Source organism: Roseateles sp. P5_E4, from assembly GCF_054049255.1.
The window spans coordinates 165,126-219,371 of sequence record NZ_JBFUMS010000006.1 but is presented as its reverse complement, the minus strand read 5'-3'; the positions used below and the strand labels follow the sequence as shown (position 1 = coordinate 219,371).

Here is a 54,246-nt window from a genome sequence, read left to right as displayed (position 1 = left end):
TCGTCGAGGTTGACGCCGGCCTGGCCGGCGCGGCTGGTCTCGGCATCGCCGGCGACGCTGGTGGACACGTCGGACAGGTAGTTGGCGCTCTGCACGCGCGCGCCGATGTCGCTCATCGCCGCGGCATAGGTGTCGTTGATGGTCGAACCCGGCGTGAAGCCGCCACCAGCCAGCACCTGGCGGCCGACGAAGGTTTCGCTCTGGATGTTGAGGAAGGCCTTGGCGTTGCCGTTGTTCGTGGCGGTGTAGGTCGTCGGGTCGATGGCGATCTTGTCGCCGCTGCGCGGCACGCCGTTGGTGCGCAGCTCGAAGCCGAGGTCGATGCCGGCGGCGGGTTGGTTGCCGATGGGCTGGCCCGAGCTCCAAATGCCGCTGAGCACGCTGCCGTTGGCCAACGTCAGCGTGTACTGCACATTGTTGGCGTTGGCCGGATCGGGCGCACCGAACTGCAGGGTCATGGGCGCCGTGGTCGGGTCGAAGTTCTGGTTGACCGCGTAGATGCTGTCGACGCTGAGGGTGCCGGTGTTGTTGACGTTCGTGGAAGCGGTCAGCGGCGACGCGGCAGCGATGCCCGTGGGGGCGTCCAGCACGCGCTTCATGTTGACGGCGGCGGAACCCACGGGCTCGATGAGGAAGCTCTCACCCGCGGCCGGCGCTGCAGGGGTGAAGACGATCTTGAAGCCATCGATGGTGTCGCCGTCGTTGACGGTGCGCACCAGCCCGTCGGACAGGCGCGTCAGCTCATAGCTGCCGGACGTGCTGGAGCTCAGTTTGTAGCTGCTGGCCTGCAGCTGGCTGGCGTCGACGATGCTGGCCGCGACGCCGTTGGTGAAGCCACCGCCGGGGTTGCGCTGGTTGCTGGCCGCCGGCAGCACGTTCGGGACGGCGACGCTGAAGATGGCTGCGCCCTTGCCGGGCGGATTGGACAGGTCCAGGCCGAGGGCGTTCTGGTCGTTGACGCGCGTGCCGATGGCGGCTGCGAGCTGGCCCAGCAGGTTCTTTGCGTCCTGCAGATCCTTGTTCTGGAAGCTCAGCAGCGCGGTCATCGAGCCGCCGGTCAGCACGCTCTCGTCCAGCGGCCGGCTCTGGCCGCCTTCGTTCAGCGACACCACGGCGCGCAGCGGGTCGTAGGCGTCGGCCGAGACCTGCAGCGACGAGGCCTGGTTGCCGAGCACGAGGCGCTGGCCGCCGCCGATGAAGACGCCGACGGTGTCGTCGTCGGCGGCCAGCGTCGTCACCGCCACATGCTCACCGAGCTGCGAGATCAGCCGTTCGCGCTGGTCCATCAGGTCGTTGGGTGTGTGGCCGCTGCCGCGGGTCTTGGAAATCTGGTCGTTGATGTTGGCGATCTGCTGCGCGAGCTGGTTGACGACGACGACATTGGCCTTGAGGTCGCTGACGACGCCGGCCTGCAGATCGGTGACCTGCTGGCCGGCGTTGGAGAAGCGCACGGCCAGCTCGTTGGCCCGGCCCAGGGCGACCTGGCGCGCCGACGGGTCGTTGGGGCGGCTGGTCACGTCGACCATGGCGTTCAGGAACTGGCTGGCGGCATAGCCCAGGCCCTCGGTGCCGGGCGGAAAGATCTTCTCCATGCGCGCCAGTTGCTCGGCGCGGGTGGAATCGGCCATGGCAGTGGCCTTGGAGGAGGCGGCCTCCTTGGTCAGGAACTCGTTGTGCGAACGCACGACGGTCTGCACGTCCACGCCCTTGCCGAAGAAGCCGGCACCGGTGTATTGGCCGGCCGAGGTTGTCAGCACCACGGACTGGCGCGAATAGCCCGGCGTGTTGGCGTTGGCAATGTTCTGGCCGATGGTCTGCAACGCCGCCTGGTTGGCGAACATCGCGCGGGCGCCGAGAGTGAGCAAGCCGGCCATTTCAGTTCTCCGTTCCGCGCACGCGGCAGTTGCGGTGCATCAGATTTGCGGGCCGAGCGCCGGGCCGCTCCCTAGCCGGCCCGCGCTGGCGATGTGCTTGCCGGTCGAACCGGCAAGCATCGCCGTCCCCGCGGGGGACCGACCAAGATTCTTCTTGGGCGAGGGGCGTCATATCAGGCCATGAGCGTGCTTTGCACGCGCTGGGTGGTTTGGATGGTCTTCGCCAGCTTCTCGGCATAGGCCGGGTCGGTGGCGTAACCCGCTTGCTGCAGGCCGCGGGCAAAGCCGGCGGCATTGCCGTTCTGGGCTTGCGCCACGACCTTGGCATAACGGTCGTTGCCGCTGATCAGCTTGGCGTAGTCCTTGAAAGCCTCGTCGTAGCTGCCGTAGGCGCGGAACTTGGCCGTGACCTTGACGGCCTGGCCATTGATGACCTCGGTCGTCCTCACGTCGACGGTCTTGCCCTTCCAGCCCGGCGTGGCCTTGATGCCAAAGACGTTGTGCGAAGGCGTGCCGTCGGCGCCGGTGATCTCGCGCTTGCCCCAGCCGCTCTCGTGGGCGGCCTGGGCCACCATGAAGCTGGCCGGGATGCCGGTGGCGGTTGACGCGGAGCGGGCCGCGGCATCGTGCTTTTGGATGAAGCCCTGCACGTGGTTGGGGATGCCCTTGGTGGCCAGGGCCGGCAGGGCCTGGGCCAGCGTCGTCTGGCTGTTCTTCTTGATGTTCTCGGGCGACAGGTCCTGGATGCCCATCTGGCGCTGCAGCTGCTTCTGGATCGCCTCCGACAGGCCGCCGGGCAGGCCGCTCATCTTGCCGGCGAACTGCGTGTCCAGCATTTCGGTGCCGAGCTGGGTCGCGTTGTTGTCCAGCATGCCGCTGGACAGGGTGGACGCGCGCATGCTCTTCATGACTTCCTGCATGAAGAGCGACTCAAACTGCTTGGCCGTCTCACGGATGCTCGCCTTGGGGTCGCGCGAGGCCTGGGCCTTCAGCGAATCGAGGCTGCCCAGGCTCTGGCCGGAAATGGACTGGAACGACGACGACATCAGATCACCTCGAGCTCGGCGTTGAGGGCGCCCGCGCTCTTCATGGCCTGCAGGATCGCGAGCAGATCCTGAGGTGTCGCGCCGAGGGAGTTCAGGGCCTTGACCACGTCCGCCAGGCGCGCGCCGGCGGCCAGCTGGATGAGGCTGCCGGGCTCCTGGCGGATGGAGATGTCGGCCTTCTCGGCCACCGTGGTCTGGCCGCCGGACAGTGCGTTGGGCTGGCTGATGATCGGTGTGGAGCTGATGGTCACCGACAGGCTGCCGTGCGCGACGGCGCAGGAAGACAGCGTGACGGCCTGGTTCATGACGATGGAGCCGGTGCGCGCATTGATGACGATGCGGGCCGCGGGCGTCGCCATGTCGATGGAGAGGTTCTCGACGTCGGCCAGGAAGCCGACGCGTTCGTCGGGCGTGGACGGCGCCTTCACGCGCACGACACGGCCGTCCAGCGCCTGGGCGATGCCCGCGCCCTTGGCCTTGTTGATGGCCTGGGCGACGGCGCGCGCGGTGGCGTAGTCGCTGCTGTTCAGGTCGAGCTGGATGCTGTCGCCCTGGGACAGGGGCGTGGGTACCGAGCGCTCGACGAGGGCGCCTGCCGGGATGCGGCCGGCGCTGAGGTGGTTGATCTGCACCTTGGAGCCGCCGGCGGAAGCGCCTGCGCCGCCGACCACGAGGTTGCCCTGGGCGATCGCGTAGATCTGGCCATCGGCGCCGCGCAGGGGCGTGGCGATCAGCGTGCCGCCGCGCAGGCTCTTGGCATTGCCGATGGAAGAGACGTTGATGTCCAGCTGCTGGCCGGGCTGGGCAAAAGGCGGCAGCGAGGCCGTCACCATGACAGCGGCGATATTGCGCGGCTGCATCGTGACGCCCTGGGGCAGCAGCACGCCGAACTGCTGCAGCATCGCCGTCAGGCTCTGGCCGGTGAAGGGCGCCTGCGTCGTCTGGTCGCCCGTGCCGTCCAGACCAACGATCAAGCCGTAGCCGGTCAAAGGGTTGGAACGCACGCCGGCGACCGAGGCGACCTCCTTGATGCGCGCGGCATGGGCAGGGGCAACGGGCGCCAGCACGACGGCCAGGCTGAGGAGGAGGGCTTGCAGGTACTTCACTCGACCGATTCTGCGGATCCTTGAGCCCGCGAAGCCGACGAAAAGGGCGCGGTCAGCCCCGCTTTTCTGAACCATTGGTCGTGGCCGCCATGAGCCGCGGGTATTTTTCACACCCCGCCGAGGCTGTAAGGCCGGCGACCTTCGCCCGACCACTCACCACCTGTGAGCACTGAGGCGCCCAGTCAGCACAGCAACCTCTCTTCCACCGTCCCTTTTGGAGACTGACATGACACGCCTTTCCCTGCTGACCCTCGTGCTGGCCACCTCGCTTGCTGCCTTTTCTGCCCCCAGTCAGGCCCAGGGCCTGACTCGCGAACAGGTCAAGATGGAGCGCGACACCTTCCTGGCCCTGATGCGTTGGGACGAACTCACCGGCATGTGGGTGCTGAAGTCCGGCATGGAGCCGCCCAAGGGTGTCATGTCGCGTGCCGAGGTTCTGGCGATGCGCGACCAGTTCCTGCGCATGAATGTCTACGACGACACCGTCGGCAGCTGGGTGCCGATCAAGGCGCCGCGCGACATGAGCACGCTGACGCGCGAGCAGGTCAACATGGAGACGCTGCGCTTTTTGATGATGTATCGCTACGACGAGCAGCGCAACGAGTGGGTCAGCAAGATGCGCTGAGCCCTGCAGCCCTGTCGGGGCAATCCGGACATGGATGCCCGACCGCTTGGTCGGGCATTTTCCGTTGCCGTCTGCAAGGTCCGGCTAAGCCCTTAGACCTGCGTGCGTGAGATCCTGTCAATCCCGACTTCCGGCCCGCCGTAGATAGACCGAGGCCGCGATGTCTCCGCCGGCTCCCCGGGACTGCTAAACGTTTTCCCGCATTCCCGCCAATTGCGGACGTTTGAGAGCAATTGGGAGCTTAGCGGCACCCGTTTGCGGAGGGGCGGTGACAGGTTTCTGAATGTGTATATCGGTAAAGTTTTGCTTACCGATTCGAGCTGCATTCAGTTGCAAGACCTGCCATGCCCCCGCCCTTCGAACCGTTGACCCTGGTTCATGTCGTGTTTTCATCCCGCATCGCGGGCGGTGAACGGCATTGCATCGACCTCGCCAATGCCCAGGCCACGCTGGGCCATCGTGTCCACGTCATTGGCACAGCCAATTCCGTTGTTGCCGCTGCGTTGGCTCCCGCGGTGCGCTTCCACGGGCTGAAACTGCCGCTGCTGCGCGGCTGGCGAGTGGCCAACCTGGCGCGCCGGCTGGCGGCCGATGTCTGCCATGGCCACCTCGGCCCGGCCTGCAAGGCCGTCGCGCACGCCCGGCCTTCGACCCGCGTCGGCACCCTGCACGTCGGCTACAAGGCTCATCACCATGCACGCATGGACGGCCTCATCTGCGTGAATCGCGCCCAGTACGAGAGCCTGCCTGAGCGTGAAGCGCTGGCCAGCGTCATCTACAACTGGGCGCCGGAGCGCGACGCCGCGGCCGCCGCCCGTCACACCGATCTGCGCGCCGAGCTCGGTCTGGCACCCGGCCAGCTGCTGGTCGGCAGCGTGGGCCGCCTGCACCGCAGCAAGGGCATGGACTTGCTGATCGCCGGCTTCAGGGCTCATGCACCGGCCGATGCCGTGCTGGCCATCCTGGGCGAAGGGCCGGACGAGGCCGCGCTGAAGGAACTGGCTGCGGGCGACTCGCGTGTGCGCCTGCTGGGTTTTCGCAGCGATGTTGATCAGGCATTGAAATCCTTCGATCTCTTCGTGTCACCGTCGCGTGAGGAGGCTTTTCCGCTCGCCATCCTGGAGGCCATGCGCGCCGGGTGCGCCGTGCTGTCCAGCGCCACCCAGGGCCCACGGGAGATGCTGGCCGGGCAGCCCGCCCGGTTGGTGCCGGTGGGTGATGCCCACGCTCTGGGCCATGCGATGGCCGAGGAACTGGTCCGGCTGCGCAGCCTGCTTCCTCAGGAGCGCAGCGTGCGTTACGCGACGGCGGCCTACGATCGCACCAATGCGGTTGCCCGCACGCTGGGCTTTTATCGCGACGTGATGCTCCATCGGGCTGCCCGGGCCAGGGGCTTCGACGCTGAGGATGAAGCTCACGCCGCCTGGCACGTTTGATGTTCAAGCGGCCGCGCACCGACTTCTGGCAGGTCGGCATCGTCCCTGTTCCCATTGAAGACATCGATGCCCGCCGGCTGAGCGCCGCGCGGGAGCGCATCACATGGTTGCCCGATGCCGGCCGCTGGCGCTACCTGGCGGACCCTTTCGGCCTGGTGCGTGGGGACGCCCTGCACGTGTTCGTCGAGGCCTTCGACTACCGCGTCAAGCGTGCCACCATCGAGCGCCACGAGTTCGGCCTCCCTGACCTGGCCTGGCGCCGCCAGTCGACGGTGCTGGACCGGCCCTTCCACCTGTCCTATCCCCAGGTCTTCGAGCACGACGGCGAGACCTGGATGGTGCCGGAGAGCTACCAGGCCGGTGAGATCGCCCTCTACCGCGCCTGCGACAGATCCCTCAATCACTGGGAACGCGAATGCGCCTTGCTGGGCGGCCTGCCCGGGGCGGATGCGTCCATCATCGAGCATGAGGGGCGCTGGTGGATGTTTTACACCCTGGTCGGGCCGGGAGCGCGCGACCAGCGTGAACTGCACATGGCCCATGCGCCGGCATTGTTCGGGCCCTGGGTGCCATTGGCTGCCAACCCGGTGCGCGTGAACCGCGAAGGCGCCCGCCCGGCCGGCCGGCCCTTCATCGGCCGTGACGGCGTGCTGACCCTTCCGGTGCAGGACTGCTCGACCGGCTATGGCGGCGCGACGCGCCTGCTGCGTTTTCCACGCCTGACGCCCGGGCAGGTCGAGATCGAGGCGAGCCTGGAGCGGCTGACCGGCGATCTGGTCAGCGACAGCCACCAGGCCGGCCTGCACACACTGACGGGCTGCGGCGGTTACACGCTCATCGACGTGAAGCGCATCGACCGCTCGCGCGGCAAGCAGTGGTTGGATTTGAAACGTCGCTTTACACGGATAGGGCGCCTGTTGGATCGCTGAGACGCCGCCCGCACACACCCGGGCCGCACAGGTCTACCATGGCTCTTCATGAGCCCCCAGCCTCCTTTTAGCGAGCGCATCGCCGCGCTGACGGCGGCCCTGGAGCCCCAGGTCATCGCCTGGCGGCGTGACCTGCACCAGCACCCCGAGCTCGGCAACCGCGAATTCCGCACCGCGTCCGTCGTCGCCGAGCATCTGCGCAGCCTGGGCTTTGACGAGGTCAAGACGGGCGTCGCCCACACGGGTGTCGTCGGGCTGCTCAAGGGCGGCCTGGCCGGTGGTGTTGTCGCGCTGCGGGCCGACATGGATGGCCTGCCGGTCACCGAAGAAGTGGAGCTGCCGTTCGCATCCAAGGCTCGCGCGGTATGGAACGGTGAGGAGGTCGGCGTCATGCATGCCTGCGGGCATGACTGCCACGTCGCCATCCTGATGGGCGTGGCCAGCATCCTGGCCAGTCTGCGCGCCGACCTTCCCGGCACGATCAAATTCATCTTCCAGCCGGCCGAGGAGATGCCCCCCGAAGGCGAGGAGGGCGGGGCGGCGCTGATGATCAAGGAAGGTGTGCTGGAGAACCCGACGCCCAGCGCCATCTTCGGCCTGCATGTCACCTCGCGCCAGCAGGCGGGCGTGATTGGCTACCGCCCGGGGCCGACGATGGCGAGCAGCGACAAGCTCAAGATCACCGTGCAGGGCAAGCAGACCCATGGCGCCGCGCCCTGGCTGGGCATCGATCCCATCGTCACGTCGGCGCAGATCGTGCTGGGCCTGCAGACCATCGTCAGCCGCACGCTCGACCTGAACAGAGAACCGGCCGTCGTGACCATCGGCGCGATCAAGGGCGGCGTGCGCGAGAACATCATCCCGGACTCCGTCGAGATGCGCGGCACGATCCGCAGCTTCGACGAGGGCATGCGTGAGGCCATCCATGAGCGCGTGACCCAGCTGGCCGAGGGCATTTCGGCTGCGTCACGCGCGACGTGTAAGGTCTGCATCACGCGCAACTACCCGGTCACGCGCAACGACCCTGTGCTGACCGAGCAGATGGTGCCGACGCTGACCCGCGTCGCCAGCACCGGCCCAAGGCCCATGGGCATTGAGGTCGTGCCCAAGGCAACGGGCGCAGAGGACTTCTCCTTTTTCCAGCGCCTGATCCCTGGCCTCTTCTTCTTTGTCGGCGTGACGCCGCCGGAGATCGAGCCGACCAAGGCCTACTCCAACCACTCGCCGCGCTTCATCGTCGATGAGCGCGGGCTCGAGGTGGGCGTGCGCGCACTGGCCAGTCTGGCCGTGGACTACCTCGAGTCCGTCAGGGCTTGACGGCGCTCGCCGCCCAGGCCGTGCTACGCAGCCTGGCGGACTCGCCGCTGGCCTCCATCTGCTGCAACGCCTTGGTCAGCTGTGGCAGCAATGCCCGGTGGCGGCCGTTCAGCAGCGCGTAGAGCGGCGTCGAGTGCAGTGCGGCGGGCAGCCTGACGAGGCCGTCGGTCTGGTCGGTGTCGATGTCGGGCTCGCCGGCCGTCGACGCAAACAAGGCCAGATCGATGGTGCCAAGGCGCAAGAGGCGCAGCAGATCTTGCCGGGTGGTGGCGTCGACACGGCGTGGCGCGTCGGCCAGCAGCTTCTCGAGCGCAATGACGCCACGCGGATAGCCGACCCGCCAGGCCGTCAGCGAATTCAGGTCGGTCGGCATGGCTTCGCCGCGCCGCACATAGCCCCGCACCTCCATCGTGGCCAGTGGCACCGGCACGAGCAGCAGCGTGGGATGTTCTTCGGCGACGGCGCGGATGCGCATGGTTTCGCCATCCAGCAGGCCTTGCTCGGTCATGACCAGCGAGCGGCGCAGAGGCAGTGGTTCGAACTGCACCTCATGGCCCAGCGAAGCCAAGGCGTGCCTCAGCAGTGTGCGGACGGCTGGCGACAGGCCACTCTGATCATTGGCATCGGTGGCAAAGCGCAGGGGCGGCGCGGCCGCCGCTGCCAGCGGCAGCCAGGCCAGAACTGCCAGGCCGGCTTCACGACGCCGCCACAACTCCATGTCCCTCACCCCGCCGCGCGCTTTTTCTTCTCCCTTTGCGCCGATGTTAGGCGCAAGGGACGGGCGGCGGTGTGAGTCAGCTCGGCGCGAGGTTCAGGAAGAAGCGCGACAGCCAGCCCACGGCGTGGGCATCCGCCGCCGCGCCGCGGCCGCGCTGCTCGATGCGCACGTTGGCGACCGAGGTCGACGGCACCGCATTGCCCTGGGCAATCATGCGCGGATCGACCTGACCGGAGAAGCGCAGCACGTCGACATTGCGGTTCACGCCGATCTGCTTTTCGCCGCTGATCATCAGATGGCCGTTGGGCAGCACGCCGGTGACGACGGCCGTGATGGCGCCGGTGAACTCGTTGGTGTTCTGGTTGCTGCCCTTGCCCTTGTTGTCATTGGCCGATGTGGCCTCGGCGCTGGCCCTGCCGAATGCCTTGGGCGAGATGCCCGGCACCGCGGTGATGCCGGCCGACAGGCTGCCCGTCTTGCTCAGCTCGCTGGTGCTCGTCTGCGAAGCCGAGACGCGTTCGGTGATGTTGACCGTCAGCGTGTCGCCGACGAGGCGGGCGCGGTGGTCCTCGAACAGCGGGCGGTAGGCAGCGGCCTGGTAAATGGAGCCATTGGTGGGCGCCATGGCCTGCACCGGCGGCAGGTTGACGACCGGCGTGTGGGCCAGCTCGACCTGGGGCTCGGGGTAGGGCGTGGCGCAGCCGGCGAGCAGGGCGGTGGCGACCAGGAGTCCAGTGAGTGCAACGATTTTCATGACAACTTGTCCATTCATAAGGCCGCGGAGCAGGCCGCTCATCCAGCGGCGCCGCGGAACCGGCTTTGCCGGGCCGCTGGCGCGCGCCCTGGGGGAGCGCGCGAGCGCTACGGGGGGTGCTAGATCTGGGCGAGCTTCTGCAGCATCTGGTCGGAGGTCTGCACGGCCTTGGAATTGAGTTCGTAGGCGCGCTGGGTCTGGATCATCTGCACCAGTTCCTCGACGACGTTGACGTTGGAGGTCTCGACGAAGCCCTGTTGCACCGCGCCAATGCCGTTGTTGTTGGGCGAGCCGGTGTTGGGCGTGCCGCTAGCGGCCGTCTCGGTGAACAGGTTCTGGCCCTTGGGGTCCAGGCCGGCCGGATTGACGAAGGTGGCGAGCTGCAACTGGCCGACGGTCTGCGCCGCGGCCTGGCCGGGCAGGGTGACGCTGACAGTGCCGTCGTTGCCGATGGTCAAGCTCTGCGCGTTGGCGGGAATGGTGATGCCGGGTAGCAGCGTGTAGCCGTTGTTGGTGACCATCTGACCATTGGCATTGAGCTGGAACGAGCCGTCGCGTGTGTAGGCGGTCGTGCCATCGGGCTGCTGGATCTGGAAGAAGCCGTCGCCCTTGATGGCCAGGTCCAGGTTGTTGCTGGTCTGCTGCAGATTGCCCTGCGTATAGATGCGTGCCGTGGCCACCGGGCGCACGCCCAGGCCGACCTGCAGGCCAGTGGGCAGCGTGGTCTGGTCGGTGCTGTTGGAACCGGCCTGGCGCATGTTCTGGTAGATCAGGTCCTCGAAGACGGCGTGCGAGCGCTTGTAGCCATTGGTGGCGACGTTGGCGAGGTTGTGCGAGATGTTGTCCAGCTGGGTTTGCTGGGCTTCCATGCCGGTCTTGGCGATCCAGAGTGAGCGCATCATGGTCAGGTACTCCCTAAAAGTTTGGCGGACTGCTGACCCTGGGTCTGCGCGATCTGCAAGAGCTTCATCTGCTGCTCGAACTGGCGGCCCGCGGCGATCATGGCGACCATGGTCTCGACCGGGCTGACGTTGGAGCCTTCCAGCGCTCCGTCCTGCAGGCGAGCGGCCTGGTTGGCAGGCAGGTCGCCCTCTAGAGCGCGGAACAAGCCGTCGTCCCCGCGCGTGAGTTGGTTGGCCGCTTCGGGCGTGACGAGCTTGAGCCGGCCCACCGTGGTCGGTTTCTGGTTCGGTGCCTTGGCGCTGACGGTGCCGTCACTGCCGATGGCCACCTCGCTGTTGGCTGGCACGTTGATCGGCCCGCCGTCGCCCAGCACCGGCATGCCGTTGCGCATGACGAGGATGCCTTCGGCGTTCACGTCCAGCGAGCCGGCGCGGGTGTAGGCCTCGGTGCCGTCATTGGCCTGCACGGCCAGCCAGGCATTGCCCTGCATGGCAACGTCGAGGTTGCGGCCAGTCGGCGTCAGCGGCCCCTGGGCATCGTTGTAGCCGATGGTGGTTTCCAGCGCGAAGGCGCGCGTGGAGGCGCCGTCGCCGCGCACCGGCACGGCGCGAAAGGCCTGCAGTTCCGCCCGAAAACCATTCGTGGTGACGTTGGCAAGATTGTGCGAGAGCACGTCCTGCCGTTGCATGGCCGCCTTCGCGCCCGCCATCGAGAGGTAGATCATGCGGTCCATGTGCGCTCCTTTGCTTGGTGCGCGCGCCAGCGCCGCACCTCCTCAAGCGGCCGCCGTGGAACCGGCTTTGCCGGGCCACGGGCGGCGCCCCCTTGAGGGGGAGCGCCGAAGGCGCTTCGGGGGTGGGTCATCCCTTGCGAGAGCACGTCCTGCCGTTGCATGGCCGCCTTCGCGCCCGCCATCGAGAGGTAGATCATGCGGTCCATCGCGCGTCCTCAGCCGTCGTGATCAGCGCAGGTTGACGATGGTCTGCAGGACCTGGTCCTGCGTCTTGATCGTCTGTGCATTGGCCTGATAGGCCCGCTGGGCCGTCACCATGTTGACGAGCTCGGCGGTCAGGTCGACGTTGCTTTCCTCCAGCGCGCCGGACTGCAGCGCGCCCATGTTGCCGTCACCCGGCACGCCGACGACCGCGTCACCGGAGGCGACGGTGCGGATCCAGACGTTACCGCCCATGGTCTGCAGGCCTTGCGGGTTGCGGAAGCTGGCGAGCTCGACTTGGCCGGCCGGCTTGCTCTGGCCGTTGGAATAGCGGGCCTGGACGATGCCGTCGTTGGCGACCTGGATGCCGGTCAGCTGGCCCGGCGCGTAGCCGTCCTGGGTCAGGTTGGTCACCGCGAAGCTGCTGCCGTTCTCGGTTGCGCCGGTCAGGTCGAGCTGGATGCCGGAAATCGCCAGCGTCGGGTTGCCTCGCGTGCTGGTGCCGGCCGGCACGGTCATGGAGATCGTGCCGGGCGGTGTCGTCGCGCTGCCGGCTATTGCCGAAGGCGCGCCGCCGGTGGGCGGGAAGGTGACGGTGGTGTAGGGGATCGTCGGGTTGCCGTTGGCATCCAGCGGGATGGCGTTGCCGGAAGCGTCGGTATCGAAGGGCGTGCCGTTGGCTGTCGCGTAGACGTTCCAGACGTCGTTGGGCGGCACGGCGCCACTGGGGTCGGTCGCGCGCTGGAAGTAGAAGGTCACGGCGACGTCCTGGCCCTTGGCGTCATAGGCCGTCATGGACGTCGCGTTGTTGTAGGTCGCGCTGTCCTTCAGGTCCATGCCGGTGCCCGTGCCGCCACCGGGGGCGGTGGCCTTCAGGCGGGAGTCGAGGTTGAGCTCCATGCTGACCTTGGTCGTCACGGCGGGCGGGATGCCGCCGGTGGGCAGCTGCAGCGGTTGGGCCGTGCCAGGCTGGATGACACCGGCGCCGTTGGCCGGATAGCCCATCAGCTTGAGGCCGTCGTTGTTGACGATGAAGCCATCCTTGCTGACCTTGAACTGGCCGTTGCGGGTGTAGCGCGTCGGGTTCACGCCGTCGCTGACCTGGAAGAAGCCGCCGCCGTTGATGGCGAGGTCCATCGGGTTTTCGGTCGTCGTGATATTGCCCTGGGTGAACTGCTGGGCGACGGACTGCAGGCTGGTGCCGATGCCGACCTGGTTGGCACCAGCGCCGTTCAGCGCCGCGGCGTAGACGTCGGAGAACTCGGCCCGTGAACCCTTGGCGCCAAAGGTGCCGGAGTTGGCGATGTTGTTGCCGATGACGTCCAGGTTCTTGGAGGCGGCATTGAGCCCGGAAAGGCCTTGCTGGAAGCTCATGGGGAGTCCTTGCTTGCGGGAGAGGTGATCAGTTGACCGAGGAGACGGCCGTGTAGTCCACGGGGCCGAGGCGTTCGAGATTGAGCTTGAGGCTGCCGTTCTCGCTGTAGACGGCGTCCACCTTGTCGTGGGCGTAGAGCGTGGACGTGACGGCCTTGGCGCCGTTGGCTGCGGTGATGCGGTACTTGACTTCGGTGCCCTCAGGCACTTTGGTGCCGGCGGGCCAGGAGAAGGTCTGGCGGCCCGAGCCCTGGGCACCGAGCTGCACGGTGTCGATGACATTGCCGGCCCCGCCGAGGATCTCCAGCTTCACGGTCTGGGCCGCGCCGTCGAGCTCGTAGCTGCCGTCGGCAGCACCGTTCTCGACTTGGATCTTGTCGCTGGGCACGCTGACCTCGCGGCCCACCAGCGAGATGGACTGCAGGGCCTGCATCTGGCCGAGCTGGCCGCCCAGGCTCTTGATGCTGGTGTCCAGCGTGGACAGGCTCGTCACCTGCTGGATCTGCGCCATCTGGCTCGTCACCTGCGCGTTGTCCATGGGGTTGAGCGGGTCCTGGTTGTTCATCTGCGCGACGAGCAGCTTCAGGAAGCGGTCCTGGGTTTCGGCGGCGTTCTTGGCGGAAACGGTGGGCGTGCCCGTCGTGCTGCCGTTGAGTGCGGTGATGTCCATGGCGGGCTTTCAGCGGTCAGGACTGGCCGAGTTGCAAGGTCTTGAGCAGCAGGTTCTTGGCCGTGCTCATCACCTCGATGTTGTTCTGGTAGGAGCGCGACGCCGAGATCATGTTGACCATCTCTTCCACCGGGTTCACGTTGGAATAGGTCACATAGCCGTCGGCATCGGCCTGCGGATGCTTGGGGTCGTGCACGCGGCGGCCGGGGGTCTGGTCCTCGGTGACGCTGGTCACGCGCACGCCGGCGCTGCCGCTGTCGTTGCCGGCGCCCATCAATTGGGTCTGGAAGACCACCTGGCGCGCCTTGTAGGCCTGGCCGTCCGGGCCGGCCACGGTATCGGCGTTGGCCAGGTTGCTGGCCACGACGTTGAGGCGCTGGCTCTGGGCGCTGACCGCGCTGCCGGCGACGTGAAAGATCTGGAACATGGACATGGTTCAGCTCTCCTCAGCTCTGGTTGTGCGACTTCATCGCATCCAGCGTCGTGCGTACGGCGCCGTTGATGAAGCGCAGCGTCGCCTCGTACTTCACCGAGTTGTCCGCGAAGCTGGCACGCTCGCGGTCCATGTCGACACCGTTGCTGTCCAGGCTGGTCTGGGACTGCAGCGCGTATTCCTTGCCGCTCTCGCCGCGCGCACCGGCCAGCGGTGCGATGTGGCCGCGCTGCGTTGCGGCAAGAGCGCCGGGCGTGCCGATCTCGCCGGTGGCTTCACGCAGGGCCTTGGCGAAGTCCATGTCGCGAGCCTGATAGCCTGGCGTGTCGGCGTTGGCGATGTTGCTGGCGAGCTGGCGCTGACGCTCCGCCCGCAGCGTGAGCGCCTGGGTCTGGAAGTTCAGCGTGTCTGTCAATCGGTTCAACATCTGGGGGCCTCTTTCGAGGTTGCTTTCGAGCTGAAGGGCCGGGATGGCTCTTCTCGCAAATTGTCTGGAGCAGCTCCGAAAACATGAGCGGGATAAACGGGGGCAAAGCCGTTCAATTCCGACCTAGGGACTGCCGGCCCCTCTCTAGAGTGGCGGCCATGCTTCGTGCCACCCTGCTCCTTGTCTGCATGCTGCTCTCGGCCGATCCCGGCCTGGCGCAGACCGTGCCTGCGTCGGTGCTTGATCCGGCGCTGGTGGAGCGGGTGCGCGTGCTGGCCGAGGCGGCCGCGCGCGCCGCGGCACCCCCCAATACTCGTGTGGCCGTTGAGATCGGCGTACTTGACGCCCGGCTGCGCCTGGCGCCCTGCCAGCAGATCCAGCCTTATCTGCCGCCCGGCATGGCCGTCTGGGGCAAAAGCCGCATCGGCCTGCGCTGCACCGATGGCGTGGCGCGCTGGAATGTCACGCTGCCAATACGCGTTGCCGTCTTTGGCCGCGCCGTTGTCGCCAGCGGCCCGCTGCCGGCTGGTGTGAATTTGTCTCAAGAACAGCTGGCCGTGGCCGATATCGACATCGCTGCCGAGCCCGGCGCCGTCTTCACGGATCCGGCCCTGCTGATCGGCCGCACGCTGGCTCGCCCGCTGGGCGCCGCCGAGGCGGTGCGCGCGCCGGCGCTGAAGTCGCGCCAATGGTTTGCCGCCGGAGAGACCGTGCAGGTCCGGGTTGCGGGTGAGGGATTTGCCGTCGCCTCCGAGGCGCAGGCTCTGTCGGCGGGCATCGAGGGCCAGGAGGTCAGGGTGAGGTTTGAGAGTGGTCGCGTCGCCAGCGGCCGAGCAGTCGGCGAACGCCGCGTGGATGTGTTGCTATGAGCAAACTGCCACGAATCTTGAGAACTGGCCGGAAAAACCGGCCAATTCCCGCTCAAGTTCCTAGGCCCGGGGCCGATACAGGAGGAAACTCCCCTGCAATGCCCTCTGCGGGGCCCGCCCCGCACCCTGGAGAAGCTCATGAAGATCGGTAACAGCCCTGACGGCACCGCCAGCCCGCCCAAGGCCGAGCGCCCCGCCTCGCGCAAGCCCGAGGCTGCCGGCACGGCCGATGTCGTCCGTCAGACCGCCCAAGCCGCGACCTCTGCGCCCAGCGCCCAGGTCGCCATTTCCAACACCGCCAAGCTGGCTGCCAGTGGCAGCGCCGACGACGGCAGCTTTGACGCCGCCAAGGTCGCACGCATCTCCAAGGCCATCAGTGAGGGTAAGTTCACGGTCAACGCGAACGCCATCGCCGACAAGCTGGTCTCAAATGCGCAAGAATTGCTGGACAGCCGCGTCAATAAGCACTGAACCATGACCGCCATCGCTCCGTCCACCCTCGGCACCGAACTCGAACAGCCTCTGCTGGCTGTCGAGGCTGCGCTGAACCAGCTCGGTGATGCGCTGGCCCGCCGCGACGCGACGGCCATCGAACAGCATGCCGCCGAGCTGCACCAGCACCTGGCCCGCGCCGTGCAGAACTTCAGCGAAGCCGCCCGCACCGGCAGCGTGCCCAGCGCCCTGCGCAACCGCCTTGTGCGTGCCGGCGGCCTGCTGGCCGCCCAGCGCGAAGCCCTGGCCCGCGGCAATGCTTCACTGGATCGTGCGCTGGACGTGCTGATCCCGAGCGAGCCCACCGGCCTGTATGGCGCTGGCGGCAAGGCCGAGCGCCGCAGCGTCGGCGGCGGCAGCTACCAGGCCTGATCGGTCGCTGAATACAGGAAGCCACCTGCGGGTGGCTTTTTTGTGCCTTGTCGCTCCACAAGCGCCAAAAAAGAAGAGCGGCCCCGGAGGGCCGCTCGTCATGGTGCAGGGCTCCGCTTACTTGGCTGCCAGGGCAGTGGCGCGGCGCACGACCGGGGCCGGGAAATCGCCCAGCTCGCGAGCGGCGTTCTCGCCATGGTCGGCGGCCAGCGCTGCGGTCTGCTCGACCTGCAGGTCGGTCGCTCTGACCGTCAGGATGGCCTGACGGGGCAGCTTGACGGCCGCGACGGCGGCAGCCTTGGCGGTGGCCGGCGTCGTCGCTTCGACACCCTTCTCACCTTGGAGGGCAGCCAGTTCGCCGCTGTTGCGGGCGGCCACGAGGTCGGCGATGACGGATTCGCGGGTTGTTTGTGCGGAGGCGGCGCCGGCAGCGATCAGCAGGGCGGCGGCAAAGACGGTAGACAGCTTGTTCATGATGATTTCCTTCAAGTTCCGTGGCGGGTAGTTCCGCCTGGTTTGCTTGGGCATCGCGACCGCGGTGTCCATGGGCTGAACTCTAGGCAGTGCGACTCGGTAGAAACACCAGGGTCGCAGCAACGCGTCGTTCAGAAAAGGAAAACAATCAACGACCTGAATAAGCTGTTGTGCCCAAAAAAATATCGAATTTATTCCGATGCTGACCGGGCTCAGCGGGTAGCCGCCTGGCGCACCTTGTCCAGATAGGCGTGCCCATCCGGCGGCAAGCCGCTTCGCTGGGACGCCCACACCATTTCCCCCAGGGCTTCCATGGCGACATGGTGGGCCTCGTGGCGGGAATTGCGCTTGGCAGCCAGCAGGTCGATGGCCTGGCGGATGCCCGAGGGCTGGTCGATGGCGTGTTGCTCGGTGATGGTCAGATGCATGGACAGATGCAGGAAGGGGTTGGCGCGCCCTTCCTCCACCGTGTAGACCTTCTCCAGCGCTGCGGCTTCGTCGGCGAGATCGGCGTGGTACTCCGGATGCTCGGCGATCCAGTCCGCTGCAAGGGCTTCCATCGGGATCAACGGCGCGCCGTCGCGCCACTTGCGGTAGGTGGCGCAGAAGAAGCGCCGGACTTCGAGCTGGGATGGGGCGAACATGACTCGATTGTCGCCGCGCACCTTCAAACCCTGCCCTCAAAGAGGCGGTGCGGCGTCCTGCCTGTCCCAGCCGCCACGCTGGGCCTTGCGGTGCGCGTCCTCGGCCTCGCGCTCGGCGGCGATCAACTGCTCGAACTGCTGGCGGCCCAGCCGGGCAGCGGCGATCAGCGCGCCCTCGTCACCCTGCAGCGGCACCATGGTGTTGAGCACGTCGATGTTGTGGCGCCGGAAGCGCATGGCCTGGCGGCGTGCGGCGTGCGGCTCCATGCCGGTCAGCTCCAGCACGCTGCGCGCGCTCATCAGCGCGGCGTCGAAGGTCTCGCGCTCGATGTGACGCACGCCGGCCTCGTGCAATTGGTAGTAGTGCTGCACATTGCGTGCGCGGGCCACGACGGTGAGCTGCGGGAAATGCTCGCGCGCCAGCTCGGCGATCTCGACGCTCTGCGCGATGTCGTCGATGGCGATGACGAGGATGCGCCCCGTCGCTGCGCCCGCGGTCTTGAGCATGTCCAGCCGTGTCGCGTCGCCGTAGTAGACCGTCCAGTCGAAGCGACGCAGGCTCTCGATGGCCTCGGAGTCGTGGTCCAGAACGGTGGCTTCCAGGCCGTTGGCGCGCAGCATGCGGGCGACGACCTGACCGTAGCGGCCACTGCCGGCAATGATGATGGGCGAGGGCGGTGGCGGCGTAGCTTCGGCGCGCTTCTTGAGGCCGCGGCGGGCAAGCTTCTGCGACATCAGCCGGTCGCCACCGGTCAGCAGCAGCGGGGTCAGCGCCAGCGACAGCGCCACGGCCGCCACCAGGGCCGAGTTCTGCGCCGCGCTGATCATGCCCTCGCTCTGGGCGAGCTGGAAGACGACGAAGCCGAACTCGCCGCCCTGGGCCAGCAGGATGACGAAGGCCGGCCGCTCCACCAGCGGGATCTTCATCGCCTTGGCCATGGCACCGAGCACGAGGATCTTGCAGGCGAGCAGGGCCAGCACGAGCAGCGCCACGAAGCCCGGCTGGGCGGCGACGGCCTTGAGGTCCAGCCCCATGCCGACGGCGATGAAGAACAAGCCCAGCAGCAGTCCCTTGAAGGGCTCCAGGTCGGTCTCCAGCTCGCGGCGGTATTCGCTTTCGGCCAGCAGCACGCCGGCCAGGAAGGCGCCCAGCGCCATGGACAGGCCGACGAGTTGCATCAGCGCCGCCGTTCCCAGCACCAGCAGCAGGGCCGCGGCGGTGAAGATCTCGGGCGTCTTGCTGTGAGCAATCCAACGCAGGGCCGGGCGCAGCAACAGGCGCCCGCCGAAGACGATGGTGATGATGGCGCCCAGGGCCTTGGCGGCCGCCAGCCATGTCTTGCCGTCACCGTCATCCGCCGCGCCGCTGAGCGCCAGCACCGGCACCAGGGCCAGCACGGGGATGGCGGCGATGTCCTGCAGCAGCGCGACGGACAGGATGCTCTCGCCCGCCGTCGTGCGGCCGAGGTTGCGCTCGGCCAGCACCGCCAGCGCCACGGCCGTGGACGACATCGCCAGGCCCAGGCTGACGACGACGGCGAGCCGCCACGGGTAACCCAGCGCGAGGCCGACAAAGGTCAGCACCGCCGCGCAGCCCAGCAACTGCACGCTGCCCCAGCCGAAGATGGGCCGGCGCATGGCCCACAGCCGCTTGGGCTCCAGCTCCAGGCCGACGAGGAAAAGCATCAGCACGACGCCGAGCTCGGCGACCTCGGGAATGGCCGTGGATTCGGGAATCAGCCCCAGCACGGCCGGGCCGATCAGCAGGCCGGCGACAAGGTAGCCGAGGATGGAGCCCAAGCGCAGCCAGCGTGCCAGCGGCACGGCGAGCACGGCGGCGGCGAGGAAGACGAGGGGCAGTTGCAGCCAATTGCCGTGGCTCATTCGTCGCTCCCGGCGTCCAACGTAGAGAACAACGGTGGCCTCTCATCCAGAGCAACGGCCTCCTCGTCGCCGATGGCTGGCTCGGCGAGGTGCTCGCACCACTCGGGGTAATGCGCCAGCCGCTTCACGAACAGCTCGGCATGGGCGGTGATCTCGGCGTCCGTCACGCGGTGGGCGCCTTGCAGGATCTGCGGCGGCAGGTAGTTCATGCCGCAGGTGTGGGCCGACTGCCGGTAGGGCAACAGGAAGTCGGCTATGGGGTGGTGGTTGTGGCCGCCCGGTGCATAGGCCTCGGCGCCGCCGCCGGTGGAGGCGACCAGCCAGAAGTCCTTGCCGTGCAGGGCCGTGCCGCCGGGCCCATAGGCCCAGCCCAGGCGCGGCACCTCGTCCAGCCAGAGCTTCTGCAGTGCCGGCATGCTGTACCAGTAGATGGGATGCAACATGACGACCAGCTTGGCGGCTTCGAGGGCGCGCTGCTCGGCGTCGATGTGGATGTGGAAGTCCGGATAGAGGCGGTAGAGGTCACGCAGCTCGACGCGGTCGGCTGCAGGCGAGGCACGCAGCGCATCGAGCAGCGTGCGGGTCGCATGGGAGCGGGCCAGGTCGGGGTGGGCGGCGAGGACGAGGATGTCGCGGGCGGTACTGTCAGGCATGGCCCGCGAGATTAACTTGCCCGCCCGACTAGAACTTGAAGGCCAGACCCACCTCGGCCTTCTGCTGCGTGAAGCGGTCGCCGTCGCTGCGGCGCGAACCGTAGCGGTTGTATTCGACGGTGGCGGACACCTGCGGTGCGAGCTTCCACTCCAGGCCGCTGCCGAACATGGGCCGCACGAAGGACTCGCGATCGGTGTGGCCCAGCGAGTCGCTGGCCTTGAGCCGGTTCACGGCCAGGCCGACCTTGCCGAAGAGCGCGAAGGAATCGCCGAGCGATGTGGTGGCCCGTGCGGCCAGGTAGGCGACGCTGGTGGACATCTTCAGCTGGTAGGGGGAACCTGGCGTGGGGTCGGCCGCGTGGTAGGTGCCGAAGGCGCCGTAGCCCAGCTCGGCCGCCCAGGTGGGCGTGAACTGCAGCCCGGCGTACAGCTTCATCGCATGCGGCTTGTTGTCGTTGGCCACGTCATGGCCGTTGATGCTGAAGTTCGCCTCGCCGGGAGTAGTGAGGTTGAAGCCGACGTAGGGGTCGGCGGCATGCGCGGGCAGAGCGGCCAGCGCGGCAACGGTGAGGAACAGCACAGCTTTCAAACAAGGCTCCGGTCGGTGGTGGAAAGGACCGGGCCATTGTTGAAAGCCGTGGCTTAAGGAATGCCCAAGACGATGGCCGGCAACCGAAGTTCGAAGCGCGCACCGCAACCACTGCCGTCGGGCCACGTGAGGCCGTCGCCCAGCGTGACCTGGCCACCCAGTCGGTCGGCAGCCCGCGCCACGATGGCCAGGCCCAGCCCGCTGCCCTGCACGTCATGCCCGGCGCCGCGCCAGAAGCGCTCGAAGGCCTGAGGGCGGTCGGCGGGCGCAATGCCCGGGCCGTCATCGGCAACAGCCAGCCGCAGGCCGTCGGGCGTGACGTCGAGACTGACCTCGATGCGGCGGCCGCGGCCCACGTAGCGCAATGCGTTGTCGAGCAGGTTCTGCAGCAAGGACTGCAAGGCCACGGTGTCCAGGCGTACCGGCAGCTGGTCCGGCGCGTCCAGCGCCAGCGCAATGCCGCGCTCGCGTGCGGCGCCCGCCTGCTCGGCCAGTCGCTGTGCGCAGAAATGCGCGAGGTCGAGGGCGACCGGCGCGGCGGGCTGCTCGTTGTCGAGGCTGGCCAGGTCCAGCAGCTGGCGCGACAGGTGGGCGCTGCGTGCGATGGCGTGTTGCAGCCCGGCGGCAGCAGTGGCGCGCGCGTCGGCATCAGCTGCGTGCACGAGGGCGTGGGTCTGCGTGGCGACGACGGCCAGCGGCGTGCGCAGCTCGTGCGCCGCCTCGTGCACAAAGGCGCGTTCACGCGCGCGGCGCCTGCGCAGGCGGCTCAGCAGTGCGTCGAAGGCCTGACCCAGCGGGCGCAGCTCACGGTAGCGCAGGTCCACGTCCAGCGGTGCCAGGTCCTGCCGCAGGTCCAGGCTGTTCAGCCGGCGAGCAAAGCGGCGCAGCGGTGCCAGGCCCGTGTAGACGGCGATCCACAGCGGCAGCAGCATCAAAGGGAAGCCCACCAGCAGCTGCATGCCCAGCGCGCCGCTGGCAAAGCCGAGCAACTGGGCGCGCGACAACGCCGGCTCGGCCAGCCTCAGCGACCAGCGCGGCCCGTCCTGGCGGTAGGTCCAGTGCGTCCGGCCGGCGATGGTCTGCTCGCCGACGCCTGGCTTGGTAATGGCATCGCCGGGTGCCGACGCGTAGACCTGTCGGCCTTGACGGTCCAGCAACTGCATCAGCAGCGGGCCTGTCGTCATGGTCTGCCCCATGCGCAGCCCGTTGATGTAGCGCGTGTGGCCATCGAGCACCCGGGTAGCCAGCGCGGGATCGTCGATCTCTTCCAGCCCCGCGGCGAGCTGCCGGCCCAGCTGGCGCACACCCGGGTCGGTGGCCAACTGGTGCTGGACATCGAGCTGGTCGTCCACCAGCAGCAGCACCGAGCACAGCGTGAAGGCGAGCAACAGCGCGAGGATGAGCCGGCGCGTCAGCGTGGGTTGCAGCCATTCGAACTTCATGCGCATTCGAGCCAGTAGCCCACGCCGCGCAGCGTGCCGATGCGGGCCGCGCCCACCTTGCGGCGCAGGTTGGCCAGGTGCACCTCCAGCGTGCCGAACTCCATCGGCTCGCCCAGCGGCGCCAGGCGTTGCGCGAGCTGGTGCTTGGCGACCACACCGCCGCGTTCGCGTGCCAGTTCCAGCAGCAGCTGATATTCGCGCGGCGACAGCGCCAGCTCAGCGCCCTCCAGAAGCACCCGCTGGCGGCGCGGCTCGACCGTCAGGCCGCCCAGCGTCCACTCGTCGCTGGCCTGCTGGGCGCAGCGCCGCAGCACCGAGCGCAGGCGCGCCATCAGTTCGGGCATCTCGAAGGGCTTGACCACATAGTCGTCGGCGCCGCCGTCGAAGCCGGCGAGGCGGTCCTCCAGCGTGGTGCGTGCGGTGATGACGATGACTGGCACTGCGCTGCCCTGGCGGCGCCAGCGTGTCAGCAAGGCGCGGCCGTCGCCGTCGGGCAGGGTCTGGTCCAGCAGCACGGCGTCCTGCGCGGCGGGGTCGAGCTGCCGGGGCGCGTCGTTGGCGCGCCGCAGCCAGGTGCTGCTGTGCCCTTCGGTGTGCAGCGCGGCCTGCAGCGCAGGCCCCAAGCCGAGGTCGTCCTCGATCAACAGAATGTGCATGGAACGGCGGTGTCGCGTGGGCTACGGTCGATCAGGGCGCGCGAGGTTAACGTAGTGGCACACCCGCCACCTTGCGTCACCCTGCATGCGCCACTTCGACACCCTTGCCGATCTCGAATCCCTGATCGGCCAACCCCTGGGCCACAGCGATTGGATCACCGTCGACCAGGCGCGCGTGAACGCGTTTGCCGAGGCGACTGAGGACAGGCAGTGGATCCACGTCGACCCCGAACGCGCCAAGGCGGGGCCTTTCGGCGGACCGATTGCGCATGGCTTCCTGACGCTGTCGCTGATCCCGTATTTTTTTGAGACCGGCTTCTCGGTGCGCGAATCGCGCATGGTGCTGAACTACGGCCTCAACAAGGTGCGCTTCACGAAGCCGGTGCCGGTGGGCAGCCGGCTGCGCGCCGGCTTCAAACTTCTGGCCATGGACCCGGTGGCCGGTGGCGCGGTGCAGTTGACGGTGGAGGTAGCCATCGAGGCCGAGGGTGCGGCCAAGCCGGTGTGCGTCGCGGAGAGCCTGGCGCGCCATTACCGCTGAGAAGCGGTTAGGCCGGATAGCATGGCGGCCCGTTCAACGACCGCCTTCGTGCTGCCCCATGGCCTCCAGCCTGCTCGTCCTGCTCGACGACATCGCCACCATCCTTGACGACGTGGCGACCATGACCAAGGTCGCCGCCACAAAGACCGCCGGGGTGCTGGGCGACGACTTGGCGCTCAACGCTCAGCAGGTCACCGGCGTCAATGCCGACCGCGAATTGCCGGTGGTGTGGGCGGTGGCCAAGGGCTCGCTGCTGAACAAGGCCATCCTGGTGCCGGCGGCCCTGGCCATCTCGGCCTTTGCCCCGTGGGCCATCACCCCCTTGCTGATGGTGGGCGGCGCCTATCTGTGCTTCGAGGGCTTTGAGAAGCTGGCGCACAAATTCCTGCATAGCGCGGAGGAAGACCAGGCTCACCACGACGAGCTGGTCAAGGCGATTGCCGACCCCAAGGTCGACATGGCCACCTTCGAGCGCGACAAGGTCAAGGGGGCCATCCGCACCGACTTCATCCTGTCCGCCGAAATCATCGTCATCGCCCTGGGTACGGTGGCCAGCGCGCCGCTGCAGACCCAACTGGCCGTCCTGGTGGCCGTGTCGATCGCGATGACGTTGGGCGTCTATGGCTTTGTGGCCGGCATCGTCAAGATGGACGACGCCGGGCTCTGGCTGTCACGCAAGGCAGGCGCAGCGGCGCAGGCTTTCGGTCGCTTCCTGCTGGCCGCTGCGCCGCAGTTGATGAAGCTGCTGACGGTGCTGGGCACGGCGGCGATGTTCCTCGTCGGCGGCGGCATCCTCGTGCATGGCATTGCGCCGCTGCATCACGCCATTGCCCATCTTGCAGAGGGCCAGGCGTGGCTGGTGTCAGCGGTGCTGGAGAACGGCGCCAATGCGTTGGTCGGCGTGGTCGCCGGGGCGCTGGTGCTGGCCGGCGTGATGGCGGTGCAGAAGCTGCGCGGGCGCTGATCAATTGGCGCTGTACGCCAGCCTCACATAGATCGGCGCGAACGCCTCGGCCTGCGTGATCTCCAGCAGGCGCTCCTTGGCCAGCTCCAGCATCGCGATGAAGGTGACGACGATGACGGCCTGGCCGCGCGTGACGTCGAACAGGGCCTCGAACTCGACGAAGCGCTGGCCCTGCAGGCGGCGCAGCACGATGCTCATGTGCTCGCGCACCGACAGCTGCTCGCGGCTGATCTTGTGGTGCTGGTTGAGCTTGGCACGCTTGAGGATGTCCAGCCAGGCTTCGCGCAGGTCATCGGTGTTGACGTCGGGGAAGTGGGGCGTCAGCGACTGCTCGATGTGGACCTGGGCGCGCAGGAAGTCGCGACCCAACTGCGGCAGGCGGTCCAGCCGCGCGGCGGCGAGCTTCATCTGCTCGTACTCCAGCAGGCGCCGCACCAGCTCGGCACGCGGATCCTCGGCTTCCTTGCCATCCTCGCTCTTCTTGGGCGGCAGCAGCATGCGCGACTTGATCTCGATCAGCATCGCGGCCATCAAGAGGTATTCGCTGGCCAGCTCGAGGTTGTGCTTGCGGATCTGCTCGACATAGCTCAGGTACTGGCGGGTCACGTCGGCCAGCGGGATGTCGAGGATGTTGAAGTTCTGCTTGCGGATGAGGTACAGCAGCAGGTCCAGCGGGCCCTGGAAGGCCTCCAGGAAGACCTCCAACGCATCCGGCGGGATGTAGAGGTCCAGCGGCATCTGGAACAGCGGCTCGCCGTACAGGCGCGCCACTGCGACCGCGTCTACGACCTCGGGAAGGTCAGACGCGGCTTGGCTGGATTCCTCAGCCATGGCCGTCAAGGCTTACTTGCCGGACGTTTGATAGACGTAGGGCTGCTGCGGTACGCGGGCGTCGTCGAAACCGGCCTGGGCGTTGCGGTCCTGCTCCTTGTCCCACAGCAGGGCACGGCCGGCGCGCTGTTCGGCCTCCAGCGTGGGGCGCTGGGCCTTGAGTTGCTCAATGAAGTTCGTGACTTCGGACTTGTAGGGCTTCCAGAACAGCGGCATGGGGGTCTCTTTGACTAAGGGGCTGATTTTAGATCGGCGATGCTGGGCACGATGGCGGCGTCGCCCAATTCGGCGGCCAGACCGGAGCGGCGCAGCAGATCCAGGGGCTGGGCGTTGATGTTCGCGAGCACCAGGGCGACGCTGCGCTTGGCCAGCGTGCGGTGCAGTTCGCGCAGGGCCTCCACGCCCGAGGTGTCCATGACGATGAGGCGGTGCATCTCGAAGACGACGGCCCGCGTGCCAGCGGGCAGCTGCTCGGCCAGCGCCTCGATCTTGCCGACCGCGCCAAAGAACAGGGCGCCATAGAGCTCGTAGGCCACCACGCCCTCGGGCAGGACGCCGGCGTCGAAGCGGCTGATCGTGAACAGCTGGCCCATGCGCCAGACGAAAAACACGCAGGACGCGATCAGGCCCACCTCCACCGCCACGGTCAGGTCGGTCACGACGGTCAGCGTGAAAGTGCCGACGAGCAGCGTGCGGTAGGTGAAGTTGAATCGCCGCAGGCGTGCGAACTCGTGCCAGTCGCCCATGTTCCAGGCGACGACGAGCAGGATGCCGGCCAAGGCCGCGAGGGGCACATGCACGGCCAGCGGCGCGGCCACGAGCAGGATGATCAGCAGGCTCAGCGCATGCACGATGCCGGCGACCGGGCTGGTCGCGCCGGCACGGATATTGGTCACCGTGCGGGCGATGGTGCCGGTGGCCGGCATGCCGCCGAACAGCGGCGCCACCAGGTTGGCGATACCCTGCGCCATCAGCTCCTGGTTGGGGTCATGGCGGGGCAGGTCAGGCGTGAGCTTGTCGGCCACGCGGGCGCAGAGCAGTGACTCGATGGCGCCGAGCAGCGCCAAAGTCAATGTCGGGATGACGAGCTGGCGCAGGCCCTCCCAGCTCGCGTCCGGCCAGGCCAGCGCTGGCAGGCTGCGCGGAATGCCACCGAAACGGCTGCCGATGGTTTCCAGCGGCAGGTCCAGCAGCGCGGTGGCCAGCGTCGCGCCCACGAGCGCGATGACGGTGCTGGGCAGCAGCGCCATCCAGCGCCGCACGCCGCTCAGGGCCTGCTGCCCGATGTTCTTGGGCCAGAGCAGCAGCACGGTCACGGCCGCGGCAGTCGTCGCAACGGCCCAGGGATTGAAGCCTGCCGCGTGCGCGCTCAGCACGCCAATCTGGCCGAAGAAGTCGGCCGGCATGGGCACGCGCGACAGGCCCAGTGCGTCCTTCAGCTGAGCGAGCGCGATCAGCACCGCGATGCCGTTGGTGAAGCCGGTGACGATGGCCACCGGGATGTAGCGCACCAGCACGCCGAGCCTGAGGGCGCCCATCGCGAACAGCAGCACACCGGCGCCCATGGTGGCGAGCAGCAGATTGGCCAGGCCGTAGCGCTGCAGGATGCCGTAGACGACGACGATGAAGGCGCCGGCCGGCCCGCCGATCTGCACGCTGGAGCCGCCGAAGAGGGAGATCAGCAAGCCGGCGACGATGGCCGTGGCCAGGCCCTGTTCGGGGCGCAGACCGGAGGCGATGGCGAAGGCCAGCGCCAGCGGCAGCGCGACGATGCCGACCGTCAGGCCGGCGCCGAGATCAGCGAGGAAGCGCTGCCGCGAGTAACCCGCCCGCAGCGCGAGCATGCGGGGGCGGAAAGGGTGCAGCTGGGGCAGTGGCATGGAACCTCCGGGGTGGCGACGACGCGAGGAGCGAGGTCGCGGCCGGAGGCCCGCAGTGGTAGTGCTCGGCGATGAAACGCCGGCGCCGCGACGGGCCAAGAGGCAGTCGCGGCGAGTTCATGGCTGCTCAGCGCACCCGCATGCCCGGCAGAGCGCCGGGGAAAGGCTCGAGCACGAAGATGCCCGGGTGGGCCTTCTCGTCGGCGTGGCTGGCGGCCAGCACCATGCCCTCGCTGATGCCGAACTTCATCTTGCGCGGTGCGAGGTTGGCGACAAGCACGGTCAGCTTGCCTTCCAGGGCCTCGGGCTTGTAGGCGCTTTTGATGCCACTGAAGACATTGCGCAGGCGGCCCTCGCCAGCGTCCAGCGTCAGGCGCAGCAGCTTGTCCGAGCCCTCGACGTGCTCGGCCTTGACGATCTTCGCGATGCGCAGGTCAACCTTGGCGAAGTCGTCGATCTTGATCTCTTCCGCGAGGTCTTCGCCACCGGGCACCACCTTCGGCGCCGGCGGGGCTTCGAACAGCTGCTCCACCTTGGCCAGGTCGACGCGCTGCATCAGGTGCTGGTAGACGCCGATCTGATGGGCGCCCAGGGCGCGGGCGCTGTCGCTCCACTGCAGCGGCGCGATCTTCAGGAAGGACTCGACCTGACCGGCCAATGCCGGCAGTACCGGCTTGAGGTAGAGGGTCAGCAGGCGGAAGGCCTCGATGCAGACGCTGCAGACGTCGTGCAGGGCGGCGTCCATGCCTTCCTGCTTGGCCAGCTCCCAGGGCTTGTGCTGGTCGACGAACTCGTTGACCTTGTCGGCCAGCAGCATGATCTCGCGGATGGCCTTGCCGAATTCGCGGTCCTCGTAGAGCTGGGCGATCGAATCGCTTGGGGCGCGCAGTGCGTCCAGCAGCATGCGGCCTTCGACGCCGAGGTCGCCGCTGAGATGGCCGTCGAAACGCTTGGTCAGGAAGCCAGCGGCGCGCGACGCGATGTTGATGAACTTGCCGACCAGGTCGCTGTTGACGCGGGCCGCGAAGTCCTCGGGGTTGAAGTCGATGTCCTCGACCTTGGCATTGAGCTTGGCGGCGATGTAGTAGCGCAGCCACTCGGCGTTCAGGCCGAGAGCGAGGTACTTCAGCGGGTCCAGGCCGGTGCCGCGGCTCTTGCTCATCTTCTCGCCTCCGTTGACGGTCATGAAGCCGTGCACGAAGACGTGGTTGGGGGTCTTCCGCGGCACGTAGGTGCCGTCGGCCAGATGCTTGCCGCTGAAATGCAGCATTGCCGGCCAGAACAGCGTGTGGAAGTAGGTGATGTCCTTGCCGATGAAGTGGATCTGCTCCACCGACGGATCCGCCATGAAGGCGTCGTAGTCCCTGCCAGTCTTGCCGAAGTAGTTCTTCAGCGAGGCCAGGTAGCCGATGGGCGCGTCCAGCCAGACGTAGAAGTACTTGCCCGGCGCATCGGGGATCTCGATGCCGAAATAAGGCGCGTCGCGGCTGATGTCCCAGTCGCTGAGCTTGTTGTTGCCGTCCTCGTCGGTCTCGAACCACTCGCGGATCTTGTTCAGCACCTCGGGCTGCAGCCGGCCGGCCTCCTGGGTCCATTGCGTCAGGAAGTCGACGCAGCGTGGGTCGCTCAGCTTGAAGAAGTAGTGCTCGCTGGTCTTGAGCACCGGCGTCGCGCCGGACAGCACCGAGTAAGGGTTCTTCAGCTCGGTGGGCGCATAGACGGCGCCGCAGACCTCGCAGGAGTCGCCGTACTGGTCCTTCGCGCCGCATTTGGGGCATTCGCCCTTGATGAAGCGGTCCGGCAGAAACATCGACTTGGCCGGGTCGAAGAATTGCTCGATGGTCTTGGTCGAGATCAGCTCGTTGTGGCGCAGCGCGAGATAGACGGCCTTGGACAGCTCGTGGTTCTCTGGTCCGTCGGTCGAATGCCAGTTGTCGAAGCTGATGTGAAAGCCGTCGAGGTATTGCTTGCGGCCGGCGGCAATGCCAGCGACGAAGTCCTGCGGCGTCTTTCCGGCCTTCTCGGCCGAAATCATGATCGGCGCGCCGTGGGCGTCGTCCGCACAGACGAAGTGCACTTCGTGGCCCGCCATGCGCTGGAAGCGCACCCAGGTGTCGGCCTGGGTGTACTCCATGATGTGGCCGATGTGGAAACCGGCGTTCGCATAGGGTAGGGCGGTGGTGACGAAGAGCTGGCGGGGCATGGGCGCTGGGAACGGAGCTGGCGGGCGGAACTGCGGATTCTAGGTTTGCGGGTCAACGGGGGCGGCCGGGTCGGCTGCGGCCTCGCCATCGGCCTGAGGCTCATCGGGGGCGTCGGGTTCGTCGGGCTTGCCGCTGATCTTGCGCTGGCGCTTTTCCTCGGCCTTGCGCTTCTTGGCCAGCTCGCGCTGGCGTTTTTCATAGCTGTAGTTCGGGGTAGCCAAAATGGACTCTCCTTGAGGTGGTCGGCCCAATGTAGCTTGCGATGGCGCGTTGAGCGCTTCCAAGTTGCAGCCGAAAGCTCCACAGCGCCTCAAGGACCTCGCTTAAGTCACTGATTTGTAACGCTTCTGAAAGCTATCCACCGAGTCTGTGGAAAACTTTGTGGAGAACCCGCCGCCATCGCAGCCAAGCCCTTATGGAATGCGGGTCCGCTTAGGTTGCTCAATTTCTAGGCACCCTCGGTTCGCTTATATGAATCAATAACTTAGCGGAATGGCGGGGCGAGCTCACGGGCCAGGGGGCATGAGGGCTGGCGGGGCTTGACGCCTTCCAGATTTGGGGATAAGTCAAGGCACCAAGTGCGGATGTCACGGTTTGGAAGGACATTTCGACGCGCTTTGTCCCCGTCTGCTGTGGACAAGTCTGTGGGCCGGCTGACGACAGCGGTGCTAAGTGCTTGATCGGCCAGCCGGCCGCCCGCAATGCCCGTTTTTGAGGCGCCATCGCGAGTGCCGCCTGGGGGCAGCCCCAACAGGCAAGGCGGGGGTGGCGGCTAAACTCGCGCCCTTTTGAACGGGCGGCAGCGGCGCAATGGCGGATTTGACGAGGGAAAGTGGCGGACGCGGCAAGAGCGCAGCGCGCGCCGGCACTTTCGAATTGAAGTCGCGCCGCTTCAGCCTGCTGGGCCTGGTGCTGCACAGCGCCGACATGGCCGAGCTGGCCGCCGACTGGGCCCAGCGCGCGGGCGCCGGCGGCTTCGAGCATGAGCCCGTTGTCATCGACTTGAGCCAGCTGGCGCGTGCGCCGGCCACCGTGGCCGCGCCGGTCGAAGGCCAGGCACCGTTGGCCCTGGACGGGCCGGCACCGGTTGATTTGCGGGCGATCGTCGAGCTGCTGCGCAACAGCCAGCTGCAGCCAGTGGCCGTGGCCGGTGCGACGGCCGAGGAGCTGGCCGCGGCGCATGAGCTGGGCCTGGCCGACGCGGCCGACGAGCCGATGGGTGAACGCAGTGCCGCGCCGGCCGAGACAGTGCGTGAGGTGGTTCGTGAGATCACCGTCGAAAAGATCATCGAGAAGCCCGCCGCACCTGCGCCGACCCTGGTCATCGACAAGCCGCTGCGCTCCGGCCAGCGCATCTATGCCAAGGGCGGCGACCTCGTCGTGCTGGCGCTGGTGAACCACGGCGCCGAAGTCATCGCCGATGGCAGCGTGCATGTCTACGCACCGCTGCGCGGCAAGGCCATCGCCGGCGCGCGCGGCGACACGTCGGCCCGCATCTATGCCCACAGCCTGGAGGCGGAGCTGCTGTCGATTGCCGGCATCTACCGCACGACCGAGAACCCGCTGCCGGCCGACGTGGCGGGCAAGCCGGCCCAGGTCCTGCTCGATGGCGAGAAGCTGCTGATGCTGCCACTCGCCCTCTGAAGTGCTCTGAACCCGATTGAACTGAACGAACAGGAAAGCTCCAGATGACCAAGATCGTCGTCGTCACCTCCGGCAAGGGCGGGGTCGGCAAGACCACCACCAGCGCGAGCTTCGCCACCGGCCTCGCGATGCGCGGCCACAAGACCTGCGTCATCGACTTCGATGTTGGCCTGCGCAACCTTGACCTCATCATGGGCGTCGAGCGCCGTGTGGTGTATGACCTCATCAACGTCGTCAACGAAGAGATCAAACTGACGCAGGCCCTCATCAAGGACAAGCAGCTCGACAAGCTCTACATCCTGGCCGCCTCGCAGACGCGCGACAAGGACGCGCTGAAGCAGGAAGGCGTCGAGCGCGTGCTCAACGAGCTCAAGGCGATGGAGTTCGATTTCATCGTCTGCGACTCGCCGGCCGGCATCGAGACCGGCGCGCTGATGGCCATGCACTACGCCGACGAGGCACTGGTCGTGACCAATCCCGAGGTCTCGTCGGTGCGCGACAGCGACCGCATCCTGGGCATGCTGAGCAGCAAGACCAAGCGCGCCATCGAAGGCGGCGACCCGGTCAAGGAGCATCTGCTCATCACGCGCTACAACCCGAACCGTGTCGAGGGCGGCCAGATGCTGAGCCTGGACGACATCCATGAGATCCTGCGCACGCCGCTGATCGGCGTCATCCCCGAGAGCGAGAGCGTGCTGCAGGCCTCCAACCAGGGCACGCCGGCTATCCACCTGGCCGAGACCGACGTGGCCGAGGCCTACAAAGACGTCGTCGCGCGCTTCCTCGGCGAGGACAAGCCCATGCGCTTCACCGAAGCCGTGAAGCCCAGCTGGTTCAAGCGCGTCTTCGGCGCCAAGTGATGGGAGCCGCGCAATGGGATTCCTGAACTTTTTCCTCGGCGAGAAGAAGAGCTCGGCCAGCGTCGCCAAGGAGCGGCTGCAGCTCATCCTCGCGCACGAGCGCAACGGCCGCAGCTCCAGCCCCGACTATCTGCCGCAGTTGCAGCGCGAGCTGGTGGCCGTCATCAGCAAATACGTGTCGATCAACCCTGAAGACATCAAGGTGCACATGGAGCGCCAGGGGGATCTGGAAGTACTCGAAGTCAAGATCGAACTCCCGGAGCCTGGCGGCCGCTAAACCTACGGTCGAGCGGCGCGCGCCTGCTCGCGCCGCATGAAAAGATAGAGGCTCTCGACCTTGGCGCGCGCCCACGGCGTCTTGCGCAGGAACTTCAGGCTCGACGCCACGCTGGGGTCGATCTGGAAGCACTTGATCGCAATGCGCTGGCCGAGTTCGGCCCAGCCGAAATGCTCCACCAATGCGGTCACGATGGCCTCAAGGGTGAGGCCATGCAGCGGGTCCTTGGACGTGGTCGTCGTATTCATTCGTGCGTGAACTGGTCTGAGTTCTTGCCCTTGTACTGGGCGTAATAGCGCTTGATCTCGGCCATGTCGGCGTCGACATCGCCGGTCGGCCGGAACAGCGGGCCGAGGCCAACGAGCTTGCGCGGGTAGTCCATGTGCGCCATGACGATGGGCAGTTTCGCCGTGACGGCGATCCAGTAGAAGCCGGTCTTCCAGTAGATGGTCTTGCTGCGCGTGCCCTCGGGGGGCACGATGAGCTGCACCGGGCCGTCGGCGGCCTGCAGGGCCTCGGCTGAGGCGGCGACAAGATTGCTGGACTTGTCGCGATCCACCGGGATGCCGCCCAGCCAGCGCATCAGCCCACCAAACGGGAAGCGGAAGATGGAAGCCTTGCCCATCCAGTAGGGCGTCAGGCGCAGCGCGAAGGACGCGAAGAGCGTGTAGGGCAGGTCCCAGTTGCTGGTGTGCGGGGCGGCGATGAAGACGCTCTTGCGCGCCTCGGGCTGCAGCTCGCCCTGAACGGTCCAGCCTGCCAGCTTGAGCCAGGCCACGGACAAACCCCGCAGCAGGGTGCTCAGCCCCGGGGTTGTGAAGATGGTGCGATGCATGGCGGCGATTGTCCCGTGCGCCGGTCTGCCTCAATCTGAGGCAGCGCAAGGAAAGCGCTGTTGTGCCAAGGACTTGGGCTTGCAGCCCGCAGGCTGTGCACGGTGTTGTCCACAGGAGCTGTGGATGGCCGCTGCGGCTCATGCCTTCTTTCGTGCCGTTCATCGCATGCCGGCTTGCCGGGCCGCGCGCCAAACGCCATGCTGCGCGGCGTCTCACCACCTGCCCACCGCCATGCGACAACACGCCACGCCCGCCTTCGCTCTGTCTGTTTTGCTGGTCGGCACGGCCCACGCCGGCCAACCCGCCACGCCCGCGGCCATGACGGCCTATGCCGACCAGTTGCTCGACGCGCAGAAGCTCAAGCGCGACGGCCCCGGCGTCACGGTGCTGGTCGCGCGCGGTGACCAGCTCCTCTACAAGGGCGCCCGCGGCATGGCCAGCATCGAGCTCGGCGTGCCCCTGCAGCCCGACCAGCTGATGCGCATCGGCTCCGTCACCAAGCAGTTCGCCGCCGCGATGCTGCTCAAGCAGATCGACGAAGGCAAGGCCAGGTTCGATGACCCGCTGTCCAAATTCCTGCCCGACTATCCCAATGGCAGCCAGATCACGCTGCTGCAGCTGCTCAACCACACCTCGGGCGTCAAGAGCTACACCGGCATCCCGGGCTATATGGGCAACCCCGTGCGCCGCGACCTCAGCACGGCCGAGCTGATCAAGGAATTCAAGGACCTGCCGGCGGACTTCCAGCCCGGCGAGAAGTGGGCCTACAACAACTCCGGCTATGTGCTGCTCGGCGCCGTCGTCGAGGCCATCTCGGGCAAGAGCTGGTACCAGTCCGTCGACGATCTTTTGCTCAAGCCCGCGCAGATCACCAGCGTGCACTACCAGGCCGGCGACAGGCTCTTCAAGGGCATGGCCCAGGGCTATACGCTGAATGCCCAGCGCGAGGTGGCGCCGGCCGGCTTCCTCAGCATGACCCAGCCCCATGCCGCCGGCGCGCTGATCGGCAATACCGAAGGCCTGTGGCGCTGGAACCAGGCGCTGCATGGCGGCAAGCTCATCAGCAAAGCCAGCTACGAGCGGATGACGACGCCCGAAGGCCCGGCCAAGCCCTCGCACTATGGCTTTGGCATCACCACCGCCACGCTGCGCGGCCAGCCGATGCTGATGCATGGCGGCGGCATCCATGGTTTCGTGTCGACGCTGAACTACCTGCCGCAGAGCCAGACGACGATCGTCATCCTGCGCAACAGCGATGGGCCCGGCTTCTCCATGGATCTGGTGGCCCGCAAGCTGGCCGCCTTCGCCGTCGGCGAGCCCTTTGCCGAGCCCAAGGCCGTGGCCGTGGCCGCCGAGCAGCTCAAGTCCGCCGAGGGCGTGTTTGTTCGCGAGGACAAGCAGACCCGCATGTTGCGCGTGAAGGACGGCGTGCTGCACAGCCAGCGCAGCGGCGGCGGCAGCACCGCGCTGATTGCGCTGGGCAATGACCGGTTCGCCCTTCCCGACTCACTGACCGAGCTGCAGATCGAGCGTGGTGCCGATGGCAAGGCCGTGGCGGCGCGTGTCTTCAACAATGGCGAGAGCGCCGACGTCGAGCGCTGGACGCGCAGCGGCGAGCTGCCGAGCGAGATCGCCTTCATGGCGCTCACGCCGGCCCAGATGCAGGCCCTGGTGGGCGACTACAGCTCGCCGCAATTCGCGGTCAAGGTCTTCATCGACGACCAGGGCCGTCTGCAAGGCCAGGCACCTGGCCAGCCGGCGTTCGAGCTGAAGGCCAGCACGCCGCGCCGCGTGCATGTGCCCCAGGTCGACGCCCAGCTCGACTTCGGCGCCGAGGAGGGCCAGGCCGCTTCGGTGACGCTGATCCAGGGCGGCAACAAGCTCGTCATGCCCAGAAAGTAGTCGTCACACCCACTGCAGCACGACGTCGCTGCGTGGGCAGGCCACGCAGGGCAGCACCCAGCCTTCGGCCTTCTCTTCAGCGGAGAGGCCGGGCCAGGGAATGTTGTGCTCGATGCGGCCTTGCAGCAGCTGCGAGATGCAGGTGCGGCAGGTGCCGTTGCGGCAGGACCAGGGCAGCGCGACGCCTGCGGCCAGGCCGGCCAGCATCAGGGGCTGGTCGGCGGCGCAGTCGAAGCTCTCGCCACCGGGCAGCAAGGTCACGCGAAATAGGGCTGTCTCGGACATGACCGCCATCATGCCGTCAGCAACGCTAGCATCCGTGTGCCGGCTCGCAAGGCCGGCAGCGTTCTCAGGGCGGGGCGAAATTCCCCACCGGCGGTATGTGCGCAAGCACGAGCCCGCGAGCGCCTTCGCCGCTTCGGCGGCAAAGGGTCAGCAGACCTGGTGCGATGCCAGGGCCGACGGTCACAGTCCGGATGAAAGAGATCGCGGAGCGTCGGCGTGCTTGCTTGAGCGGGCACGCCGCTGCTGCGTGCGCTTGCCCTGATTCTGGAAAAACCGTCTTTCAAGAGGACACCATGAATCAGACCCTCAATCCCACCTTCAATCTGACCCGCCTGCCGCGCGTGGCCATCGTGGCCGCCAGCTGGCACAAGGACATCGTCGGCGTCGCCGTGTCGGCCATCCGGCATGAATTCGACCGATGTCGAATACCGGCCGAACAGGTCACGGTCATCGACGTGCCGGGCGCCTTCGAGATCCCGTTGCATGCCAAACGCCTCGCGCGCACGGGCCGTTTTGATGCCGTCATTGCCTGCGGCCTGGTCGTCGACGGCGGCATCTACCGGCATGACTTTGTCGCCCAGACCGTCATCAGCGCGCTGATGCAGGTGCAGCTGGAAACCGACGTGCCGGTGTTCTCCGCGGTGCTGACGCCGCACCACTTCCACGAGCATGGCGAGCACAAGCGCTTCTTTGCCGAGCATTTCTCCACCAAGGGCCAGGAGGTGGCACGCGCCTGCCTCGCGACAATAGCGAGCCTGGACCAGCTGAACGCGCTGGTCGCCTGACCTCGCTACCCGCGCGGCGCACTCGACGCGCCGCGCCTTGAATCCCGACTGCATGCTTGCCGCCCGCTACCTCGCTGGCTACCCGCCCGAACTCATTGCCCAGGCCGAACAGCTGCGGCTGGACGGCCGCCTGGCCGACCATCTCGCCCGCCGCCTGCCTGAGCGCCACGAGGTGCGCAGCGATGGCGCCCTGTTCGACTACGTGCAGGCGCTCAAGGCCCGCCACCTGCGCAATGCCGAGCCGCTGAATTTCGTCGGCTATGACGCCAAGCTGCGCGTGCTGCAGCAGGCGCTGGGCACGCACACCCGCCGCACCCAGGTGCAAGGCTCAAAGCTGAAGATGCGCCGCGAGATCCGCGTGGCCACGCTGTTCAAGGAGGCGCCGGCCGCGCTGCTGCGCATGATCGTCGTGCACGAGCTGGCGCATCTTCGGGAGCTGGAGCACAACAAGCCCTTCTACAAGCTCTGCCAGCACATGGAGCCGGACTACTTCCAACTCGAGTTCGACCTGCGGCTCTATTTGATGAACCAAGAGGAGTCGAAATGATCCTCTTGGCGCCCATGGAAGGGCTGTTGGATCACATCCTGCGCGACGTGCTCACGCGCGTGGGCGGCGTGGACCGCTGCGTGTCCGAGTTCATCCGCGTGACCGACCAGTTGCTGCCCGGCCGCGTGTTCACGCGCATCGTGCCGGAGCTGAGGAACGGTGGGCGCACGGCAGCCGGCGTGCCGGTGCATCCGCAGTTGCTGGGCTCCGACGTGACCTGCCTGGCCGAGAACGCCGGGCGACTTGCCGAGCTCAAGCCCGAGGGCATCGACCTGAACTTCGGCTGCCCGGCCAAGTGCGTCAACCGCCACCGTGGCGGCGCCGTGTTGCTGGACGAGCCCGAGCTGATCCACGAGATCGTCTCGGCCGTGCGCCGTGCGGTGCCGATGGACGTGATGGTGTCCGCCAAGATGCGCCTGGGCTATATGGATGACAGCCGCACGCTCGACGTGGCCCGCGCGATTCACGACGCGGGCGCCCAGGAGATCGTCGTGCATGCCCGCACCAAGGCCGATGGCTACAAGCCGCCGGCCTACTGGGAGCGCATCGCCGCCGTGCGCGAGGCGGTGCCCATCACCATCATTGCCAACGGCGAGATCTGGACCGTCGAGCATGCCGAGCTGGCCCGCGAGCGCAGCGGCTGCGAACACCTGATGCTGGGCCGCGGCATGGTGGCCGACCCGGGCCTGGCGCTGCGCGTGGCGGGCAGGCGCGCCGAGCCGGTGCCGTGGGCCGAGCTGCTGCCGCTGATGCAGGTCTTCTTCGACCAGGTGCGTGCCACTGTCGCTGCGAAGCACCAGGGCGGTCGACTCAAGCAGTGGCTGCACTACCTGAAGCGCGCCTACCCCGAAGCCGATGCGGCCTATGCCGAGCTGCGCACCGTGAACTCGGCCGACGATTTGGCGACGCGCCTGTTCGCTGCCTGAGTCACAGCTCGAAGGCCGCGCGCATCGCGTCGGACAGCTTCATGCGCCGACCTTCCTGCGCGAGCCGTTCCACGTCCTCCGTGCTGAACCGCTCCGCCAGCCCTGCCGCGAGCGTCGCGCGGTCGGCGGCCTCGTTGGGCTGGCGCTGCATCTGGCCATGAACCTCGAACTCGCGGTCCGCCGCGCCGGCCAGTTGCGCGGCCAGCGCCGTGCGGCCGGCTTGCAGATGCAGCAGCGCCAGCGCGTCCAGCGACACCCACAGTTGGTCATCCACCGCCAGCCGACCCAGGCGAGCTGGGGCTTGCCGCGCCACCTCGCGGGCGCGCTCGAAGCGCCCCTGCGCAATCAGCGCGCCGATCAGGTTGCCCATGATGGTGGCCAGGCAGGCCAGGTCGCCGGCATCGCCCGGCTCGGCCAGCAGCGCCTCGCCCAGCTGCACGGCCAGGTCCAGCTCGCCAGCGGCGCGGGCCTGGTCGGCCAGGTTCAGCCGGGCGCGCATCACGCCGGCGTCGAAGCCACCACGCTCGCACAACGCCAGCGCCGCTTGATAGCAGCGCCGGGCTTCGTCGTGCCGGCCGGAAGTCAGGTGCAGCACGGCTTCGGTCGTCAGGCCGCGCTCCAGCACGGCTGCCGGCCAGCCGGGGCTTTCCAGCATGCGCGCGGCGGCCAGTGCGGCGCGGGCTTCGGGGCCGTCGACGCGCCAGTTGAAGGCGTGTTCCACCAGCGACAGGTATTCGCCTCGCTCGTCGCCCAGCTCGCGGTACAGCCGGGCGGCGCGCTCGGCGGCGTCGCGCGCCAGGCCCGGGTGGATGGCGCTGTGACAGCGCGCGCAGGCCGACCAGAAACGGGCCAGCTCCGGCTTTGCAATGGTGGTGTCGTCCGCCAGCCGCGCGGCCAGCGCCAGTGCATGCGGGCGGGCCTGCGTGGCGCGCGGCATCCACAGCGGCGCGGCGGCGCCGAACAGAGCCACGGCGCTGGCGAGGTCGTGCTCGCCGGCCCAGGCGAGTGCAGCCCACAGCCCGGGCAACTCGGGTTCATAACGAGATTTCCAGGCGGCATGCGGCAGCCGCCAGGATTCCTCATAGGCGTCGTCCAGCAGCCAGCGCAGCCCCGCGCAGTGGCGGGCCTGGGCCAACGCCGTCTCGCCGGCGGCGGCGAGCTTGTCCAGCGCGAAAAGGCGCATGGTTTCCAGCAAGCGCAAGCGCCGCTGCGCCGTGCCGCGGTCGATGCTGACGAGGGACCGCTCGACCAGGCTGAGCACTGCGGCCACCGCGGCTGCGGCGGGCAGCTTGTCGTCGGCCAGCACCAGGGCTGCGCCTTCCAGCGAGAAGCTGCCCGGGAACACGGCCAGGCGGCGCAGCACGAGGCGTTCGCGCTCGGTCAGCAATTCGTGCGACCAGCTCAGCGCCTCGGCCAGCGCGTTGCGGCGCGACGGGCTGCGCGCATCGCTGGGAGCCAGCAGCGTCAGCCGCTGGTGCAGCCGCGCGGCCAGGCCGTCCAGCCCCAGCACATCCAGGCGCGAAGCGGCCAGCTCGATGGCCAGCGGGTTGCAGTCCAGCGCCTCGCAGATCTCCTCGGCCCGGTGGCTGACGCCCGCTTCGGTCGCGCCGGTGCGCGCGGCCAGCAGGCGCACGGCGTCGGGCAGGGGCAGCGGCTCCAGGCGGTAGACGCGTTCGCCCTGGGCCTGCAGCGGCAGCTGGCTGGTGATGAGCAGGCTGACCCGCTCGGTGTCGCGCACCAGCGTCGAGACGAGCTCGGCGACATCCGCGGCGCGGTGCTCGGCGTTGTCCAGCACGATCAGCAGCGCCAGCGCCGACAGCTTGGCCGCCAGCGTCGCGAGCGGGTCCGGGCCGGGTGGCAGGCCCAGCGCGCGGGCCACGGCGGCCGCGACGGGCTCGTCCTCGCGCAGCAGCGTCAGGTCCACCCACCAGGCCCCGTCGGCGTGGTCGCCGCGCAGGCTCAGCGCGAGCTCCTGCGCAAGCCGCGTCTTGCCGACGCCAGGGCCGCCGCACAGCGTGACGGCCGGCTGGTCGCGCAGCAGGGCCTGCAGCTCGCCCAGCTCAGTCTCGCGGCCGATCAGCGGCGGCAGACGCACCGGCAGACGGCCGCGGGCACCCAGGCCAGGCTCGCCGGGCGCGGCCTCGGCCACATCCAGCACCGGCAGCGCGAAGCGGTAGCCAAAGCCGGGGATGGTCGTGATGGCCTCGGCGCCGAGCAGCTTGCGCAACACGCCGACTTGCACGGCGAGGTTGTTCTCCTCGACGACCACACCGGCCCAGACCCGTTTCATCAGGTCGTCCTTGGCCACCAGCTGCCCGGCGCGCTCGACGAAGGCCACCAGCAGCTCGAAGGCACGCGCCGTCAGGGCTACCTCGCTGCCGCGGCGAAAGAGCAGGCGCTCGGCCGGCAGCAGCTTGTAGTCGCCGAAGCGGTAATGGGGCGTCGCCATGACCGCGAATTTAGCCAGATTTCAGACCGCCTAAAGGACGCGGCCCACCCCGAGGTCGGAGCATGACGCCAGGCCAGTCGAAGTCCGGCAGGCCAGGTTCAACAGGAGTTCCCCATGCCCAAGTTCGTCATCGAAAGAAACATCCCCGGCGCCGGCCAGCTCACGGCCGAGCAGTTGCAAGGCATCTCCGCCACGTCCTGCGGCGTGCTGCGCGACCTGGGCCCCAGCATCCAGTGGGTGCACAGCTACGTGACCGACGACAAGATCTACTGTGTCTACAACGCACCCGACGAGGCCAAGGTGCGCGAGCACGCGCGCCTGGGCGGCTTCCCGGCCGACCAGGTGAGCCAGGTGCGGCGCATCATCGACCCGGTGACAGCCGAGGTTTAGTACTGCAGCTTGGGATACCAGTCGGTCCCGCGCCCGTCGGGCGTCAGGTCCAAGATGGACCACAGCGAGGCGATGTCCGGCGCATCGCGCGGGTCCTGGCCGGGGTCGCCCATGGCCTTGGTCATCTCGCTGGCCCAGAACAACCTGACCTGCTCGCCGTCGCGCCTGAACACCACGAGGGCCGGGTACTCGCTGCCGTCGGGCTGCAGGATGCCAAGATCCTTGGCGTAGTCGTCGCCGACGGTCTGCACGAAGTTGAGGTCGCGCCAGCCGCGCTCCTGGGCGAAGGCGTATTGCCGCTCGACCGGCGAGCGGCCGAGGATCTTCAGCGCCACGCGCTGCTTGATGTCGGCGGCATTGCCGTTGACGGCGCCCAGCCAGTTGGTGCACATCGGGCAGGGGCGCTCGCGCTGCGGGCCGTACATCCAGAAGTAGGTTACCAGCGTGTCCTTGTCGCCGAACAGCTCGAGCAGGCTGACGTCGAAGGCCTGCTCGTCCTTGAACTTGTAGGGTTTGGCGATGACCGGCCCGGGTGGCAGCGCGCGCCGCTGCTCGGTCAGGCGCGTCATGTGGCGGCGGAACTCGATCTCCTCGGCGAGCAAGGCCTTGCGGGCCTGCTCGTAATCGGCAGAGGCGCCGGGAAAGGGTGTCTTGGCCCGGGAGGCCAGTTCGGTGGCGGAGGTCAGGTCAGGCATGCGGTGTCTCCTGCAACTGTGCAACAGGCTGATGTTGTCCGGCCCGCTCCGCCGGCGACATCGGTCTCGGCCATGCGCCTGTGCAGGCCTGCACCTACAGCGGCACAGGTCCTGGTTGCGGGCGTGCGCCGCCTCATCGACCCGGCCATGACGGCGGTCTGACGCAACGGCGCAGGCCAGGCCGCCCGCTGTCCACCGAGTTGGGGACGGCACGGGCGGCCTGCCGACCGCAAACTGCGGCGCATGACTGCGATGTCCCTCGACGAGCTGCGCACGCTGAGCCAACTGCTGGACGAGGGCCTGGAACTGGCGCCCGCGGCGCGCCCGGCCTGGCTGGCGGCGCTGCCCCTGGGGACGCTGCGCGAGCGTTTGGCGCAGATGTTGGATCGCCATGACGCCGGGGAGCACGAGGGCTTCCTCGCCGCGCTGCCAGGCCTGGCAGAACCGCTCGCTCTGCGGGCGGGCGAGCGTGTCGGGCCCTATCGGCTGCTGCGCCCGCTGGGCCGCGGCGGCATGGGCGAGGTGTGGCTGGCCGATCGGGCTGACGGCCTGTTCGAGCGCCAGGTGGCGCTGAAATTGCCTCGCGGGCACTGGGCTGACGGCGAGGCCTTTGCCCGGGAGACCGGTCTCGTCGCCCGTCTGGAGCACCCGCGCATCGCGCGTTTGTACGACGCCGGCCTGGAGCCCGGCCCCGACGGCCAGCCGCGGCCGTATCTGGCCATTGCCTACGTCGAGGGGCGGCCGTTGGACGAGGCGGCCGCCGGACTGGCGCTGCCGGCGCGGCTGCGCCTGTTCGTGACGATCGCCCGCACGCTGGCGTATGCCCACGGCCGCCTGGTGCTGCATCGTGATCTGAAGCCGGCCAATGTGCTGGTCGATGCCGAGGGCCGGCCGCATCTGCTGGACTTCGGTATCGCCGCCGTGCTGGGCGTTGTCGGCCCGGGCGCGCCGCCGCCGGCCTGCACGCCGCGTTACGCGGCGCCCGAGTTGCTGCTGGGCGGTGAGCTGAGCGTGCAAGTCGACGTCTATGCACTGGGCGTCATGCTGGACGAGTTGGTGGCAGAGGCGGGCGATGCCGACCTGGCCGCTGTCGTCGCCCGCGCATGCGCGACGGAGCCGGGCCGGCGCTACGCCAGCGCCGACGCGCTTGCCGACGAGGTCGAGCGTTGGCTGCGTCAGGAGCCGGTGCAGGCGCGCCCGGCGGCGCCGCTGCGGCGGTTGGGCCTGTTGCTGCGTCGTCGCCGTCGTGCCGCGATGCTGGCTGGCAGCGTGCTGGTTGTGGTCGGCGCCCTGGCCGTGCAATTGGCCGGCCAGCGCCAGCGCGCTGCTCAGGCCGCCGAGCGCGAGAACGTGGCCACGACGTTCGTCGCCGAGATGTTCCGCTTTGGCGCCGAGCCGCAGGCCCGTCATCCTCACGGTGACGGCGAAGTGCCGCTGCTGGAGCGCGGCGCTCAGCTGATTGAGCAGCGCTTTGCCGGCGATCCCGCCCAGCGGGCCCGGCTCTACCGCGTGCTGGGCGATGCCTACGAAACAATGGGGGCCGCGCCACTGGCCGTCAACCTGCGGGAGCGTGAACTGGCCTCGCTGCGTGCCCAGGCTGCGCCGGCCGACGAGACACGTGCGGCTGCGCAGCGCCTGGGGCGTGCGCGGCTTGATGCCGGGCGGCCGGACGAGGTGCTCGCGACCCTGCCCGACACGCCCGGCGACGTGGACACCGGCCTGTTGAAGGCGCGTGCCCTCGTCGATCTGGGTCGCATGGACGAGGCCGAGACGTTGCTGGCACGCCTGCCCGCGCCAGCCGATGCCGCTGGGCAGGCGTGGCGCCACTTGCTGCGCGGCGAGCTGCTGAACCGCCGTGGCCATGAGCCCGAGGCCCTGGTTGAGTTCCGCGCCGCCGCTGCAGGCGAGGACGCGCTGGCTGCCGCTGAGGCCGGCCTGCGTGGCGCGCGTTGGGCCGCCCAGCAGGGTCGGCACGACGACGCCCTGGCCCTGCTCGCGCCGGCTCTGGCCACGCTGCGCGAGCGCGGTGGCCTGTACGCGGTGCGCGCGGAGGTCGGCGCGGCCAACGTCTGGTCGGCCATGTATGCGACGACGCTGTCGCTGCCTTTCGAGCGCGTGCGCGCCGAGCTGGAGGCCTGCCTGCAAAGGCTGCGCGCCCTGGGCGACGGTGTGCCGCCGCTGCTGCTCGCCCAGGTGCAGGGGCATCTGGGCAACCTGCTGTTGAGCTGGGGCGATGTGGCGCAGGGCGCGCCGCTGGTGGAGGCCGACTACACGCAGCGCCTGCGGCTGCTGCACCGCCCGGTCGAACTGACCATTGCGCACGGCCGTGCCGGCGATGCAGCCATGGAGCGCGGGCAGCACGAGTTGGCGGCCCAGCGCTTTGCGCTGCGCCGCCAGGCCCGTGTAGTGGCCGGCAAGGGCCTGCATCCGCTGCTGGCCGGAGATATCCGCAAGCAGGCGCTGAACGCCAGCATGGCGGGTGAGATGGCCGGCGCGCTGCGTTTTCTTGACGAAGCGCCGGCGCCCGAAGCGCTGCGCGGCGCCGGGCACGACCCGGCCTGGTACGAAGAGGTGCTGCGCGAGGCCCGCGCCCGCGTCCTTGTCGACAGCGGCGACGCGGCGCTGGCGCGCCAGGCGCTGGCGCTGGCGTCGCGCCACGAGGTCAAGCCGCAGGACGCCATGCTGACGGCCGGCTTCGCCACCGGGCCTGAGCTGCTGCGCGCTGAAGGCCAGTGCCTGCAGCCGGACGCCCGCGCTGGCCTGGCCCGCATGCGCGCCTTCGTCGCCGCGTTGAGCCTGCCGCACCACCCGGCCGCGCCGCAGATCGCGCGCCTGCACGGCGTGGCCGCGCTGTGCGCCTGGCGCGCTGGCGACCGCGACCAGGCCGCGCGCTGGGCCGCGCTGGCCCGCACGGCGCTGGCCACCCAACCGGGTGTCAGCCCCTACTACAGCGCGCCGCTGCACCGCCTGGAAGCCCAGGCGTGCGGGTCTCAGGTGGGCTGTTTGGTGATGCGCAGATAGGGCTTGGGCGCCTTCCAGCCGGCCGGGAACAGCGTCTTGGCGTCTTCATCGCTCACCGAGCCGGCAATGATGACGTCGTCGCCCTGCTTCCAGTTCACCGGCGTGGCCACCTTGTGCTTGGCGGTCAGCTGCATGCTGTCCAGCACGCGCAGGATCTCGTCGAAGTTGCGGCCCGTGGTCATCGGGTAGGTCAGCATCAGCTTGATGCGCTTGTCCGGGCCGACGATGAAGACGGAGCGCACGGTGGCGTTGGTCGCCGCCGTGCGGCCCTCGGACGTGCCTTCGGTATCGGCCGGCAGCATGTTGTAGAGCTTGGCCACGGCCAGGTCACTGTCGCCGATCATGGGGTACTTGGGCAGATGGCCCTGGGTCTCCTCGATGTCGGCGGCCCAGCGGTGGTGGTTGTCCACCGGGTCGACCGACAGGCCGATCAGCTTGGCATTGCGCTTGGTGAATTCGGGCTCGATCTTGGCCATATAGCCCAGCTCGGTCGTGCACACCGGCGTGAAGTCCTTGGGGTGGGAGAACAGCACGGCCCACTTGTCGCCGATCCAGTCGTGGAACTTGATCTCGCCTTGCGTGGTCTGGGCGGTGAAGTCGGGGGCGATGTCGTTGATGCGCAGGGACATGGTGGTCTCCGTTGGGGGCTTGGGTGGGGGTGGGGCCTGCTAGCACTGCGGCAATTCGCGGCCCATTGCCGCAGTGTTAGCAGGCCCCATGATAGGAAGGAAGCAAGTGCCTGTTCCGCATGAGCTTGATCGAAACAGGTCTATGGAAATCAGGCGGCCAGGCTCGGGACTTCGGCCAGCACGCCCGCCCAGACCTCGGGCGGGATCGCGCGGCGGGCGATCGGGCCGTAGCGCGCCCACTGCTCGGGTGTGCAGACGGTCTTGAGCGAATGCACGAACACGCGTGTCGCGCCGATGGGCGAGTTCTTGGTGCTGCCGAAAGCGGCCAGTGAAGCGACGCCGTGGGCCACGAGGTGGTCGAAGCCGCCTTGGGCGATGCCGGCCGACACGCACCACTGGGCGAAGAGGGCGGCCTTGCCTTCCTTGGGCAGGCGGTTGACGAGGGGCATCATGATGTCCTCCTCGTGCAGCAGGTGGGCCTCGGCGCAGCCCCGGTAGGCGGCGAAGGCATCCCGCAGCGCGCCGACACCCAGCGGGATGGCACGCGTCACGGCGGCCTGCAGCTCGTGCTCGTCGTCATGCTCGGCGCGGAACATCGCGGCGTTTGCAGCGCCGTCGAAATGCAGGTCCAGCATGGACGTGATGCCGCCGCCCGCGCCCTCGACGCCGTCCTCCATGGCCGCATGCACGGCGATGGCGTCGACATATGCGGCCCAGGCCGGCGCGAAACCGGCCAGGTCGCCGCGCTCGGCCAGCGGCGCCAGCACCTTGGCCAGGTCGTTGCGCAGCACCTCGTGGTAGTTGCGCATGATGGCGGGAACGGAGACTTCGGGTTCGGTCATTGCGGCTCCTGGGTGGCGTGTTGCTGTGGGACGAATGCTCGCGGCAGGCGCGGTTCGATGGTTGTTCAACGTTGTTAAACCGGCGGCTTTACAGTGCCCGGCGCAATCACCGGAGCCGCCTTGCCTGCCACCGAACCCGCCCACCCGCCGACCCAGCTGCTGCGCTTCGGCCCGGGCGGCCGCTTCGAACTGCGCCGGGCCGAGTACCGGCTGCTGGTGGACGGCGAGCCCTCGGCCCTGGGCGGCCGCGCGCTGGACCTGCTGCTTACGTTGGCCGCCCGCCCCGCCGAGCTGTTCACCAAGGCCGAGCTGATCGAGCGCGTCTGGCCCGGGCTGGTGGTGGAAGAGGGCAACCTGCGCGTGCAGGTCAACGCGCTGCGCCGCCTGCTGGGCGAGGACGCCATCGCCACCGTGCCCGGGCGCGGCTACCGCTTCACCGCCGCGCTTCACGACGACGCCCAGGCCCCGGCCGCGCCGCCGCCCGCGCCCGACACGACCACGCTGTTCGGCCGCGACGCCGACCTGGCCCGCCTGCGCCAGGCGCTGGCCGCCCCCGGCTGCGTGAGCGTCGTCGGCAGCCCCGGCGTGGGCAAGAGCAGCCTGTCGCGCGAGGCGCTGGCGCGCTGGCCGGGCCGCGCTTCCTGGGTCGACCTGGCGCCGCTGACGCTGCCCGCACAACTGCCCGACGGCATCGCCCGTGCCTTCGGCGGCCAGCTGAGCCCGGGCGAGGCGCTGCCCCAGCTGCTCAACCTGATCCCGGCCGACGTCGACCTGCTGCTGGTGCTGGACAACGCCGAGCACCTCGCCACGGCCTGCGCCGAGTGGGCCGCGCACCTGGCCACGCTGCCCCGGCTGCGCCTGCTCGTCACCAGCCAGCTGCCGCTGGGCGTGGCCGGCGAACGCCTGCTGCGCCTGGAGCCGCTGCCCGTGGCCGAGGGCGTCGACGGCCCCGACCCCCGCGAGGGCGCGCTGGCGCTGCTGGTGGCCCGCATCCGCGCGGTGGACGCGCGCTTCGATGTGTCCGCCAGGTCGCTTCCGCTGCTGGCCGCGCTGTGCCGGCAGCTTGACGGCCTGCCGCTGGCGCTGGAGCTGGCCGCCGCCCGCGTGCCGCTGATGGGCCTGCAGGCCGTGCACGACGCGCTGGCCGAGCGCTTCGCGCTGCTGTCCCGCGGCCGGCGCGATTCGTCCGCCCGCCACCGCACCCTGCTCGACGCGCTGGACTGGAGCCACGGCCTGCTGGAGCCCGCCGAGCAGCGCCTCTATCGCGCGCTGGGCGTGTTCGCCGGCGGCTTCACGCTGGACCTGGCCGTCACGCTCAGCAGCGACGAGCACACCAGCCGCTGGGATGTCGTCGACGGCCTGGCCACGCTGGTGGAGCGCTCGCTGGTCAGCCTCGACAACCAGGACCCGCCGCGCTACCGCCTGCTGGAGACGATGCGAGCCCATGCGCTGGCCCGGCTCGGCGACGCCGACGGCCATTCCGCACGCCGCCGGCATGCCGTGGCCGTGCTGGCGCTGATTGCACCCAGCGACGATGCGGCGCTGTGGCTGGCCGACATGCAGAACGTCCGCGAGGCCTTCCTGTGGGCGCGCGAGCACGACCTCGCTACCGCCGCGCAGATCGGCGCCCGCGCCGCGCGGGTGATGGTGTTCACCGTCTGGCGCCACGAGGTGACGGAGTGGATGCTGTCTCTGCAGCCGGCGATGGAGGCCCGCGGCGAGGCGGTGCCACCGCAGGTGCAGGCGCTGTGGTGGTCCATGCTCGGCTACCTGCTGCTCATCCGCAGCGACCCGCGCGCCGTGCCGGTCTCGCGCAAGGCCGTCGACCTCTGGCGGCCGCTCGGCAACCCCGCCGAACTGCTCATCGCCGCGGCCCACTGGGTGCGCGCCTTCACCGAGGACGAGCCCGAGCTGGACGAGGCCTGCACGCTGCTGCGCGAGCTGGCCGCGGGTGACGACTCGGCCCCGACGCGGCTGCGCCTGAACGGCGCGTTGGCCGTGGTGGCCCGCCTGCGCCGCGACACCACCGAACTGCTCGCCTGCATGGAGCGCGAGCAGCTCGCCGCCCGCGAGCTCGGCCAGTCACAGCGCGTGCAGGTGGCCGAGAACAACATCTGCCTGACGCTGGTGCGCCTGGGCCGCTTCGAGGAAGGCGCCACACGCACCCGCGCACTGTTGGAGGTGCTGGACGCCGACGGCAGCGGCAGCAACGGCAGCCTGCCCTGGGTGCTGAACGCCCTCGTCGAGGCGCTTGTCGGCCTGGGCCGCCTGGACGAAGCGCAGGCCCTGCTGCCGCGGTCCCTGGCCGCGCAGCGGCGCTTCGGCACGACGGTGGCCTGGCTCGGCATCCTGCCGCTGCTGGTGGCCCAGGGCCGCATCGAAGCCGCCTGCCGCCTCGCCGGCCATGTGCGCAGCCGCTGGACGGCGAACGACACCACGCTGGATGCGCTGGAGCTGCGTGCATTGGACGGCGCGCTGAACGCCGGCCGGGCCTTGCTGGGCAGCGACATCACCGCGGCGCTGGAGGCGGAGGGGAGGGCGTTGGGGGATGAGGCGGCGCAGGTTTTGGTGTCGCGGCGGTAGGGGCGGGGCTCGCTTCGGCGTTGCAGGGACCGTTTGCAGTGAGAGCCGTCTTCCGTTTCTCTGTGTGGCAGCGCGAACCGCGAGGATGCCGCCGCCGCGTTGGAAAGGCAGATTAATTCTGTTCAACAGCCGTACGCAGCTCACACACGCTCGTTCTTGCGCTGCAGGCGCGTCATGGCAAGAGCTTCAATTGCATTCGCTGGAAGACTGGCTGGGTGAGGTCGGCTCATTGCCCCTTTGCCACTTCGCGTACCTTCGGTTCCAGCGTCAGCGTATCGAAGAGATCGGTCGCGGTCCGGCGCACCAACACGTCATATGGGTAGTGAGGGCTCGAGATTTTCATCCCAATCGCCGCAACACCTCTCGCACCCGCGGTGCTGTCTTCGTCGATTGCCTCCGCGAGGATCGAGTTCCTCAAGTCCTTGTCGTCGGTAAGGTAAGGGTAGCCCACAATGATGTAGCGGCGTCGCTCGGGCCCCGACTCCCAGCGTATCCAGTTGTGGGGTTTGCTGGCCGTGCCTGCCATAACCTGTTTCGCCAGCTTGCCGAAAGCGGCCTCGAATTTCTCTTGATCCTCCTTCGTCGTGTTGAGCAGGATGAAGCCAGTCTCAAGCCAACCTTCGAATTGCCTTTCACTGATCCGGTTCAGGATTTCATCCCACCATTTCGTCATAGCGAGGCGAGGCTTGCACACCGGCTTCCCCTCGCGTGAGCCGACGAAGTACGGGTCCAGTTCTTTGGACTTCATGATCATGCTGAAAACGGAATCCTGGGCGTACTCCGTGTCGCCAATATTGAAGCCGTTGTCCAGGTAGAAGCCAAGCAGGTCGAGCTCGTCTCCTTCGTACTCCACGTGTGCTTCAAACTCGCGCCGGCGTGCCAGGTAGTGCACCTTCTCAACCTCGCGCTCAAGTAGTTCAAACACCGATTCGAGGTCGGTGATGCTGACGGACGGCGCGAGCTCTTCGAGCTTCTTCTCGACGATGCCTGCGGCGATGAGCTTCTTTAGATTGCTAGCTATGAAGCCCAAGTGAGAGAGCGTCACGCCCATCGGGATGTAGTGCTTGACAGACCGCGTATCTATTTTGTTCGTAACACCTCTCTTGGTCTTGAACTCTTGAATCGCCGGCGTACTTTTGAGGCGTTCGATGAACCGAAGCGCTTGTTCCGACGGCGCTTCGATCAGTTCCCTCAACGTATCCGCCAATCGATCTGGCGCCCCCCGCCGCGCCGGGTCGCTGACGGAGGCCGATTTCGCCTCAAAGACAATTGCGAACGTGTCAATGACAACGACCAGATCGTTCTCGTACAAGACGCCTCCGTCATCGTGCCAAGTGCTCCCTTTGAACACCTGTCCGTTGGGGAAGCCGGCTCGAACGATGCGATCGAGCTCGTCCTCTAAGTACGCCGCCTTCGCCTTCGTGTATCGATCGCGTAGAGGCACGTTCTTCCACACAAGGTCTTCCAGGATGTCCAGCTGCATGTGTGGCAGCACGCCCCACACGGCGGAGAAGTAGGTTCCGTTCCCCAGGCTGATGAAGGGCCGCTCGAGAACAGGATTGCTGAGGATGAAGTGCTCGCGGTTTGCGCCGGCCAAGTCACCAAAACAGAGGGAGATTTTTTCGAGCAGGGCGTGTAGCGCCGCCTTGTCCGTGTCTGCGCCTATCAGTTCATGTGCTCGGTCAAGGGTAAAAGAGTAGATGCTCTCGAGTTTGAGATCGGCATGGGTCATGAGCATCGAGAGCAAGCTCGTCCTCTTTTTGCCGGCCCTCAACCAAAGCTCGTCGAAGTGCTCATCGCTGATGGGCACGTTTTCAGGGAATGCGGCGTTGTAAGCCTTGAGAATCGCTCGGTGGTCTCGAGCAGCGATGCACCCACGCAGCTTTTCAATGTGAGCATTCAGCCGATCTTGCGCTTCTTGAGAGGCCAGCATCAGCATGGAAAAGAAGCGCGTTGGGTCCACTCCATAGGCAGCATCGAACGCTGAGGCCACCGCCTGGGACAGGTCGAGCAAAACCTTTCTCATCTGGTGCGGATAGGCCCAGTTCCTGATTGCAGTGGTCTGCAACATCATGTCGGTGCGCAATCGGTAGGCGCTGATCTCACGCTCAGAAGTCAGACGCTCTGGAATGTCAAAGTGGCGCATCGACATATGGTGACCCATCTCCGCCATGTGCTCCTTGAGGGCCGAGACCCCATCAAGCAACGGCCTGACAGTGACATTCCGCGGCTGACACAAAGCGAACGCTTGCAGGAGTTCCAGGTAGTGGTGAGGGAACTCAAGGGAGCCGGTCGCCTCCCGATCAGTCCCTTCTGGTTGCGAAATCAGATAGAAGGCGCAGACGGAAAGCACATAGACGGGGTCGTAGTCGGTCACCCACTTTTCAACCTGTGGGTATAGGGTTCCGAACTTGTTTCGGGCATCCTTGCCCAGGGCTCGGATCAGTTCAAGTCGCTTTTCAAAGGGAACATCCTCCTTGAGCAGCTGCGGAAGCTTGAAGAGCTTCATCTTTGGCGCAGCCCAAGGCGCTAGACGTTCTCCACGCGTCGCCGCACGTCGCTGCTGATGCCTTACGTCTTTGGCTTTGCGTCGTTGGCGCCGTTGTTCCTTGCTGATCTTTGTCATCGCTTGTCCCCCCGAACAGCGGATCCTGCGTCAGGGAAGTCGGCCTCGCCTAGCAGGCTTCTCGAGCGTGCTGCCCGCCATAGCGCAAAGTGGTTGCTCTCTTGCAGCGCCTGGGACCTTTGGCACGCCGAGTTCCGATTCCATGCCGCAGTTCCGTCGCCTGACGTCTTCGCCAGCCTCAGCCTGAAGCGGTCCCCCACGCACGCCAGCTTGCAGACTGACCGGACTACCTCGCCACCCCAAAACTGCTCCGATAAGCCCTCGGCGCGAGCCCCAGCCGGGCCTGGAAGTGATGCCGCAGCGCCTGCACACTGCCAAAGCCGGCCTCGGCCGCGACGCTCTCGACGGGCAGGCTGCTGGCCTCCAGCAGCCGCTGCGCCTCGGCCACGCGCTCGGCGATCAGCCAGTCGCCGGGGGACTGGCCGGTGGCCTCGGTGAAGCGCCGCAGCAGCGTGCGCGGGCTCATGGCGCTGGCTACGGCCATGCGCTCCAGCGTCCATGGCGCGCGCAGGTCGGCGCGCACCTGGTCCATCAGGCTGGACAGCCGGTTCGTGCGGTCACGCGGCACTGGCCGCTCGATGAACTGCGCCTGCCCGCCGCCGCGGTGCGCGGGCATCACCAGCCGGCGTGCGACGCTGTTGGTCGCCTCCACGCCGAAGTCGCTGCGCACGAGGTGCAGCATCAGGTCGATGCCCGCCGCGCTGCCGGCCGACGTGAAGACGCGGTCCTCCTCGGCGTAGAGCACGCCGGCATCGACGTCGATGGCCGGGTGGCGCTCGCGCAGCTTGTCGGCATAGCGCCAATGCGTGGCCGCCCGGCGGCCGTCCAGCAGGCCGGTCGCGGCCAGCACGAAGGCGCCCGAGCAGATCGATGCCAGCCGCGCGCCGCGCTGCCAGGCTTGGCGCAGCCGCTTGGCCAGCGCGTCAGGCACCGGCACGTCGGCACCTTTCCAGCCGGCCATGACGATGAGGTCGGCCCGGTCCAGCAGCTCGATGCCGCCGTCGCTCGTCACGCTCAAGCCGCCGTGGGCGCGCAGCGGCCCGGGCTCGATGGCGGCACTGGCGAAGCGATACCAGCCCAGGCCCATCTCCGGCCGCGCCAGGCCGAAGACCTCGGCGGCAATGGCGAACTCGAAGGTGCACAGGCCGTCGTAGACCGGCGCGACGACAAGCGGCCCCGTCGTCGTTGGCGAAATCTTGTCGATGCTTGTCATGTGCGCCAATTGTGGCGCAGCGCCCCGCTGGGCACGATGACGACACCATCAACCAGGAGCCGAAATGCCCAGCCAAGTCACCGCCATTCCCGCCGCGCCCGCCCATCTGGCCGAGGCCCACTTCGCCGCTGAGTTCACCTTCGAGGCCGACTGCTGGGACGTGCACGATGCGCTGGCCCAAGGCGCCGATTTCGTACTGCTGGACGTGCGCTCCGCCGAGCTGTTCGCCCGCGGTCATGTGCCAGGCGCCATCCACTTTCCGCACGGCAAGCTTGTCGAGAGCAAGCTGGCTGCCTGGTCCAAGGACACCCTCTTCGTGACCTACTGCGCCGGCCCGCACTGCAACGGCGCAGCCCGCGGCGCGCTGCGCCTGGCGCGGTTGGGCCGGCCGGTGAAGATCATGGCCGGCGGCATCACCGGCTGGCTGGACGAGGGCTTCGAGCTGGCGACCGCGGCCGTGCCTGCCTGAGCCCTGGACCGAGGCGCGGCTAGCATGTCGTGATGAAGATCCTCATGACCCTGCTGGCCGCCCTCTGCGTCACAAGCGCGGCCTCGGCCCAGACCCTGACCCTCGAACGCCTCACCGCTGACCCGCCGCTCGCCGGCCGCCTGCCGCGCCAGGCCGAGATCTCGCCCGGCGGGCAATGGGTCAGCTTCCTGCGCCCGTCGGCGGCGGACAGCGAGGTGCTGGAGCTGTGGGCCCAGCCCGCGGCCGGCGGCGAGCCGCGCAAGCTCGTCAGCGCAGCCGACCTGCTCGGCGGCGCCGCGCAGAAGCTCAGCGAGGCCGAGAAGATGGCGCTGGAGCGCCAGCGCATCAGCCAGCGCGGCATCACCGGCTACCAGTGGTGCGGCAGCGACGACAGCGCGTTGCTCTTTCCGCTGTCGGGTGACCTCTATCTGGTCAAGTTGAGCGCCGGGGGCCCTGAGGCGCAGCGCCTGACGAACACGCCCGACGCACCCAAGCAGGACCCGCGCTGCGCCCCCGACGGCAGGACCCTGGCCTATGTGCAGGGCGGCGAGTTGATGGTGCTGCCCCTGCAGGCCGGCGCCCAACCGCGCCCGCTGTTCGGTGCGCGCATGAATCCCCGTGTGACCTGGGGCTTGGCCGAGTTCATTGCCGGGGAGGAACTGGGCCGGCATCGCGGCTTCTGGTGGAGCCCCGATGGGCGTCAGCTGCTGGCGCTGCGCGTCGACGAACAGCGCGTGGGCTTGAAGACGCGGGCGCAGATCTTTGCGGACCGCACCGAGATGACGGAGCAACGCTATCCGGCTGCCGGTGAAGCGAATGCCCAGGTCTCCGCCTTTGTCATCGGCGTTGCCACCGCTGAGGCGCATGCGCTGCAGTTGCCGACCGGCGCCGAGTACATCTCCCGCGCCGGCTGGTTTGCCGACGGCACGCCTTGGCTGCAATGGTTCAACCGCGACCAGACGCGATTGACGCTGACCGAGTTCAAACCCAATGCCGCGCCACACGACATCACCGTCGAGACCGATGCGGCCTGGGTCGAAGTCCATGACGATCTCATCGAGACGCCGCGCGGCCTGCTCTGGTCCAGCGAGGCAACGGGCCGCCGCCAGCTGCTGCTGGTCAACCGCGCGACCGGACAGCGCACGCCGCTGACGCAGCAGGCCGAAGCGGTGGCGCATGCGGTGTGCGTGGGTGAGCGAGGTGTCGTCTTCGCCGCCGCCGGCGACCGCGGCAAGACCAGGGAGCTTTACCTGCAGCCGCTGGCCGGCGGCAGGGCCCAGGCCCTGCCGGGCACGGCCGAACGCCAGTGGCGCGATGCCAAGGCCGACAGAGCCTGCGCCCGCCTGCTCGTCACCCGCTCGGCCTGGGGCCAGCCACCGCGGCTGGAACTGCGCAGCCTGGGCCGCGACAGTGCCATCGCCCTGGCCGGTGACGCGCCCGACCCGGCGCTGGAGGCCTTCGCCAACGTCCCGCTGGCACTGGACCTGACGGCGGCCGATGGCGGCACGCCGTTGAACGCCTTCTTCTTCGCACCCGCCAGCCGTCCCGGCCAGGGCAAGCACCCCGCCATCGTGCTGGCCTATGGCGGCCCGGGCTCCGCGACGGTCAACTGGGGCTGGGGCCGCGACATGCCATTGATCGCCTACTGGCAGCAGCGCGGCTACGGCGTGCTGATGCTGGACGTGCGAGGCATGGAGCACCGTGACCGCGCCTTCACGCGCGCCCATTTCCGCAGCTTCGGCCAGCATGAGGTGGCCGACCTCTTTGCCGCCGTGCGTCAGCTGCCTGCGCGCGTGAACAGCGTGGACCCGGCGCGCATCGGCTTCTTCGGCTGGAGCTATGGCGGCTTCCTCGGTGCGCGCGCGATGCTGGATGCCGACACGCCGTTCGCGGCTGCCGTCGCCGTTGCGCCGGTGACTGACTGGACGCTCTACGACACGGCCTACACCGAGCGCTATCTCGGCATGCCGGAGGGCGGCAAAGCGGCGACGTACGCCAGCGCCAATCTGCCCGCTCGCGCAGCGCTGCTGAGCAAACCGCTGCTGCTGGTGCACGGCACGGCCGACGACAACGTGCTGTTCGAGCACACGCTGCGCCTGGTCGAGGCCCTGCAGACCGCCGGCAAGACCTTCGACCTGCAGATCTACCCCGGCAAGGCCCACGGCATTGCCGGCCGCGCGGCGCGGTTGCACCTTTACCGCACGATGGACGCCTTCTTGGAGCGGC

At 68.1% G+C, this 54,246-nt stretch carries 54 protein-coding genes and 1 riboswitch (2 of these 55 running past the window's edge); of the genes, 21 read left to right on the top strand and 33 right to left on the bottom strand.

Annotated elements, in window-relative coordinates:
* The 3 genes from flgK to ACXJLH_RS13955 form a co-directional block, all read right to left on the bottom strand.
* Positions 1-1,874, bottom strand: the 5' portion of a protein-coding gene (flgK, locus tag ACXJLH_RS13965; RefSeq protein WP_056199168.1) for a flagellar hook-associated protein FlgK. It extends 109 nt beyond the left edge of the window; the window shows 1,874 of its 1,983 coding nt (coding positions 1-1,874); it begins with the start codon at positions 1,872-1,874; the stop codon falls past the left edge of the window.
* Positions 1,875-2,047: 173 nt separating this feature from the next.
* Positions 2,048-2,920: a flagellar assembly peptidoglycan hydrolase FlgJ gene (gene flgJ / locus ACXJLH_RS13960; RefSeq protein ID WP_457444727.1), complete on the bottom strand. Its 873-nt coding sequence runs from the start codon at positions 2,918-2,920 to the stop codon at positions 2,048-2,050.
* Positions 2,920-4,101 (bottom strand): flagellar basal body P-ring protein FlgI, encoded by a 1,182-nt coding sequence (locus ACXJLH_RS13955; RefSeq protein ID WP_082532752.1) that lies wholly within the window; start codon positions 4,099-4,101, stop codon positions 2,920-2,922. Before ACXJLH_RS13955 ends, flgJ begins: the two co-directional genes overlap by 1 nt.
* 151 nt (positions 4,102-4,252) lie before the next feature.
* Between ACXJLH_RS13955 and ACXJLH_RS13950 the strand changes: the two genes are divergently transcribed.
* The 4 genes from ACXJLH_RS13950 to ACXJLH_RS13935 all read left to right on the top strand — a co-directional run bounded on the left by ACXJLH_RS13950 (position 4,253) and on the right by ACXJLH_RS13935 (position 8,333).
* On the top strand, positions 4,253-4,651 hold the full coding sequence (locus tag ACXJLH_RS13950; RefSeq protein WP_056199163.1) for a DUF4148 domain-containing protein: 399 nt from the start codon (positions 4,253-4,255) through the stop codon (positions 4,649-4,651).
* 344 nt (positions 4,652-4,995) lie between these two features.
* The gene (locus tag ACXJLH_RS13945) at positions 4,996-6,087 is read left to right on the top strand and encodes a glycosyltransferase (protein ID WP_457444725.1); all 1,092 of its coding nucleotides are present in this window, start codon (positions 4,996-4,998) and stop codon (positions 6,085-6,087) included.
* A complete protein-coding gene (locus ACXJLH_RS13940) occupies positions 6,087-7,016 on the top strand; it encodes a glucosamine inositolphosphorylceramide transferase family protein (protein WP_457444723.1) in 930 nt (309 codons plus the stop codon). Before ACXJLH_RS13945 ends, ACXJLH_RS13940 begins: the two co-directional genes overlap by 1 nt.
* A 48-nt stretch (positions 7,017-7,064) precedes the next feature.
* Entirely contained in the window at positions 7,065-8,333 is a 1,269-nt protein-coding gene (locus ACXJLH_RS13935) for an amidohydrolase (RefSeq protein WP_457444721.1), read from the top strand.
* On the opposite strand, the gene ACXJLH_RS13930 is transcribed toward ACXJLH_RS13935, so the two are convergent.
* The 9 genes from ACXJLH_RS13930 to flgB all read right to left on the bottom strand — a co-directional run bounded on the left by ACXJLH_RS13930 (position 8,323) and on the right by flgB (position 14,546).
* On the bottom strand, positions 8,323-9,051 hold the full coding sequence (locus tag ACXJLH_RS13930; RefSeq protein ID WP_457444719.1) for a hypothetical protein: 729 nt from the start codon (positions 9,049-9,051) through the stop codon (positions 8,323-8,325). The two genes, ACXJLH_RS13935 and ACXJLH_RS13930, sit on opposite strands and share 11 nt — an antisense overlap.
* Positions 9,052-9,127: 76 nt before the next feature.
* Positions 9,128-9,805 (bottom strand): flagellar basal body L-ring protein FlgH, encoded by a 678-nt coding sequence (locus ACXJLH_RS13925; protein WP_056199147.1) that lies wholly within the window; start codon positions 9,803-9,805, stop codon positions 9,128-9,130.
* A gap of 119 nt (positions 9,806-9,924) precedes the next feature.
* Positions 9,925-10,707, bottom strand: a complete 783-nt coding sequence (gene flgG, locus ACXJLH_RS13920; protein WP_457324129.1) for a flagellar basal-body rod protein FlgG — start codon at positions 10,705-10,707, stop codon at positions 9,925-9,927.
* A gap of 2 nt (positions 10,708-10,709) precedes the next feature.
* Positions 10,710-11,441 (bottom strand): flagellar basal-body rod protein FlgF, encoded by a 732-nt coding sequence (gene flgF, locus ACXJLH_RS13915; protein WP_457354225.1) that lies wholly within the window; start codon positions 11,439-11,441, stop codon positions 10,710-10,712.
* Complete coding sequence (locus tag ACXJLH_RS13910; RefSeq protein WP_082532750.1) at positions 11,429-11,647, bottom strand: hypothetical protein; 219 nt, start codon at positions 11,645-11,647, stop codon at positions 11,429-11,431. Before ACXJLH_RS13910 ends, flgF begins: the two co-directional genes overlap by 13 nt.
* 22 nt (positions 11,648-11,669) lie before the next feature.
* Positions 11,670-13,016 carry a flagellar hook protein FlgE gene (gene flgE / locus ACXJLH_RS13905; protein WP_457444717.1) on the bottom strand — a complete coding sequence of 449 codons (1,347 nt, stop codon included), beginning with the start codon at positions 13,014-13,016 and terminating at the stop codon, positions 11,670-11,672.
* A 28-nt stretch (positions 13,017-13,044) separates the two neighbouring features.
* Positions 13,045-13,686, bottom strand: coding sequence for a flagellar hook assembly protein FlgD (locus ACXJLH_RS13900; protein WP_056199134.1), 642 nt, complete (start codon positions 13,684-13,686; stop codon positions 13,045-13,047).
* Positions 13,687-13,702: 16 nt separating this feature from the next.
* Positions 13,703-14,119, bottom strand: coding sequence for a flagellar basal body rod protein FlgC (gene flgC / locus ACXJLH_RS13895; RefSeq protein ID WP_056199131.1), 417 nt, complete (start codon positions 14,117-14,119; stop codon positions 13,703-13,705).
* 13 nt (positions 14,120-14,132) lie between these two features.
* On the bottom strand, positions 14,133-14,546 hold the full coding sequence (gene flgB, locus ACXJLH_RS13890; protein WP_056199128.1) for a flagellar basal body rod protein FlgB: 414 nt from the start codon (positions 14,544-14,546) through the stop codon (positions 14,133-14,135).
* A gap of 158 nt (positions 14,547-14,704) precedes the next feature.
* On the opposite strand from flgB, the gene flgA reads away from it, so the two are divergent.
* The 3 genes from flgA to ACXJLH_RS13875 all read left to right on the top strand — a co-directional run bounded on the left by flgA (position 14,705) and on the right by ACXJLH_RS13875 (position 16,279).
* On the top strand, positions 14,705-15,415 hold the full coding sequence (gene flgA / locus ACXJLH_RS13885) for a flagellar basal body P-ring formation chaperone FlgA (RefSeq protein WP_457444715.1): 711 nt from the start codon (positions 14,705-14,707) through the stop codon (positions 15,413-15,415).
* Between the two features lie 138 nt (positions 15,416-15,553).
* Positions 15,554-15,886, top strand: coding sequence for a flagellar biosynthesis anti-sigma factor FlgM (flgM, locus tag ACXJLH_RS13880; RefSeq protein ID WP_056199125.1), 333 nt, complete (start codon positions 15,554-15,556; stop codon positions 15,884-15,886).
* Positions 15,887-15,889: 3 nt separating this feature from the next.
* A complete protein-coding gene (locus ACXJLH_RS13875; RefSeq protein WP_056199123.1) occupies positions 15,890-16,279 on the top strand; it encodes a hypothetical protein in 390 nt (129 codons plus the stop codon).
* A gap of 117 nt (positions 16,280-16,396) precedes the next feature.
* On the opposite strand, the gene ACXJLH_RS13870 is transcribed toward ACXJLH_RS13875, so the two are convergent.
* From ACXJLH_RS13870 to ACXJLH_RS13840, 7 genes are all read right to left on the bottom strand, one after another.
* Positions 16,397-16,753, bottom strand: coding sequence for a hypothetical protein (locus tag ACXJLH_RS13870; RefSeq protein ID WP_457444713.1), 357 nt, complete (start codon positions 16,751-16,753; stop codon positions 16,397-16,399).
* A gap of 212 nt (positions 16,754-16,965) precedes the next feature.
* Positions 16,966-17,397, bottom strand: coding sequence for a DUF1841 family protein (locus tag ACXJLH_RS13865; RefSeq protein WP_457444711.1), 432 nt, complete (start codon positions 17,395-17,397; stop codon positions 16,966-16,968).
* Positions 17,398-17,433: 36 nt separating this feature from the next.
* A complete protein-coding gene (kefC, locus tag ACXJLH_RS13860; RefSeq protein ID WP_457444709.1) occupies positions 17,434-19,281 on the bottom strand; it encodes a glutathione-regulated potassium-efflux system protein KefC in 1,848 nt (615 codons plus the stop codon).
* Positions 19,278-19,934 (bottom strand): glutathione-regulated potassium-efflux system oxidoreductase KefF, encoded by a 657-nt coding sequence (gene kefF / locus ACXJLH_RS13855; protein WP_457444707.1) that lies wholly within the window; start codon positions 19,932-19,934, stop codon positions 19,278-19,280. The genes kefC and kefF overlap by 4 nt, the downstream gene beginning before the upstream one ends.
* Before the next feature lie 28 nt (positions 19,935-19,962).
* A complete protein-coding gene (locus ACXJLH_RS13850; RefSeq protein ID WP_457444827.1) occupies positions 19,963-20,514 on the bottom strand; it encodes an outer membrane beta-barrel protein in 552 nt (183 codons plus the stop codon).
* Between the two features lie 62 nt (positions 20,515-20,576).
* Complete coding sequence (locus ACXJLH_RS13845; protein ID WP_457444705.1) at positions 20,577-21,965, bottom strand: sensor histidine kinase; 1,389 nt, start codon at positions 21,963-21,965, stop codon at positions 20,577-20,579.
* Entirely contained in the window at positions 21,962-22,621 is a 660-nt protein-coding gene (locus ACXJLH_RS13840; protein ID WP_457444703.1) for a response regulator, read from the bottom strand. Before ACXJLH_RS13840 ends, ACXJLH_RS13845 begins: the two co-directional genes overlap by 4 nt.
* Positions 22,622-22,706: 85 nt before the next feature.
* Between ACXJLH_RS13840 and ACXJLH_RS13835 the strand changes: the two genes are divergently transcribed.
* Both ACXJLH_RS13835 and ACXJLH_RS13830 read left to right on the top strand, forming a co-directional pair.
* Positions 22,707-23,162 (top strand): MaoC family dehydratase, encoded by a 456-nt coding sequence (locus ACXJLH_RS13835; protein WP_457354219.1) that lies wholly within the window; start codon positions 22,707-22,709, stop codon positions 23,160-23,162.
* A 58-nt stretch (positions 23,163-23,220) separates the two neighbouring features.
* Positions 23,221-24,126 (top strand): DUF808 domain-containing protein, encoded by a 906-nt coding sequence (locus tag ACXJLH_RS13830; protein WP_457444702.1) that lies wholly within the window; start codon positions 23,221-23,223, stop codon positions 24,124-24,126.
* Here the strand turns inward: ACXJLH_RS13830 and ACXJLH_RS13825 are convergent, their stop codons facing one another.
* The 5 genes from ACXJLH_RS13825 to ACXJLH_RS13805 all read right to left on the bottom strand — a co-directional run bounded on the left by ACXJLH_RS13825 (position 24,127) and on the right by ACXJLH_RS13805 (position 29,262).
* Positions 24,127-24,957 carry a segregation and condensation protein A gene (locus ACXJLH_RS13825; protein WP_056199739.1) on the bottom strand — a complete coding sequence of 277 codons (831 nt, stop codon included), beginning with the start codon at positions 24,955-24,957 and terminating at the stop codon, positions 24,127-24,129. It abuts the gene before it with no gap.
* A 12-nt stretch (positions 24,958-24,969) separates the two neighbouring features.
* Entirely contained in the window at positions 24,970-25,173 is a 204-nt protein-coding gene (locus ACXJLH_RS13820; protein ID WP_056199099.1) for a DUF3460 family protein, read from the bottom strand.
* Positions 25,174-25,187: 14 nt separating this feature from the next.
* A complete protein-coding gene (locus tag ACXJLH_RS13815; RefSeq protein ID WP_457444700.1) occupies positions 25,188-26,837 on the bottom strand; it encodes a SulP family inorganic anion transporter in 1,650 nt (549 codons plus the stop codon).
* Between the two features lie 127 nt (positions 26,838-26,964).
* A complete protein-coding gene (gene metG, locus ACXJLH_RS13810; RefSeq protein ID WP_457354211.1) occupies positions 26,965-29,040 on the bottom strand; it encodes a methionine--tRNA ligase in 2,076 nt (691 codons plus the stop codon).
* Between the two features lie 39 nt (positions 29,041-29,079).
* Positions 29,080-29,262: a hypothetical protein gene (locus ACXJLH_RS13805; RefSeq protein WP_056199090.1), complete on the bottom strand. Its 183-nt coding sequence runs from the start codon at positions 29,260-29,262 to the stop codon at positions 29,080-29,082.
* A 589-nt stretch (positions 29,263-29,851) separates the two neighbouring features.
* Between ACXJLH_RS13805 and minC the strand changes: the two genes are divergently transcribed.
* From minC to minE, 3 genes are read left to right on the top strand one after another with little or no spacing between them, the layout of a single operon-like run.
* Positions 29,852-30,685 carry a septum site-determining protein MinC gene (minC, locus tag ACXJLH_RS13800; protein ID WP_056199088.1) on the top strand — a complete coding sequence of 278 codons (834 nt, stop codon included), beginning with the start codon at positions 29,852-29,854 and terminating at the stop codon, positions 30,683-30,685.
* Between the two features lie 44 nt (positions 30,686-30,729).
* The gene (gene minD, locus ACXJLH_RS13795) at positions 30,730-31,545 is read left to right on the top strand and encodes a septum site-determining protein MinD (RefSeq protein WP_457354209.1); all 816 of its coding nucleotides are present in this window, start codon (positions 30,730-30,732) and stop codon (positions 31,543-31,545) included.
* A 13-nt stretch (positions 31,546-31,558) separates the two neighbouring features.
* Positions 31,559-31,822 carry a cell division topological specificity factor MinE gene (minE, locus tag ACXJLH_RS13790; RefSeq protein ID WP_056199081.1) on the top strand — a complete coding sequence of 88 codons (264 nt, stop codon included), beginning with the start codon at positions 31,559-31,561 and terminating at the stop codon, positions 31,820-31,822.
* Positions 31,823-31,824: 2 nt separating this feature from the next.
* On the opposite strand, the gene ACXJLH_RS13785 is transcribed toward minE, so the two are convergent.
* Both ACXJLH_RS13785 and ACXJLH_RS13780 read right to left on the bottom strand, forming a co-directional pair.
* Positions 31,825-32,070, bottom strand: coding sequence for a VF530 family protein (locus ACXJLH_RS13785; protein ID WP_457444698.1), 246 nt, complete (start codon positions 32,068-32,070; stop codon positions 31,825-31,827).
* Positions 32,067-32,657, bottom strand: coding sequence for a 1-acyl-sn-glycerol-3-phosphate acyltransferase (locus tag ACXJLH_RS13780; protein ID WP_056199077.1), 591 nt, complete (start codon positions 32,655-32,657; stop codon positions 32,067-32,069). Before ACXJLH_RS13780 ends, ACXJLH_RS13785 begins: the two co-directional genes overlap by 4 nt.
* A gap of 232 nt (positions 32,658-32,889) precedes the next feature.
* Here ACXJLH_RS13780 and ACXJLH_RS13775 point away from each other — a divergent pair, with 232 nt between their 5' ends.
* Positions 32,890-34,560, top strand: coding sequence for a serine hydrolase domain-containing protein (locus ACXJLH_RS13775; protein ID WP_457444696.1), 1,671 nt, complete (start codon positions 32,890-32,892; stop codon positions 34,558-34,560).
* A gap of 3 nt (positions 34,561-34,563) precedes the next feature.
* Here the strand turns inward: ACXJLH_RS13775 and ACXJLH_RS13770 are convergent, their stop codons facing one another.
* Positions 34,564-34,845, bottom strand: a complete 282-nt coding sequence (locus tag ACXJLH_RS13770; RefSeq protein WP_056199737.1) for a 2Fe-2S iron-sulfur cluster-binding protein — start codon at positions 34,843-34,845, stop codon at positions 34,564-34,566.
* 56 nt (positions 34,846-34,901) lie between these two features.
* Positions 34,902-35,052: riboswitch (FMN riboswitch) on the top strand.
* Positions 35,053-35,138: 86 nt separating this feature from the next.
* On the opposite strand from ACXJLH_RS13770, the gene ACXJLH_RS13765 reads away from it, so the two are divergent.
* Genes ACXJLH_RS13765 through ACXJLH_RS13755 form a run of 3 tightly spaced genes read left to right on the top strand, consistent with a single transcriptional unit; the run spans position 35,139 to position 37,103 of the window.
* Complete coding sequence (locus ACXJLH_RS13765; protein ID WP_457444694.1) at positions 35,139-35,630, top strand: 6,7-dimethyl-8-ribityllumazine synthase; 492 nt, start codon at positions 35,139-35,141, stop codon at positions 35,628-35,630.
* A gap of 52 nt (positions 35,631-35,682) precedes the next feature.
* Positions 35,683-36,177 (top strand): YgjP-like metallopeptidase domain-containing protein, encoded by a 495-nt coding sequence (locus ACXJLH_RS13760; RefSeq protein ID WP_056199069.1) that lies wholly within the window; start codon positions 35,683-35,685, stop codon positions 36,175-36,177.
* On the top strand, positions 36,174-37,103 hold the full coding sequence (locus tag ACXJLH_RS13755; RefSeq protein WP_457444692.1) for a tRNA dihydrouridine synthase: 930 nt from the start codon (positions 36,174-36,176) through the stop codon (positions 37,101-37,103). The genes ACXJLH_RS13760 and ACXJLH_RS13755 overlap by 4 nt, the downstream gene beginning before the upstream one ends.
* Before the next feature lies 1 nt (position 37,104).
* Here ACXJLH_RS13755 and ACXJLH_RS13750 read toward each other — a convergent pair whose 3' ends face one another.
* Positions 37,105-39,552, bottom strand: a complete 2,448-nt coding sequence (locus tag ACXJLH_RS13750; protein ID WP_457444690.1) for an ATP-binding protein — start codon at positions 39,550-39,552, stop codon at positions 37,105-37,107.
* 114 nt (positions 39,553-39,666) lie between these two features.
* Here ACXJLH_RS13750 and ACXJLH_RS13745 point away from each other — a divergent pair, with 114 nt between their 5' ends.
* Complete coding sequence (locus tag ACXJLH_RS13745) at positions 39,667-39,942, top strand: DUF4242 domain-containing protein (protein WP_457354196.1); 276 nt, start codon at positions 39,667-39,669, stop codon at positions 39,940-39,942.
* Here the strand turns inward: ACXJLH_RS13745 and ACXJLH_RS13740 are convergent.
* A complete protein-coding gene (locus tag ACXJLH_RS13740; RefSeq protein WP_457444688.1) occupies positions 39,939-40,637 on the bottom strand; it encodes a DUF899 family protein in 699 nt (232 codons plus the stop codon). The genes ACXJLH_RS13745 and ACXJLH_RS13740 overlap by 4 nt on opposite strands.
* A 243-nt stretch (positions 40,638-40,880) precedes the next feature.
* Here ACXJLH_RS13740 and ACXJLH_RS13735 point away from each other — a divergent pair, with 243 nt between their 5' ends.
* On the top strand, positions 40,881-43,658 hold the full coding sequence (locus ACXJLH_RS13735; RefSeq protein ID WP_457444685.1) for a protein kinase domain-containing protein: 2,778 nt from the start codon (positions 40,881-40,883) through the stop codon (positions 43,656-43,658).
* On the opposite strand, the gene ACXJLH_RS13730 is transcribed toward ACXJLH_RS13735, so the two are convergent.
* Complete coding sequence (locus ACXJLH_RS13730; RefSeq protein WP_056199054.1) at positions 43,628-44,287, bottom strand: peroxiredoxin; 660 nt, start codon at positions 44,285-44,287, stop codon at positions 43,628-43,630. The genes ACXJLH_RS13735 and ACXJLH_RS13730 overlap by 31 nt on opposite strands.
* 149 nt (positions 44,288-44,436) lie before the next feature.
* The gene (locus ACXJLH_RS13725) at positions 44,437-45,129 is read right to left on the bottom strand and encodes a hemerythrin domain-containing protein (RefSeq protein ID WP_457444683.1); all 693 of its coding nucleotides are present in this window, start codon (positions 45,127-45,129) and stop codon (positions 44,437-44,439) included.
* Between the two features lie 120 nt (positions 45,130-45,249).
* On the opposite strand from ACXJLH_RS13725, the gene ACXJLH_RS13720 reads away from it, so the two are divergent.
* A complete protein-coding gene (locus tag ACXJLH_RS13720) occupies positions 45,250-47,712 on the top strand; it encodes an ATP-binding protein (RefSeq protein WP_457444681.1) in 2,463 nt (820 codons plus the stop codon).
* A 226-nt stretch (positions 47,713-47,938) separates the two neighbouring features.
* Here ACXJLH_RS13720 and ACXJLH_RS13715 read toward each other — a convergent pair whose 3' ends face one another.
* Positions 47,939-50,338, bottom strand: a complete 2,400-nt coding sequence (locus tag ACXJLH_RS13715) for a hypothetical protein (protein ID WP_457444679.1) — start codon at positions 50,336-50,338, stop codon at positions 47,939-47,941.
* A gap of 226 nt (positions 50,339-50,564) precedes the next feature.
* Entirely contained in the window at positions 50,565-51,551 is a 987-nt protein-coding gene (ftrA, locus tag ACXJLH_RS13710) for a transcriptional regulator FtrA (RefSeq protein ID WP_457444677.1), read from the bottom strand.
* Positions 51,552-51,615: 64 nt separating this feature from the next.
* Between ftrA and ACXJLH_RS13705 the strand changes: the two genes are divergently transcribed.
* Together ACXJLH_RS13705 and ACXJLH_RS13700 are read left to right on the top strand one after the other, a co-directional pair.
* Positions 51,616-52,020: a rhodanese-like domain-containing protein gene (locus tag ACXJLH_RS13705; RefSeq protein ID WP_056199037.1), complete on the top strand. Its 405-nt coding sequence runs from the start codon at positions 51,616-51,618 to the stop codon at positions 52,018-52,020.
* 32 nt (positions 52,021-52,052) lie between these two features.
* Positions 52,053-54,246 carry the 5' portion of an alpha/beta fold hydrolase gene (locus ACXJLH_RS13700; protein WP_457444675.1) on the top strand. Its footprint extends 14 nt past the window's final position, so 2,194 of the gene's 2,208 nt are visible here — the first part of the coding sequence; the start codon lies at positions 52,053-52,055; its stop codon lies off the right edge, out of view.

Bases quoted from the DNA above. Each gene is read 5' to 3' on its own strand.
- flgJ (WP_457444727.1), bottom strand. From the start codon at position 2,920: ATGTCGTCGTCGTTCCAGTCCATTTCCGGCCAGAGCCTGGGCAGCCTC.
- ACXJLH_RS13955 (WP_082532752.1), bottom strand. From the start codon at position 4,101: ATGGTTCAGAAAAGCGGGGCTGACCGCGCCCTTTTCGTCGGCTTCGCG.
- ACXJLH_RS13950 (WP_056199163.1), top strand. From the start codon at position 4,253: ATGACACGCCTTTCCCTGCTGACCCTCGTGCTGGCCACCTCGCTTGCT.
- ACXJLH_RS13945 (WP_457444725.1), top strand. From the start codon at position 4,996: ATGCCCCCGCCCTTCGAACCGTTGACCCTGGTTCATGTCGTGTTTTCA.
- ACXJLH_RS13940 (WP_457444723.1), top strand. From the start codon at position 6,087: ATGTTCAAGCGGCCGCGCACCGACTTCTGGCAGGTCGGCATCGTCCCT.
- ACXJLH_RS13935 (WP_457444721.1), top strand. From the start codon at position 7,065: ATGAGCCCCCAGCCTCCTTTTAGCGAGCGCATCGCCGCGCTGACGGCG.
- ACXJLH_RS13930 (WP_457444719.1), bottom strand. From the start codon at position 9,051: ATGGAGTTGTGGCGGCGTCGTGAAGCCGGCCTGGCAGTTCTGGCCTGG.
- ACXJLH_RS13925 (WP_056199147.1), bottom strand. From the start codon at position 9,805: ATGAAAATCGTTGCACTCACTGGACTCCTGGTCGCCACCGCCCTGCTC.
- flgG (WP_457324129.1), bottom strand. From the start codon at position 10,707: ATGATGCGCTCACTCTGGATCGCCAAGACCGGCATGGAAGCCCAGCAA.
- flgF (WP_457354225.1), bottom strand. From the start codon at position 11,441: ATGGACCGCATGATCTACCTCTCGATGGCGGGCGCGAAGGCGGCCATG.
- ACXJLH_RS13910 (WP_082532750.1), bottom strand. From the start codon at position 11,647: ATGGACCGCATGATCTACCTCTCGATGGCGGGCGCGAAGGCGGCCATG.
- flgE (WP_457444717.1), bottom strand. From the start codon at position 13,016: ATGAGCTTCCAGCAAGGCCTTTCCGGGCTCAATGCCGCCTCCAAGAAC.
- ACXJLH_RS13900 (WP_056199134.1), bottom strand. From the start codon at position 13,686: ATGGACATCACCGCACTCAACGGCAGCACGACGGGCACGCCCACCGTT.
- flgC (WP_056199131.1), bottom strand. From the start codon at position 14,119: ATGTCCATGTTCCAGATCTTTCACGTCGCCGGCAGCGCGGTCAGCGCC.
- flgB (WP_056199128.1), bottom strand. From the start codon at position 14,546: ATGTTGAACCGATTGACAGACACGCTGAACTTCCAGACCCAGGCGCTC.
- flgA (WP_457444715.1), top strand. From the start codon at position 14,705: ATGCTTCGTGCCACCCTGCTCCTTGTCTGCATGCTGCTCTCGGCCGAT.
- flgM (WP_056199125.1), top strand. From the start codon at position 15,554: ATGAAGATCGGTAACAGCCCTGACGGCACCGCCAGCCCGCCCAAGGCC.
- ACXJLH_RS13875 (WP_056199123.1), top strand. From the start codon at position 15,890: ATGACCGCCATCGCTCCGTCCACCCTCGGCACCGAACTCGAACAGCCT.
- ACXJLH_RS13870 (WP_457444713.1), bottom strand. From the start codon at position 16,753: ATGAACAAGCTGTCTACCGTCTTTGCCGCCGCCCTGCTGATCGCTGCC.
- ACXJLH_RS13865 (WP_457444711.1), bottom strand. From the start codon at position 17,397: ATGTTCGCCCCATCCCAGCTCGAAGTCCGGCGCTTCTTCTGCGCCACC.
- kefC (WP_457444709.1), bottom strand. From the start codon at position 19,281: ATGAGCCACGGCAATTGGCTGCAACTGCCCCTCGTCTTCCTCGCCGCC.
- kefF (WP_457444707.1), bottom strand. From the start codon at position 19,934: ATGCCTGACAGTACCGCCCGCGACATCCTCGTCCTCGCCGCCCACCCC.
- ACXJLH_RS13845 (WP_457444705.1), bottom strand. From the start codon at position 21,965: ATGAAGTTCGAATGGCTGCAACCCACGCTGACGCGCCGGCTCATCCTC.
- ACXJLH_RS13840 (WP_457444703.1), bottom strand. From the start codon at position 22,621: ATGCACATTCTGTTGATCGAGGACGACCTCGGCTTGGGGCCTGCGCTG.
- ACXJLH_RS13835 (WP_457354219.1), top strand. From the start codon at position 22,707: ATGCGCCACTTCGACACCCTTGCCGATCTCGAATCCCTGATCGGCCAA.
- ACXJLH_RS13830 (WP_457444702.1), top strand. From the start codon at position 23,221: ATGGCCTCCAGCCTGCTCGTCCTGCTCGACGACATCGCCACCATCCTT.
- ACXJLH_RS13825 (WP_056199739.1), bottom strand. From the start codon at position 24,957: ATGGCTGAGGAATCCAGCCAAGCCGCGTCTGACCTTCCCGAGGTCGTA.
- ACXJLH_RS13820 (WP_056199099.1), bottom strand. From the start codon at position 25,173: ATGCCGCTGTTCTGGAAGCCCTACAAGTCCGAAGTCACGAACTTCATT.
- ACXJLH_RS13815 (WP_457444700.1), bottom strand. From the start codon at position 26,837: ATGCCACTGCCCCAGCTGCACCCTTTCCGCCCCCGCATGCTCGCGCTG.
- metG (WP_457354211.1), bottom strand. From the start codon at position 29,040: ATGCCCCGCCAGCTCTTCGTCACCACCGCCCTACCCTATGCGAACGCC.
- minC (WP_056199088.1), top strand. From the start codon at position 29,852: ATGGCGGATTTGACGAGGGAAAGTGGCGGACGCGGCAAGAGCGCAGCG.
- minD (WP_457354209.1), top strand. From the start codon at position 30,730: ATGACCAAGATCGTCGTCGTCACCTCCGGCAAGGGCGGGGTCGGCAAG.
- minE (WP_056199081.1), top strand. From the start codon at position 31,559: ATGGGATTCCTGAACTTTTTCCTCGGCGAGAAGAAGAGCTCGGCCAGC.
- ACXJLH_RS13785 (WP_457444698.1), bottom strand. From the start codon at position 32,070: ATGAATACGACGACCACGTCCAAGGACCCGCTGCATGGCCTCACCCTT.
- ACXJLH_RS13780 (WP_056199077.1), bottom strand. From the start codon at position 32,657: ATGCATCGCACCATCTTCACAACCCCGGGGCTGAGCACCCTGCTGCGG.
- ACXJLH_RS13775 (WP_457444696.1), top strand. From the start codon at position 32,890: ATGCGACAACACGCCACGCCCGCCTTCGCTCTGTCTGTTTTGCTGGTC.
- ACXJLH_RS13770 (WP_056199737.1), bottom strand. From the start codon at position 34,845: ATGTCCGAGACAGCCCTATTTCGCGTGACCTTGCTGCCCGGTGGCGAG.
- ACXJLH_RS13765 (WP_457444694.1), top strand. From the start codon at position 35,139: ATGAATCAGACCCTCAATCCCACCTTCAATCTGACCCGCCTGCCGCGC.
- ACXJLH_RS13760 (WP_056199069.1), top strand. From the start codon at position 35,683: ATGCTTGCCGCCCGCTACCTCGCTGGCTACCCGCCCGAACTCATTGCC.
- ACXJLH_RS13755 (WP_457444692.1), top strand. From the start codon at position 36,174: ATGATCCTCTTGGCGCCCATGGAAGGGCTGTTGGATCACATCCTGCGC.
- ACXJLH_RS13750 (WP_457444690.1), bottom strand. From the start codon at position 39,552: ATGGCGACGCCCCATTACCGCTTCGGCGACTACAAGCTGCTGCCGGCC.
- ACXJLH_RS13745 (WP_457354196.1), top strand. From the start codon at position 39,667: ATGCCCAAGTTCGTCATCGAAAGAAACATCCCCGGCGCCGGCCAGCTC.
- ACXJLH_RS13740 (WP_457444688.1), bottom strand. From the start codon at position 40,637: ATGCCTGACCTGACCTCCGCCACCGAACTGGCCTCCCGGGCCAAGACA.
- ACXJLH_RS13735 (WP_457444685.1), top strand. From the start codon at position 40,881: ATGACTGCGATGTCCCTCGACGAGCTGCGCACGCTGAGCCAACTGCTG.
- ACXJLH_RS13730 (WP_056199054.1), bottom strand. From the start codon at position 44,287: ATGTCCCTGCGCATCAACGACATCGCCCCCGACTTCACCGCCCAGACC.
- ACXJLH_RS13725 (WP_457444683.1), bottom strand. From the start codon at position 45,129: ATGACCGAACCCGAAGTCTCCGTTCCCGCCATCATGCGCAACTACCAC.
- ACXJLH_RS13715 (WP_457444679.1), bottom strand. From the start codon at position 50,338: ATGACAAAGATCAGCAAGGAACAACGGCGCCAACGACGCAAAGCCAAA.
- ftrA (WP_457444677.1), bottom strand. From the start codon at position 51,551: ATGACAAGCATCGACAAGATTTCGCCAACGACGACGGGGCCGCTTGTC.
- ACXJLH_RS13705 (WP_056199037.1), top strand. From the start codon at position 51,616: ATGCCCAGCCAAGTCACCGCCATTCCCGCCGCGCCCGCCCATCTGGCC.